Origin of the sequence: Paraburkholderia phymatum (assembly GCF_038900715.1) — a bacterium.
Classification (GTDB): Bacteria; Pseudomonadota; Gammaproteobacteria; order Burkholderiales; family Burkholderiaceae; genus Paraburkholderia; species Paraburkholderia phymatum_A.
Genome location: NZ_JAYMRZ010000001.1, coordinates 1 through 57671, shown reverse-complemented (window position 1 = coordinate 57671; position 57671 = coordinate 1). Strand labels below are relative to the sequence as shown.

The 57671-nt window shown below is 63.9% G+C and carries 45 protein-coding genes (1 of these 45 running past the window's edge); 9 read left to right on the top strand and 36 right to left on the bottom strand.

The features are described from left to right. From pdxA to VSR68_RS00215, 3 genes are all read right to left on the bottom strand, one after another. Positions 1-114: the 5' portion of a 4-hydroxythreonine-4-phosphate dehydrogenase PdxA gene (gene pdxA, locus VSR68_RS00225; protein WP_342937896.1), read on the bottom strand. The gene continues 888 nt to the left of window position 1, outside the view; 114 of the gene's 1002 nt are visible here — the first part of the coding sequence; the start codon lies at positions 112-114; its stop codon lies beyond the left edge, outside the window. A gap of 14 nt (positions 115-128) precedes the next feature. After that, positions 129-1499, bottom strand: a complete 1371-nt coding sequence (locus VSR68_RS00220) for a peptidylprolyl isomerase (RefSeq protein ID WP_428983435.1) — start codon at positions 1497-1499, stop codon at positions 129-131. A gap of 249 nt (positions 1500-1748) precedes the next feature. After that, a complete protein-coding gene (locus VSR68_RS00215) occupies positions 1749-4115 on the bottom strand; it encodes an LPS-assembly protein LptD (protein ID WP_342937894.1) in 2367 nt (788 codons plus the stop codon). Between the two features lie 226 nt (positions 4116-4341). Here VSR68_RS00215 and VSR68_RS00210 point away from each other — a divergent pair, with 226 nt between their 5' ends. Together VSR68_RS00210 and murU are read left to right on the top strand one after the other, a co-directional pair. Continuing rightward, positions 4342-5436 carry an aminoglycoside phosphotransferase family protein gene (locus VSR68_RS00210; protein ID WP_342937893.1) on the top strand — a complete coding sequence of 365 codons (1095 nt, stop codon included), beginning with the start codon at positions 4342-4344 and terminating at the stop codon, positions 5434-5436. Between the two features lie 28 nt (positions 5437-5464). Then, entirely contained in the window at positions 5465-6163 is a 699-nt protein-coding gene (murU, locus tag VSR68_RS00205; protein WP_342938414.1) for an N-acetylmuramate alpha-1-phosphate uridylyltransferase MurU, read from the top strand. A 28-nt stretch (positions 6164-6191) separates the two neighbouring features. Here the strand turns inward: murU and VSR68_RS00200 are convergent, their stop codons facing one another. Beyond that, entirely contained in the window at positions 6192-8081 is a 1890-nt protein-coding gene (locus VSR68_RS00200; protein WP_342937892.1) for an ABC transporter ATP-binding protein/permease, read from the bottom strand. A 275-nt stretch (positions 8082-8356) separates the two neighbouring features. On the opposite strand from VSR68_RS00200, the gene VSR68_RS00195 reads away from it, so the two are divergent. Next, positions 8357-8752: an acyl-CoA thioesterase gene (locus VSR68_RS00195; RefSeq protein WP_342932447.1), complete on the top strand. Its 396-nt coding sequence runs from the start codon at positions 8357-8359 to the stop codon at positions 8750-8752. Between the two features lie 62 nt (positions 8753-8814). Here the strand turns inward: VSR68_RS00195 and VSR68_RS00190 are convergent, their stop codons facing one another. Beyond that, positions 8815-11949 (bottom strand): sensor domain-containing protein, encoded by a 3135-nt coding sequence (locus VSR68_RS00190; protein ID WP_342937891.1) that lies wholly within the window; start codon positions 11947-11949, stop codon positions 8815-8817. Positions 11950-12128: 179 nt separating this feature from the next. Next, a complete protein-coding gene (locus VSR68_RS00185; protein ID WP_342937890.1) occupies positions 12129-12605 on the bottom strand; it encodes a nitrate reductase associated protein in 477 nt (158 codons plus the stop codon). A 139-nt stretch (positions 12606-12744) separates the two neighbouring features. Between VSR68_RS00185 and fdhD the strand changes: the two genes are divergently transcribed. After that, positions 12745-13575, top strand: a complete 831-nt coding sequence (fdhD, locus tag VSR68_RS00180) for a formate dehydrogenase accessory sulfurtransferase FdhD (protein WP_342932444.1) — start codon at positions 12745-12747, stop codon at positions 13573-13575. A 27-nt stretch (positions 13576-13602) separates the two neighbouring features. On the opposite strand, the gene VSR68_RS00175 is transcribed toward fdhD, so the two are convergent. From VSR68_RS00175 to VSR68_RS00090, 18 genes are all read right to left on the bottom strand, one after another. Further along, the gene (locus VSR68_RS00175) at positions 13603-14367 is read right to left on the bottom strand and encodes an enoyl-CoA hydratase (RefSeq protein WP_342937889.1); all 765 of its coding nucleotides are present in this window, start codon (positions 14365-14367) and stop codon (positions 13603-13605) included. Positions 14368-14479: 112 nt separating this feature from the next. After that, positions 14480-15679: an acetyl-CoA C-acyltransferase gene (locus VSR68_RS00170; RefSeq protein WP_342937888.1), complete on the bottom strand. Its 1200-nt coding sequence runs from the start codon at positions 15677-15679 to the stop codon at positions 14480-14482. 10 nt (positions 15680-15689) lie between these two features. Continuing rightward, positions 15690-18134 (bottom strand): 3-hydroxyacyl-CoA dehydrogenase/enoyl-CoA hydratase family protein, encoded by a 2445-nt coding sequence (locus VSR68_RS00165; protein ID WP_342937887.1) that lies wholly within the window; start codon positions 18132-18134, stop codon positions 15690-15692. Positions 18135-18269: 135 nt separating this feature from the next. Beyond that, the gene (locus tag VSR68_RS00160) at positions 18270-20057 is read right to left on the bottom strand and encodes an acyl-CoA dehydrogenase C-terminal domain-containing protein (protein ID WP_342937886.1); all 1788 of its coding nucleotides are present in this window, start codon (positions 20055-20057) and stop codon (positions 18270-18272) included. 87 nt (positions 20058-20144) lie between these two features. Then, positions 20145-20750 (bottom strand): TetR/AcrR family transcriptional regulator, encoded by a 606-nt coding sequence (locus VSR68_RS00155; protein WP_087734085.1) that lies wholly within the window; start codon positions 20748-20750, stop codon positions 20145-20147. A gap of 270 nt (positions 20751-21020) precedes the next feature. After that, on the bottom strand, positions 21021-22289 hold the full coding sequence (gene clsB, locus VSR68_RS00150) for a cardiolipin synthase ClsB (RefSeq protein WP_342937885.1): 1269 nt from the start codon (positions 22287-22289) through the stop codon (positions 21021-21023). Continuing rightward, the gene (nudB, locus tag VSR68_RS00145) at positions 22286-22762 is read right to left on the bottom strand and encodes a dihydroneopterin triphosphate diphosphatase (RefSeq protein WP_342937884.1); all 477 of its coding nucleotides are present in this window, start codon (positions 22760-22762) and stop codon (positions 22286-22288) included. The genes clsB and nudB overlap by 4 nt, the downstream gene beginning before the upstream one ends. A gap of 160 nt (positions 22763-22922) precedes the next feature. Then, positions 22923-24722: an aspartate--tRNA ligase gene (aspS, locus tag VSR68_RS00140; RefSeq protein WP_342937883.1), complete on the bottom strand. Its 1800-nt coding sequence runs from the start codon at positions 24720-24722 to the stop codon at positions 22923-22925. Between the two features lie 72 nt (positions 24723-24794). Further along, entirely contained in the window at positions 24795-25457 is a 663-nt protein-coding gene (locus VSR68_RS00135) for a DUF502 domain-containing protein (RefSeq protein WP_342932436.1), read from the bottom strand. A gap of 67 nt (positions 25458-25524) precedes the next feature. Then, positions 25525-25869: an FmdB family zinc ribbon protein gene (locus VSR68_RS00130; RefSeq protein ID WP_342937882.1), complete on the bottom strand. Its 345-nt coding sequence runs from the start codon at positions 25867-25869 to the stop codon at positions 25525-25527. Between the two features lie 138 nt (positions 25870-26007). Continuing rightward, entirely contained in the window at positions 26008-26649 is a 642-nt protein-coding gene (locus VSR68_RS00125; protein ID WP_342937881.1) for a thiopurine S-methyltransferase, read from the bottom strand. 27 nt (positions 26650-26676) lie between these two features. Further along, positions 26677-28257, bottom strand: coding sequence for a ubiquinone biosynthesis regulatory protein kinase UbiB (gene ubiB, locus VSR68_RS00120; RefSeq protein WP_342937880.1), 1581 nt, complete (start codon positions 28255-28257; stop codon positions 26677-26679). A 15-nt stretch (positions 28258-28272) separates the two neighbouring features. Then, positions 28273-28917, bottom strand: coding sequence for a ubiquinone biosynthesis accessory factor UbiJ (locus tag VSR68_RS00115; protein WP_342937879.1), 645 nt, complete (start codon positions 28915-28917; stop codon positions 28273-28275). Positions 28918-29027: 110 nt separating this feature from the next. Continuing rightward, complete coding sequence (locus VSR68_RS00110) at positions 29028-30035, bottom strand: Tim44 domain-containing protein (protein ID WP_342937878.1); 1008 nt, start codon at positions 30033-30035, stop codon at positions 29028-29030. Positions 30036-30072: 37 nt separating this feature from the next. Then, a complete protein-coding gene (gene ubiE, locus VSR68_RS00105) occupies positions 30073-30804 on the bottom strand; it encodes a bifunctional demethylmenaquinone methyltransferase/2-methoxy-6-polyprenyl-1,4-benzoquinol methylase UbiE (protein ID WP_342937877.1) in 732 nt (243 codons plus the stop codon). 91 nt (positions 30805-30895) lie between these two features. Beyond that, a complete protein-coding gene (locus VSR68_RS00100) occupies positions 30896-31309 on the bottom strand; it encodes a DUF971 domain-containing protein (protein WP_342937876.1) in 414 nt (137 codons plus the stop codon). A gap of 7 nt (positions 31310-31316) precedes the next feature. Next, positions 31317-31745 carry an HIT family protein gene (locus tag VSR68_RS00095; RefSeq protein ID WP_342937875.1) on the bottom strand — a complete coding sequence of 143 codons (429 nt, stop codon included), beginning with the start codon at positions 31743-31745 and terminating at the stop codon, positions 31317-31319. Positions 31746-31778: 33 nt separating this feature from the next. After that, on the bottom strand, positions 31779-35894 hold the full coding sequence (locus VSR68_RS00090) for an FAD/FMN-binding oxidoreductase (RefSeq protein ID WP_342937874.1): 4116 nt from the start codon (positions 35892-35894) through the stop codon (positions 31779-31781). 603 nt (positions 35895-36497) lie between these two features. On the opposite strand from VSR68_RS00090, the gene ilvA reads away from it, so the two are divergent. The 3 genes from ilvA to queF are packed head-to-tail and all read left to right on the top strand — an operon-like array spanning position 36498 to position 39763. Continuing rightward, positions 36498-38021 (top strand): threonine ammonia-lyase, biosynthetic, encoded by a 1524-nt coding sequence (gene ilvA / locus VSR68_RS00085; RefSeq protein ID WP_342937873.1) that lies wholly within the window; start codon positions 36498-36500, stop codon positions 38019-38021. Positions 38022-38039: 18 nt separating this feature from the next. Beyond that, positions 38040-38942, top strand: coding sequence for a 5'-nucleotidase (locus tag VSR68_RS00080; RefSeq protein WP_342937872.1), 903 nt, complete (start codon positions 38040-38042; stop codon positions 38940-38942). Then, a complete protein-coding gene (gene queF, locus VSR68_RS00075) occupies positions 38939-39763 on the top strand; it encodes an NADPH-dependent 7-cyano-7-deazaguanine reductase QueF (RefSeq protein ID WP_342937871.1) in 825 nt (274 codons plus the stop codon). Before VSR68_RS00080 ends, queF begins: the two co-directional genes overlap by 4 nt. Positions 39764-40496: 733 nt before the next feature. On the opposite strand, the gene VSR68_RS00070 is transcribed toward queF, so the two are convergent. The 3 genes from VSR68_RS00070 to VSR68_RS00060 form a co-directional block, all read right to left on the bottom strand. Beyond that, positions 40497-40883 carry a RidA family protein gene (locus VSR68_RS00070; RefSeq protein ID WP_342937870.1) on the bottom strand — a complete coding sequence of 129 codons (387 nt, stop codon included), beginning with the start codon at positions 40881-40883 and terminating at the stop codon, positions 40497-40499. A gap of 67 nt (positions 40884-40950) precedes the next feature. Beyond that, positions 40951-42438 carry a D-aminoacylase gene (locus VSR68_RS00065; RefSeq protein WP_342937869.1) on the bottom strand — a complete coding sequence of 496 codons (1488 nt, stop codon included), beginning with the start codon at positions 42436-42438 and terminating at the stop codon, positions 40951-40953. 3 nt (positions 42439-42441) lie between these two features. After that, positions 42442-43332, bottom strand: coding sequence for a MurR/RpiR family transcriptional regulator (locus VSR68_RS00060; protein WP_342937868.1), 891 nt, complete (start codon positions 43330-43332; stop codon positions 42442-42444). Between the two features lie 141 nt (positions 43333-43473). Between VSR68_RS00060 and VSR68_RS00055 the strand changes: the two genes are divergently transcribed. Continuing rightward, positions 43474-44751: an amino acid deaminase gene (locus VSR68_RS00055; protein ID WP_342937867.1), complete on the top strand. Its 1278-nt coding sequence runs from the start codon at positions 43474-43476 to the stop codon at positions 44749-44751. A gap of 108 nt (positions 44752-44859) precedes the next feature. On the opposite strand, the gene VSR68_RS00050 is transcribed toward VSR68_RS00055, so the two are convergent. After that, positions 44860-45330, bottom strand: coding sequence for a MarR family transcriptional regulator (locus VSR68_RS00050; protein ID WP_342937866.1), 471 nt, complete (start codon positions 45328-45330; stop codon positions 44860-44862). 35 nt (positions 45331-45365) lie between these two features. After that, a complete protein-coding gene (locus tag VSR68_RS00045; protein ID WP_342937865.1) occupies positions 45366-46961 on the bottom strand; it encodes an MDR family MFS transporter in 1596 nt (531 codons plus the stop codon). Positions 46962-47100: 139 nt separating this feature from the next. On the opposite strand from VSR68_RS00045, the gene VSR68_RS00040 reads away from it, so the two are divergent. Beyond that, entirely contained in the window at positions 47101-47943 is an 843-nt protein-coding gene (locus tag VSR68_RS00040) for an EcsC family protein (protein ID WP_342937864.1), read from the top strand. Here the strand turns inward: VSR68_RS00040 and VSR68_RS00035 are convergent. The 7 genes from VSR68_RS00035 to VSR68_RS00005 form a co-directional block, all read right to left on the bottom strand. Then, entirely contained in the window at positions 47913-48863 is a 951-nt protein-coding gene (locus tag VSR68_RS00035) for an alpha/beta hydrolase (protein ID WP_342937863.1), read from the bottom strand. The genes VSR68_RS00040 and VSR68_RS00035 overlap by 31 nt on opposite strands. Before the next feature lie 168 nt (positions 48864-49031). Beyond that, positions 49032-49466, bottom strand: a complete 435-nt coding sequence (locus tag VSR68_RS00030) for a CHRD domain-containing protein (RefSeq protein ID WP_342937862.1) — start codon at positions 49464-49466, stop codon at positions 49032-49034. 166 nt (positions 49467-49632) lie between these two features. Further along, on the bottom strand, positions 49633-54093 hold the full coding sequence (locus VSR68_RS00025) for an ATP-binding protein (protein WP_428983434.1): 4461 nt from the start codon (positions 54091-54093) through the stop codon (positions 49633-49635). Between the two features lie 10 nt (positions 54094-54103). After that, a complete protein-coding gene (locus tag VSR68_RS00020; protein WP_342937861.1) occupies positions 54104-54850 on the bottom strand; it encodes an aquaporin in 747 nt (248 codons plus the stop codon). 217 nt (positions 54851-55067) lie between these two features. Continuing rightward, on the bottom strand, positions 55068-55709 hold the full coding sequence (locus VSR68_RS00015; RefSeq protein ID WP_342937860.1) for a response regulator transcription factor: 642 nt from the start codon (positions 55707-55709) through the stop codon (positions 55068-55070). A gap of 86 nt (positions 55710-55795) precedes the next feature. Further along, a complete protein-coding gene (locus VSR68_RS00010; protein WP_342937859.1) occupies positions 55796-56506 on the bottom strand; it encodes a response regulator transcription factor in 711 nt (236 codons plus the stop codon). 123 nt (positions 56507-56629) lie between these two features. Continuing rightward, the gene (locus tag VSR68_RS00005; RefSeq protein ID WP_342938412.1) at positions 56630-57283 is read right to left on the bottom strand and encodes a response regulator transcription factor; all 654 of its coding nucleotides are present in this window, start codon (positions 57281-57283) and stop codon (positions 56630-56632) included. Between the last annotated feature and the right edge of the window lie 388 nt (positions 57284-57671).

Below are 57671 nucleotides of genomic sequence, written 5' to 3'. Positions count from 1 at the left end.
GTGCGCGCCCGCCGCGGCGAGCGCCAGTGCCGTCAATTCAGGACCGACGCCGGCCGGCTCACCCGTGGTAATCGCGATGTTCAGCGGTGCGTTCGAGGGCTGGTCAGCGGTCATGACGGCTCCGGAATTTATTGCATCGATGTGCCCGTGACAGGGCCTACCTTGTAATCGACATACGCGGTGTCGCGCAGTTCACGCAGCCAGTCGGCATATGCCTGTTCCGCCTTGCGCTGGCCGATGGCCTGACGCGCGAGATCCATCTGCTGCGCAACCGAGCCTTCCGCTTCGCGGCGGCCCAGCACCTGGATCAGGTGGTAGCCATATTCGCTTCGCACCGGTTCGCTGATCTGGCCGTCCTGCAGCGAGTTCATCGCCCGCTCGAACTCGGGCACCGTCTCGCCAGGGCTGATCCAGCCGAGATCGCCGCCTTGCGACGACGAGCCGTCCTGCGAGTAGGTGCGCGCGAACTTGTCGAAGTCGCCTTGGCCCGACTGGATGTCGCGCTTGATTTCGACCAGCTTCTCGCGTGCCTGCGGTTCCGACATGCCTTCGCCGACGCGCAGCAGGATGTGGCGCACGTGGGTCTGCACGAGCTTCGTCGAATCGGCGGTCGTGGCGCCTTGGCCCGAACGGCGCTCGACGAGGCGCACGATCTCGAAGCCGTCGCTGGTGCGGATCACGGACGGATTGACCTGGCCCGGACGCAGCGTCGAAGCCGCCGTCACGAATTCAGCCGGCAGTTTCGACGGCGGCTGAAAGCCCATGTCGCCGCCCTTCGACGCGTCCTGCGCCTGCGAATTGGCCTTCGCGAGCCTTGCGAAGTTGCCGCCGTTCGACGCTTCCTGGAGCAGCGAATTCGCCTTGGCCTGCGCGGCCTCGATGTCCGTCTGCGATGCGTTGAGCGGCGCCTTCAGGAAGATGTGCTCGAAGTGCAGCTCGGACGTGAGACCGGCCGTCGGCCCGCGCTGGCTCGCAATGTAGTTCGCCACTTCGGCATCCGACACCGTGATCTTGCTGTCCACTTCCTTCTCGCGCAGACGCGACAGGATCAGCTCCGTCTTCGCGTCGCCCGTGAACGTCGTCCAGGGCACGCCTTGCGCCTCGATGCGCGCGCGGTACATTTCGAGCGGCATGTTGTTCGCCTGCGCGAGACGTTCGAGCGTGCGCTGGAGCGTTGCGTCGTCGACGGTGATGCCGTCTTCGCGCGCCTTCTGCAGCTGGATGCGCTCGAGCACCATCTGGTTGAGCACCTGCTGGCGCAGCTGATCGGCGGGCGGAATCGGCGCGTGCTGCTGGTTCAGCCGCTTCGTGATCAGGCCGACGCGCATGTCCAGCTCGCGCTGCGTGATGACGCCGTTGTTGACGACAGCGGCGATCGTATCGACGGGTTGCGCGCTATTGCCGTTGCTCAGCGCCTGCGCGTGCGCCGGCGCCGCCAACAGAATGGATGCGGCCGCAGCGAAGCCGGTCGCGAACGTTGCCAGGCGAAGCTTTTTCATGATTGCCACAGATACTCCAATGATGTCGGGCACGCTCGGCCCGTCTGTCGACCAGAGCCGGCGTAACGACGGAATTGGCGCTTTCGTGCGCGCTCCCGTCGCATGCCTTGCTCTGATCCCATGCAACCTGGTTGCAGTCGACCGGAACTGGCGCTCCAACGCGTTTCCGATCCCATGCAACACAGTTGCCTTTCCCTGCTGCGAACGACGCGGCATCCGTCATTCGCGCCCCGATCAATCCCGACCCGGTTACTCGTAGTTGTTGAACTGCGATTCGGGCGGCGGCGGAGGCGGCAGCGGCGTATAGCCCGCCACGCTCGCGCGGAACGCGGACATCAGCCCGTTGTCGACGCTCGACAGTCCCTTGAACGTCAACTGCGCAAGCACCCGCGTGCCCGACGACTGGCCGCCCGTCGAGTTGATCCCGTTTGCGTAGCGCTGGAAGCCGACGCCGAGCGTCCAGCAATCCGCGTCGTATTGCACGCCGAGCAGCGCGTCGACGGCGCGGTGTCCCTTCAGGTCGTAATTGATCCGCCCGACGCCGTAGAAGCGGTGCGTCAGCGGCCATTGGCCCGAGATCAGCAGCTGGTTGATCGGCTGGTTGTCCAGCGTCGTGTTGGCGCGCGTGTAGCGGTATCCGACGTTGATGACTTTGCCGGACTCCGGGCTGAACCCGAAGCCGACGCTGGTTTTGACCAGCTGGTTGTTGTCCGCATTATATTGGAACGCCGTTTCCGAGGCGAAACCAGCCCCGAGCTTCAGCGACGCGCCGAGAATCAGGTCCGAATGCGTCGCCTGCTCGGTCGTCTGCGTCTGGTTCAGCGTCACGCGCTGATCGCGGAAATAGTACTGCTGCGCGATCACGAAACGCGCGCGTTCGTCGCCTGTGGCCGGGTTCAGGAAACGCGTGGTCAGCGCGGCCGTCAGGCGGTTCGCATCCGCGATGCGGTCGTTACCGACGAACGTGTTCGGCGTAAAGATTTCCGCGAGGCCGAAGTCCGATTCAGCCGTATCGAACAGCGGCGCGAAGCTCTGGTTGCGAAACGGCGTGTACACGTAGTACAGACGCGGCTCCAGCGTCTGGATATAGTCCTCGCCGAAGATACGCACCGAGCGGTCGAAGATCAGGCCGGTATCGAACGAGAACGTCGGCACCGACTCCGTGAAGTTCTTCGGCTGACCGGCGGGCGCGCCCGTGCCGATGTTGCTCAGGTCGTACGACGCGAAGTGCCACTGCACCTTCGGCGTGACGAAGTAGCCCGGGCCGACGACGGAATACGACAGATACGGATTGAAGACGACGCGATCGCCTTCCGTCGAGTCGGCCGTCGTGATCCGGAAGCGCGTGTAGTCCGCTTCCGCGCCGAAGTCGAAGCCGCCGACGTTGTACTTCGTGTACTTCACGTTCAACTGCGGCTCGCGGCCGTATGGCGCGACGGACGGCGGCAGCGTCTGCCAGTGCTGCTCGCGCGCGAGCACGGACCACGGACCGTTGTTATACGTGAGGCCCGCTTCCTGCTGATACAGCAGCTGCGTGCCGTTCAGGAACTGGTTCGTCGTCGACGACAGGTCTTCCGGATACGTGTTGTCCGAGACCTTGTTGTAGTAGATGTACCCGCCGAAGCCCGAACCGAAGTTCTGGTTGTGCTGGATGTACAGCGCGTAGCGGTTCGTCTTCGTGATCTTGTCGTCGGGCAGGAACTCGCCCGTGATCGACCCGCTATAAGTGGGCGACAGATAGCGGAAATTCGCTTGCGTCTGCACGCCGCGCTTCGACAGGATGCGCGGTGTCAGCGTCAGATCGCGATTCGGCGCGATGTTGAAGTAATACGGCAGCGACAGCTCGAAGCCGTTGGTCGAACTGAGCGACGCCGTCGGCGGCAGCAGACCGCTGCGCCGCGCGCCCGACAGCGGGAACGACAACCAGGGGCTCGCGAACACAGGCACGCCCTGGAAGAACAGCACGCCGTTGTGCGCGACGCCGTCGTCGGCGCCCGAATCAAAATCGAATTCGCTGCCCTTGATGTACCACGCGGGATCGTCCGTGCACTGGCACGCCGTGTACGTGCCGCGCGTGAACACCGAGCGCTCGTTGTCCAGCAGATCGACGCGTTCCGCGCTGCCCGAGCCGCCCGTCGCGTTGAAGTGGTACTTCGGCGAAGTGATGAAGCCTTCGCTCGACTCCACCTTCATGTGCGCTTCCGGCCCCGTAAACACGCTGCCGTTGCCCGACAGATGGACATTGCCGTAAGCGTCGGCCATGTCCGTATCCTGATCGTAATGAAGCGCGTCCGCCTTGAGCGCCGAATAGCCGCGCCGAACTTCGGCCGAGCCTTTCGCGGCGATGTCCTGATCGGCCGTGCCCGTCGTCGAGTCGCCGAGCACGAAGGTCGCGGGGCTCTGGCCGTTGGGCGTCGGGTGTTCTTCGAGTTGTGGAGCAAGCCGCAGGCCCCACGGCGCGTCTATCGGCTGCGCCTGCGCCGCCTCTCCCGCCAGCTGCGCGTGCGAGAGCGCGGGCAGCAGGCCCGGCACGGCGACCAGCGCCGCTGCGAGCCGCCTTCTGCGCGGCAGGCCGTCAGAGGAGGGAGTGGTTGGGAAAAGCTTGTTAGGCGGCATGTATCGTTTGGCGTATCGGCTCTGCGGTCAGTTCATCCACCCGGTTCATCGATCACAAGCTGCCGCCTGTGCAGTCGGGCTTCGAATGCACAACTATTGACGATTCATGCAGCGTTAAGGCGGGCGATCCGGGAGATGCGCAAGAACTGACGCGAGTCGCGTCAAAAAAGTCGTGGGGTATTATATGGCAAGACGTTGCCCACCCCGATTTTGTCACCAGCATTTCATGACGCTTCCCCCTGCTTCTTCCGCTTTTTCTGCCGCCTCCGCAGCTCCGCGCGCGGATCATCGCCTCGATCTTCTGAGCGCCTGGCTGCGCACCCACGCCGACCGCTACGGGCTCGACCTCGCGACACTCTCGCCCGCTTCCGCCGATGCCAGCTTTCGCCGCTATTTCCGCCTCGCGGGCAGCGGCGCTGACGTGGGCGCGAACGATGCGGCCCGCGCAACGGTGATCGCCGTCGATGCGCCGCCGCCCGAGAAATGCCGCGAATTCGTCCAGATCGCGGGTCTGCTCGCCGACGCGGGCGTGCATGTGCCGCGTGTCCTCGAAGTCGATTTCGATGCGGGCTTCATGCTCGTGACGGATCTCGGCACGCGGTCGTACCTGGGCGCGCTCAACGAAGGCAGCCCCGGCGACGCGAAAAAACTGATGCGCGAGGCGCTCGACGCGCTGATCCGCTGGCAGCTCTCTTCGCGCGAAGACGTGCTGCCGCCATTCGACGAAGCATTCCTGCGCCGCGAGATGGAGTTGATGCCCGAGTGGTTCATCGGCCGGCACCTGGGGCGCGAAGTCGACGACAACACGCGCAGCGTGCTCGACCGCACCTTCGCGCTGCTGATCGCGAGTGCGCGCGCGCAGCCGCAGGTCTTCATGCTGCGCGATTTCATGCCGCGCAACCTGATGATCGCGAGCCCGAACCCGGGCGTGCTCGACTTTCAGGACGCGGTGTACGGGCCGATCAGCTATGACGTCGCGTCGCTGCTGCGCGATGCGTTCATCAGCTGGGACGAAGAGTTCGAGCTGGATTGCTTCGCGTACTACTGGGAGCGCGCGAAGAAGGCGGGCCTGCCCGTCGATGCCGATTTCGGCGAGTTCTATCGCCAAATCGAATGGATGGGTCTGCAACGGCATATCAAGGTGCTCGGCCTGTTCTGCCGGATCAACTATCGCGACAGCAAGCCGCATTACATGGCCGACCTGCCGCGCTTCATCGGCTATGCGCGCAAGGTCGCGGAACGCTACCGGCCGCTCGCGCCGTTCGCGAAGCTGCTCGACGATCTCGAAGGCCGCGCCGTCGACGTCGGCTACACCTTCTGACGCACGGGTGAACAACTTGAACAAAGCGATGATCTTCGCCGCCGGACGCGGCGAACGGATGCGCCCACTGACGGACGCCTGCCCGAAGCCGCTGTTGAAGGTCGGCGGCAAGGCGCTGATCGAGTGGCAGATCGAGCGGCTCGCGCGCGCCGGCTTCACGACCGTCGTGATCAATCATGCGTGGCTCGGCGCGCAGATCGAAGCGGCGCTCGGCGATGGCTCGCGGTATGGCCTGTCGCTGCGCTATTCCGCCGAACACGAAGCGCTCGAAACGGCGGGCGGCATTGCGCAGGCGCTGCCGCTGCTCGAAGACGCGGGCAAGCCGGAGGTGTTCGTGGCCGTCAGCGGCGACGTGTACGCGGACTTCGATTACGCGGCGCTGCGTGTGCATGCGGCGCGGCTTGCCGAAGCGGCTGATCCGGGCATGCATCTGGTGATGGTGCCCAACCCCGCGTTTCATCCGGAAGGCGATTTCGCGCTGGGCAGCGACGGTGTGCTGTCACTGGAAGGCGCGCCGCGCTACACGTTCGGCAACATCGGGCTCTACGACACGCGGATGTTTCGCGATCTCGCGCCGGGCACGCGTCGCGCGCTCACGCCGTATTATCGCGAGGCGATTGCGCACAAGCGCGCGAGCGGCGAGCTTTATGAAGGGCTGTGGGAGAACGTCGGGACGCCGGCGCAGCTCGATGCGCTCGACCGGCAACTGGTGGGGCAGAACGTGTGAGCGTTCGAAAGAGCAGGCAAGCGGCGCTTTAGCGCCCCTCCCCATTCCCCTGCTCTTCGACTGCTTCTTCTGCATGCGCCGCGCGCTCCTGCTGCAACGCCCACATCTGCGCGAAAAGCCCGCCCATCAGAATCAATTCCGCGAAAGTGCCGCGCTCGACGATGCGCCCCTTGTCCATCACGATGATCTGCTGCGCGTGCACGACCGTCGACAGCCGGTGCGCGATGATGAGCGTCGTGCGTTCGCGCGCGATCTGATCGAGTTCGTGCTGGATCGCGCGCTCCGAGCGCGAGTCGAGCGCGGACGTCGCTTCGTCGAAGAGCAGAATGGGCGGATTCTTCAACACCGTGCGCGCGATCGCGACGCGCTGCTTCTCGCCGCCCGACAGCTTCAATCCGCGTTCGCCGACGGGCGTTTCATAGCCCTTCGGCAGGCTCTCGATGAACTCATGTATGTGCGCCGCGCGCGCCGCCGCAATCACTTCGTCGCGTGTCGCCGTTGGACGGCCATACGCGATGTTGTAGTAGATCGTGTCGTTGAAGAGCACGGTGTCCTGCGGCACGATGCCGATCGACGCCCGCAACGAATCCTGCGTCACGTCGCGAATATCCTGTCCGTCGATGCGTATCGCGCCGCCCGTCGCGCGGTCCAGATCGTAGAAGCGGAACAGCAGGCGAGCGAGCGTCGACTTGCCCGAGCCGCTATGCCCGACCACAGCCGTCGTCGTGCCCGCCGGAATCGTGAAGCTCACGTCGTGCAGAATGGGCCGCGACGGTTCATACGCGAAGTTCACGTGCTCGAAGCCGACCTGCGCGCCGCGCACGGCGAGCGGCGGCGCATCGGGCGCGTCGGGCACTTCGCGCGACGCGCCGAGCAGCGTGAACATGCGGTCCATGTCGGTGAGACTCTGCTTCAACTCGCGATACACGACGCCGAGAAAATTCAGCGGAATGTAGAGCTGCAGCATGAACGTGTTGATCAGCACGAGATCGCCGAGCGTGAGGCGCCCCGCCATCACGCCTTGCGTCGCGCGCCACAGGATGAACACGAGCCCGGTGCCGATGATCGCCTGCTGGCCGAAGTTCAACGCCGACAGCGAGTTCTGCGACTTGATCGCCGCCGCGCGATAGCGCTTCAGGTTTTCATCGTAGCGCTTCGCTTCCCACTCTTCGTTGTTGAAGTACTTGACCGTCTCGTAGTTCAACAGCGAATCGATCGCGCGCGAGTTCGCCTTCGAATCGAGTTCGTTCATCGTGCGGCGAAAATGCGTGCGCCACTCAGTCACCTTGACGGTGTACGTGATGTACGCGGCCAGCGCGACGAACGTGACGAGCGCGTAATACGCCTCGTACTTGACGACGAAAAAGCCCAGCACGAGGCCGACTTCGACGAGCGTCGGCAGAATGCTGTACAGCGAGTACGAAATGAGTTGTGTGATGCCGCGCGTGCCGCGTTCGATATCGCGCGACATGCCGCCCGTCTGCCGCTCCAGATGAAAACGCAGCGACAGCGAATGCAGATGCCGGAACACTTTCAGCGCAAGCTGGCGCACCGCGCTTTCCGTCACCTTCGAGAAGAGAATCTCGCGCAGCTCGGTGAAGAGCGACGTCGACAGCCGCACGACGGCATACGCGACCACCAGCAGCCCGACGCCGCCGAGCAGCACGACGCCCGGCGCATTCGTCGCGCGCCCGAGCGCCGTCAGATGCTGCACCGACGCGAGACTGTCGACGATGCGCTTCATCACGATGGGAACGCCGAGGTTCGCGACCTTCGCGCCGATCAGGCAACTGAGCGCCAGCACGACGCGCCACTTGTACGTCGCGAGGTACGGCAGCAGCGAGACGATCGTTTGCCAGTCGTTGCGCGGCTGGTTCGAGATCGGCGGCGGTTCGGACGAAGCGGAATAGCGACGCATGATTGTTTTGTGGGGGAGCCTGCACGCGTTGACGCGTGACTGATGTGAAATGTGACGGGCGACGCGCCTGGAACGGCCCGAAGCGCCCTGGAGCCTGACACGCCCCAACATGCGCTTTCCCGTACAATTCCTGATTCGACAATATTGTCGCAGAAGCCGGCTGGCGCCGCTTTCGCAGCGTTGACCCAGCGTCGTCGTTTGCCGTCCCCGTCGTGCCGTTGTCGTGAGATCCGCCGCTGCCGCTGTCGGCTCAACTGATTTTTATGGATACCCCGATGACCGAGACTCTCCAACTTCCGCAGAAACCGTGCGCGCTACGCGTCGTTCCACAACCGTCGGATGCGAACGTCCACGGCGATGTGTTCGGCGGCTGGATCATGGCGCAAGTCGATATTGCCGGCTCGATTCCCGCGAGCCGCCGCGCGAACGGCCGCGTCGCGACAATCGCGGTCAATTCGTTCGTGTTCAAGCAGCCGGTGTTCGTCGGCGATCTGCTGACTTTTTACGCGGATATCGTGAAGACGGGCAACACGTCGGTCACGGTCGACGTCGAGGTCTACGCGCAGCGCATGAGCCTCGCGGAAGAAGTGGTGAAGGTCACGGAAGCGACCCTCACGTATGTCGCGACGGACAGCGACCGCCGTCCGCGCGCGCTGCCTCAGCTGGACTGAGGTCCGAACATCGGAACGCCGCCTTGCGCGGCGCCGCACGCGCTCACGCGTGAGGCTCGCGATCAGGCGTCCGCGGCGGCTACGTCCTCGTTTTCCGCGGCATTGTCCGCGCTTCGCTGCAGCATGCCGGGTATCGCGTCGTGCGGCAGCGGCTTCGCAAAGAAGTAGCCCTGCATCTCGTCGCACGCGCGCTCCTTGAGGAAGTCGAGCTGCGTCGACGTCTCCACCCCTTCCGCGATCACCTGCAGATTCAGCGAGTGCGCCAGCGCGATGATCGCCGACGTGATCGTTTCATCGTCCGACGATTCGCCGATATCCGACACGAACGATCTGTCGATCTTCAAGCGGTCCACCGGGAAGCGCTTCAGATAGCTCAGGCTCGAATAGCCGGTGCCGAAGTCGTCGATGGCGAGGCCGATGCCGAGCGCGTGCAGTTCGGTGAGCATCGTCACGGCTTCTTCGGCGTTGCGCATGATGGTGCTCTCGGTCAGTTCGAGCTCCAGATACTGCGGCTCCAGACCCGTCTCCGCGAGCACCTGCGTCACGAGCTTCGCAATGTCGCGCTGCTGGAACTGCCGCGCCGACAGATTCACCGACACGCGCGCCGGCGGCAGGCCTTTGTCCTGCCACGCCTTGTTCTGCCGGCACGCTTCGCGCAGCACCCATTCGGACAGCGGCCCGATCAGCCCGCTTTCCTCGGCGACGGGGATGAACTGCGACGGCGGAATCAGACCCACTTCCGGATCGCGCCAGCGCACGAGCGCTTCCATGCCGACCACCTGGCCCGTTTCGATATCGACCTGCGGCTGATAGTGCAGCAGGAATTCGTTGTCGCGCAGCGCGCGGCGCAGACGCCGCTCCATGTTGAGCCGCGCGCCCGCCGACACGTTCATCTCCGGCTGATAGAACTGGAACGTGTTGCGGCCCATGTCCTTCGCGCGATACATCGCGAGATCGGCCTTCTTCATCAGCGTTTCGACATCTTCGCCGTCTTGCGGGTAAAGGCTCGCGCCCATGCTGCAGCCGACATACAGCTCCGTGCCGTCGAGCCACACGGGCTCCGAAATCGACGCGCGCACGCGCTCCATCCACGCGATCAGCGACTGCTCGTCGACGGTATCCGTCATCACGATCACGAACTCGTCGCCGCCGTGACGCGCCACCGTATCGCTCGCCCGCGCGCAACGCGCGAGACGGTCCGCGACCACCGACAGCAGACGGTCGCCGACGCTGTGCCCCAGGCTGTCGTTGACGTTCTTGAAGCCGTCGAGATCGATGAACACGACGGCCACGCCCTTGTGATGCCGCTCCGCGACGATCAGCGCATGTTGCAGGCGGTCGCGCAGCAGATTGCGGTTCGGCAGGCGCGTGAGGCTGTCGTAGTTCGCCTGGTATTCGAGCTGCTCCTGATAGCGGATCAGCGCCGTCACGTCGTTGATGACGGCGATATGGTGCGTGGTCTGTCCGTCGGCATCGGGCACGGGCGCGATATACAGCTGATTCCAGAACAGCGCGCCGTCCTTGCGGTAGTTGCGCAGCACCGCGCTCACTTCGCGGTTCGCCCCGAGCGCCTGACGGATCGCGGCGATGCCGTCCTGATCGCGGTCGTCGCGCTGCAACAGGCGGCAGTCCTGGCCGATCACTTCCTGCGGATCGTAGCCCGTGATGCGCTTGAACGCCGGGTTCACGTATTCGATCAGATTGCCTTCGTTCGAAGGCGCGGTGATCAGGATCGCGTTGACGCTCGCATCGAGCGCCCGGCTTTGCAGACGCAGCGCGAGATCGGCGCGCTTGCGCTCCGTGATGTCCGTGTACGAGCCGAGCACGCCGATCACGCGGCCATCGCCGTCGGTGAACGGCAGCTTGCTCGTCATCGTCGTGCGATGCACGCCGTCGATCACGACGTCGACTTCGAAGTTCATCTTCGGCACGCCCGAGTTCATCACCTCGAGATCGTGGCGATGCAGCCGGTCGGCGAATGCGCGCCACGGCATGTCCTCGTCGAGCTTGCCGATCACCTGCTCCGGGTATGCGAGCCCCGCATCGCGCGCGAACGCCATGTTGCAGCCGAGATAGCGCAAGTCCTTGCCCTTCCAGAAGATGCGCTGCGGGATGTTGTCGATCACCGTTTCGAGCATCTGGTTCGAACGCTGCGCTTCGGCTTCCGCGTTGATCTGTTCGGTGACGTCGTCGGCGAGCACGAAGAGCGCGGGGCGGCCCACGAACGTCATCGCGTGATACGAGATGTCGGCGCTGATCAGCGAGCCGTCCTTGCGGCGGTGATGCCAGATGCCCGCCATCGTGCGCGGGCCGCCCGGCGTCGCGTCGCTGCGCTGAAGATGCGAATCGAGCCGCGCGACCTCGGAGCCCGGGCGGATGTCGCGGATCGTCATCGACAGGAAGTCGCTCTCCGAGTAGCCGTACTGCTGGACGGCCGCCACGTTGACGGCGAGAAAGCGCAGCGTTTCGCGGTCGAAGATGTACATCGGCACGGGATGCTCTTCGAACAGCCCGCGAAAACGCTCGTCGTTGCGATGCAGCGCCTTCGCGATGCGCAGCTTCTCCCGCGCGACGTTTTCGCGCGCGCCGAACGTGTAGATCAGGAGCCCGCTGCCCGCGAGCATCGTGAGGATGAGGACGAGCGTCGCGTACTGCGTGTCGCGCATCGATTCGTCGAGCGCCGCCTTCAGCGCGCGGTCCTCCTCGTCGCGCAGCCGGCCGATGCGCGCGTCGATCTGGTCGGATTCCATGCCGAGGCGCGTGTAGGCTTGCGCCGCCCAGGCGCGCGTGTCGTCCTCTCCGGGCGCCATCGTCCCGTCGAGCGCGAGCGCGATGTCCTGCTGGAGACGGCTGCCGTCGGCCGTGAGCCGGCCGAACTCGGCGGCGATAGCCGGCTCGCTCGCCAACTGGCCGCGCAGCGTCTTTTCGAGCTTCGCCAGCGTCGCGGACATCGCCGATCCCGCATTCGCGGACGCAGGCACGCCCGCCGCCTCGTAGCGGCCGAGCACGGACAGGCCGTGCTCGAGCGTCGCGCGATACGCTTCGAGATTCTCGCGAATGGCCGTCGAGCGGACCGTTCGCTCATCGGCGTCGCGCTGTCCGCGAATCTGCGTATACGCGACAAAAGCGTTCGCGCCGACAGCCGCGGCGACGACCGCCAGGTTGATCAGCAGCCGCTTCGATAGGAAAGAGATCATAGGTTCCGAACGTCGTTCGATCCTGCAGGCGATGCCCGCGAGGGAGCCGTTCACAGGCGGCGCGCGGGCGCCCCGGACGAGAGACAGTCGCCGGGCGCGGCGCTCTTACGCGCCATCTTTGGATAACGGCAGCGTTCGGATGAGATTGAGTGTGAAAACGAAAAATTCTTTCGCCGGGATCAGCCGGCGAGGCCGAATTCCTTCATCGCGGGCAGGAAATCGTGGTTGCTCGCGTTCTTGCGCGACAGTTTGGCGAGCACATAACGCTTGAACGGATCGAGCCGTGCCCAGTCGTCGACGCCCGGCGGGCTCAGGTTCGCGAGATTCGCCTGATGCAGCACGGTCTCGGGCACGGCCGCCCTATCGCGCCACGCCGGGTTATCCTCGGGCGTGAACCACTCGGGCTCGACGTTCGCATGCGTGCGCATCATTTCGAAGAGCGCGTGATCGAAGTTCGGCTCGATCGCCGTGTCTTCGTCGACGGGGAAACGCGCGAGCAGCGTGCGGTCTTCGTGCGGCAGCACCTGCCATTGTTCGAGCGAAATCCGCAGCCCGAAACGGTCGAGATTGAAGCGAACGACCATCGGGATAAATTTCAAATTCTCCGAAGATTCGATCTCGAAGTTGAACAGCAGCGGCGCATCATTGAGTCCCATAGCAGATTCCTCTTGTTCGGCGGCCAACGCGCTAAGCCGGTCTGAGGTATTTTAGAACCTTATTCGCGGCGCGGCGGCCCTGCCGTCGACTGCCGCCAACGCACAGCAACCCTTTGCAAGGCACGAGAGGAGCAGGCAGGTGAACGAACTGGAAACGGGCGAACAGCCGGGCGTCATCGAGCAATCGGTGCGCCGGCACCGCGGCGGAGCGGTCGAAACCGTCGAAACGGTCGCCGATCATGTCGGCCAGGAGTGGCCCGTCGCGCTCGTCTTCAACGGCATCTCGCATGCGGTGATGATGTGCACGCCGCGCGATCTGGAGGAGTTCGCGGTCGGGTTTGCGATTTCGGAGGGGATCGTCGAGCGCGGCGCGCACATTCAGGACATCGAGGTCGAGTTCCGCGACGGCAAATTGCCCCACGCGGAGGTGCAGCTGACCGTCGTGCAGCAGGCGTTCGTCGCGCTGAAGGAGAAGCGCCGCGCGCTGTCGGGCAGAACGGGCTGCGGCGTGTGCGGGATCGAAAGCATCGATCTGCTCGACCTGACGCCCGAACGCATACCCGACACCGGCTTTCTGCAACGGCTCGCGCCCGATGCGATCGCCCGTGCCGCAAAAGAACTGCCCGCGCATCAGGCGCTCACGAAGATGACGGGCGGCCTGCACGCGGCCGCGTGGTGCGACGCGACGGGCGCGATCCGCTATGCGTTCGAGGACGTCGGCCGCCACAACGCGCTCGACAAGCTGATCGGCCGGCTCGTGCTGGACCGCGTCGATACGACAGACGGCTTCGTATTCCTGTCGAGCCGCGCGAGCTACGAACTGGTGCGCAAGGCCGCGCGCGTCGACATTCCGATGGTCGCGACCATTTCGGCGCCGTCGTCGCTCGCGATCACGATTGCGCGCGAAGCGGGCGTGCGGCTCGTGAGCTTCTGCCGCGAGTCGAGTTACGTCGATTACGACACCGTCTGACGACGGCTCGCGCTCACGCGTCCACGCTCAGCCGAACTGCCGGAAGTCCGGCTTGCGCTTCTCGAAGAACGCGCTGAACGCTTCCTTCGCCTCGGGCGCGAGCAGCATCTTCGCGAAGTGCACGGCCTCGTCGGTCATCTGCGTGCGCAGTTCGTGCTGGGCGGCGCGCTTCATCAACTGCTTGGTCACGCGCAGCGACGATGCGGGCAGCGCGGCCAGTTTCTGCGCCTGCTTCATCGCGAACGCATCCACTTCGGCGGCCGGCAGCAGACGGTTCACGAAGCCCATGCGCTGCGCTTCCTTCGCGTCGAACGCTTCGCCGAGCATCAGCTTTTCGGCGGCCGCCTGATAGCCGGCGACGCGCTGCAACAGCAGCGACGACGCCGCTTCCGGGCAGAGGCCCAGTTGCGCGAACGGCAGCGAGAACATCGCGGTGTCGGCCGCGTAGACGAAATCGCAATGCAGCAGCAGCGTCGTGCCCACGCCGATAGCCGCGCCCGCCACCGACGCCACGAGCGGCTTTTCCGCCTCCGAGATCGCACGCAGGAACTGGAACACGGACGCGTCCTCGCGGACGGGCGGCTTGTTCAGGAAATCTTCGAGATCGTTGCCCGCGCTGAAAATGCCCACGCTGCCGCGAATCAGGATCGCGCGCACCGAGGCGTCGTCTTGCGCCTGAACCAGCGCATCGGCCATCGTCTGATACATGGCGGCCGTGATCGCGTTCTTCTTGTCGGGACGGTTGAAGGCTATCGTCAGCACGTCGGCTGTGCGTTCGACCAGAATGTCCATCTTGTGACTCCTCGACGTTCGTCGATGTGTTCCGCGTTGCATGTGCCGGGCGGACCGCCCGCATCAATGCGGCAAAAAAGCGGCCCGCAAGCGATAAAGAACTACAGGGAAACTACAGCCGCTCGATGATCCCCGCCGCGCCCATGCCCGTCCCGACGCACATCGTCACCATCCCGTACTTCAGATTGCGCCGGCGCAGCCCGTGCACGACGGTTGCTGCACGAATCGCACCCGTCGCGCCGAGCGGATGGCCGAGCGCGATCGCGCCGCCGAGCGGATTGATCTTCGACGGATCGAGGCCCAGGTCGTTGATCACCGCGAGCGATTGCGCGGCAAACGCCTCGTTCAGCTCGATCCAGTCGATATCGTCCTGCTTCAGACCCGCGGCCTTCAGCGCGGCGGGAATCGCTTCCTTCGGACCGATGCCCATGATCTCCGGCGGCACGCCGCGCACGGCGAAGCTGACGAAGCGCGCGAGCGGCGTCAGGTTGAATTGCTTCAGGATCTTTTCCGACACGACGATCAGCGCGCCCGCGCCGTCCGACGTCTGCGAGCTGTTGCCCGCCGTCACCGTGCCCTTGTTCGCGAACACGGTGCGCAGCTTCGCGAGACCTTCGATCGACGTATCGGCGCGCGGGCCTTCGTCGAGCTTCACTTCGCGCGTCTTCACGTTGACTTCGCCCGTCGCCAGATCGGGGAAGCGCTCGGTTAGCGTGTACGGCGCGATCTCGTCGTTGAACTCGCCCGACTGCTGCGCGGCGATCGCCTTGCGGTGCGATTCGACCGAGAACTGGTCCTGCTGCTCGCGGCTCACCTTCCAGCGCTCCGCGACCTTCTCCGCCGTGAGGCCCATCCCGTAGGCGATGCCGACGTCCTCATTGCGGTCGAAGATATGCGGCGACAGCGATGGCTTGTTGCCCATCATCGGCACCATGCTCATCGATTCGCAGCCACCCGCGATCATCACGTCCGATTCGCCGACGCGAATGCGGTCCGCCGCCATCGCGAGCGCCGTCACGCCCGATGCGCAGAAGCGGTTCACCGTCACGCCGCCGACCGTGCTCGGCAGACCCGCCAGCAACGCGCCCATCCGCGCGACGTTGAGCCCCTGCTCCGCTTCGGGAATCGCGCAGCCGACGATCGCATCTTCGATCAGCGACGTATCGAGGCCGGGCACCTGCGCGACGGCCGATCGGATCGCGTGCACCAGCAGTTCGTCGGGGCGCGTGTTCCTGAACATTCCGCGCGGCGCCTTGCCGATCGGCGTGCGGCTCGCGGCGACGATATAGGCGTCCTGCAATTGCTTTGTCATTTGAAGCTCCTCAGTTGCGCACCGGCTTGCCCGTTTGCAGCATGCCCATGATCCGTTCCTGCGTCTTTTGCGTGCCGAGCAGTTCGACGAACGCGCGACGCTCGAGCGCCAGCAGCCATTCTTCGTCGACGAGACTGCCCGCTTCGACATCGCCGCCGCACACCGCTTCCGCGATGCGGCTCGCGATCAGGTAGTCGTGGTCGCTGATAAAGCGGCCGTCACGCATGTTGACGAGCGACGCCTTGATCGTCGAAATCGCCGAGCGGCCGGCGACGGGCACCTGCGTCACGCGCAGCGGCGGACGATAGCCCGCTGCGGCCAGCGCGCGCGCTTCCTTCCTGGCGGTGTCGAGCAGCTCGAAGACGTTGAAGACGATCGTGTCCGAGGGCTTCAGATAACCCATCGCGCGGGCGTCGAGCGCGGAGCCCGAGACCTTCGCCATCGCCGCGTTTTCGAACGGCTTTTGCAGAAACTTGAGCAGATCGTTGGTCGCGCCCACTTGCGTCGCCGCTTCGGCGGCGCGCAACGCCGCTTCCTTCAGGCCGCCGCCCGCCGGCACCAGACCGACGCCCACTTCGACGAGACCGATATAGCTCTCGATATGAGCGACGCGCTTCGCGCTATGCAGCACCAGTTCGCAACCGCCGCCGAGCGCGATGCCCGACACGGCCGCGACCACCGGCACGTTCGCGTACTTCACGCGCAGCATGCCCTGCTGGAACTTCTTCACGAACGGCTCGATGCCCTTCGCGCCGCCCATCATGAACGCGGGCATCGCTTCTTCGAGGTTCGCGCCCGCCGAGAACGGACCGCCCGGCGCGCCGAGCTTCAGCGACGTCGGCTGCCAGATCACGACGGCCTTGTAGTCCTGCTCGGCGACGTCGATGGCCTGCACGAGGCCGTCGATCACCGACGGCCCGATCGTGTTCATCTTGCTCTTGAACGACACGATCAACACGTCGCCTTCACCCGCGCGATCGTCGACCCACGCGCGCACAGCATCCGTTTCGAACACGGTCTTGCCGTAGGTCTTCGGATCGGCGCCCCCTTCGTTCGATTCACCCGCGAGCGGCGCGCGGAACACCTGCTTGTCGTACACGGACAGCGACGAGCGCGGCACGAAGCGCTGTTCAGCCGGAGACCACGAGCCTTCGTTCGTATGCACGCCGCCCTTTTCGCCGACGGGGCCTTCGAGCACCCACGCGGGCAGCGGCGCATTCGACAGCGCCTTGCCCGCCGCGATGTCTTCCTGCACCCACTCGGCGACCTGCTTCCAGCCCGCCGTCTGCCAGCCCTCGAACGGGCCTTCGTTCCAGCCGAAGCCCCAGCGGATCGCGAGATCGACGTCGCGCGCGTTGTCGGCGATCGATTCCAGATGCACGCCGATGTAGTGGAACACGTCGCGGAAGATCGCCCACAGGAATTGCGCCTGGGAATGCTGCGTTTCGCGCAAGAGCTTCAGGCGCTCGGCGGGCGGGCGCTTGAGAATGCGGCCGACCAGCTCGTCGGCCTTCGCGCCGCCATCGACATAGCTGCCCGTCTTCGCGTCGAGCACCTTGATCGCCTTGCCTTCCTTCCGGTAGAAGCCCGCGCCCGTCTTCTGGCCAAGCGCGCCCTGCTTCACCAGTCCCGCGAGCACGGCGGGCGTTTCGTAGACGGGGAAGAACGGATCGTCTGCGAGGTTGTCCTGCATCGTCTTGATGACGTGCGCCATCGTGTCGAGACCGACGACATCCGCCGTGCGGAACGTCGCCGACTTCGCGCGGCCGAGGCGGCTGCCCGTCAGATCGTCGACTTCGTCGAAGCGCAGGCCGAACTTCGCGGCTTCTGCGATCACCGCGAGGATCGAGAAAACGCCGACGCGGTTCGCGATGAAGTTCGGCGTGTCCTTCGCGCGCACGACGCCCTTGCCGACGACGCTCGTCAGGAACGTTTCGAGTTGATCGAGGATGTCCGGGCGCGTCGCCGTGGTCGGGATCAGCTCGACCAGATGCATGTAGCGCGGCGGATTGAAGAAGTGCACGCCGCAGAAGCGCGCCTTCAGTTCGTCGGAGAAGCCCTTCGACAATTCCGTGATCGACAGGCCCGACGTGTTCGTCGCGAAGATCGCATTCGCGCCGACGTGCGGCGAGACTTTCTTGTAGAGATCGTGCTTCCAGTCCATGCGCTCGGCGATCGCTTCGATCACCACGTCGCATTCGGCGAGCTTGTCGATGTCGTCATCGTAGTTCGCGGGCTGGATATATTGCGCGTCGTCCTTCACGCCGAACGGCGCCGGCGACAGCTTCTTCAGGTTCTCGATCGCCTTCAATGCGATGCCGTTCTTCGGGCCTTCCTTTGCAGGCAGATCGAACAGCAGCACGGGCACTCTGGCGTTGATCAGGTGCGCAGCGATCTGCGCGCCCATCACGCCGGCGCCGAGCACGGCGACCTTGCGAATGATGAGATTGCTCACGTCGTTCCTCCGAGGGAGTTATGCAGTGTCGCGAGTTGCCGCGTGAAGACGCACGTAGCCTCCTTGACGCGACGTATGTGAGAGAGAGGAGCAGCGGCGCATGGCGTGACGATCGATGCGCCGCCTGCGATGGCTTTAGAACAGCGCTTCGTCGATGTCCATCAACGTCTTCGAGCCGGCGCGCGCGGCGCGGATCGTCGAGGCCGTTTCGGGCAGCAGCTTCGCGAAGTAGAAACGCGCGGTCGCGAGCTTCGACTTGTAGAACGGATCGCCGGACGCTTCGTTGTCGAGCGCGACGCGCGCCATGCGGGCCCAGAAGTACGAGAATACGAGATGGCCGACAGTGCGCAGATACGGCACGGCCGCCGCGCCCACTTCGTCCGGGTTCTGCATCGCCTTCATGCCGATTTCCATCGTCAGCTTCTGGACCTTGTCGCCGATATCCGCGAGCGGATTGACGAACTCCTGCATCTCGGGCTTGATCCCTTCGGCCTCGACGAAATCCGTCACCAGCTTGCCGAACTTCTTGAGCTTCGCGCCCATGTCGCCGAGCACCTTGCGGCCCAGCAGGTCGAGCGACTGAACCGTGTTCGTGCCTTCGTAGATCATGTTGATCCGCGCGTCGCGCACGTACTGCTCCATGCCCCATTCGGCGATATAGCCGTGGCCGCCGAACACCTGCATCGCGAGGTTCGTGCCTTCGAACGCGTTGTCCGACAGGAACGCCTTCAGGATCGGCGTGAGCAGCGCGACGAGATCGGCGGCTTCCTTGCGCACCGCTTCGTCCGCATGCGACAGCTCCTTGTCGATATGCAGCGCCGACCAGTACGAGAACGCGCGCGCGCCTTCCGCGTACGCCTTCTGCGTGAGCAGCATGCGGCGCACGTCCGGGTGGACGATGATCGGGTCGGCGGCCTTGTCGGGCGCTTTCGGGCCCGACAGCGAGCGCATCTGCAGACGCTCCTTCGCATACGCGAGCGAGTTCTGATACGCGACTTCCGTCAGGCCGAGGCTCTGCATGCCGACGCCCAGACGCGCCGCGTTCATCATCACGAACATCGCGTTGAGGCCCTTGTTCGGCTCGCCGACCATCCAGCCCTTCGCGTTGTCGAGATTGATCACGCACGTCGCGTTGCCGTGAATGCCCATCTTCTGCTCGATCGAGCCGCACTTCACGCCGTTGCGCGCGCCGGGGTTGCCGCTCGCGTCGGGCACGAACTTCGGCACGATGAAAAGCGAGATGCCCTTCGTGCCGTTCGGCGCATCGGGCAGACGCGCGAGCACGAGGTGAACGATGTTGTCGGCGAGATCGTGTTCGCCGCTGGAGATGAAGATCTTCGTGCCGCTGATCGAATACGAGCCGTCGCCATTCGGCTCGGCCTTCGTGCGCAGAATGCCGAGGTCCGTGCCGCAATGCGGCTCCGTCAGGCACATCGTGCCTGTCCATTGACCCGACACGAGCTTCGGCAGATACACCTGTTGCAGTTCCGGCGTGCCGTGCGCGTGCAGGCACTCGTACGCGCCGTGCGACAGGCCGGGGTACATCGTCCACGCCTGGTTCGCGGAGTTCAGCATCTCGTAGAGCGCGTTGTTGACGAACGCAGGCAGGCCCTGGCCGCCGTACTCGGGATCGCAGCCGAGCGCTGGCCAGCCCGCCTCGACGTACTGCCGATACGCTTCCTTGAAGCCCTTCGGCGTGGTGACGACGCCATCGCCTTCGTACTTGCAGCCTTCCTGATCGCCGCTCTGGTTCAGCGGGAAGACCACCTCCGAGCAGAATTTTCCGGCTTCCTCGAGCACCTGATTGATCGTGTCGGCATCGAGGTCTGCGTGCTTAGGCATCTGCTTGATCTCGGCTTCGACGTTCAGCAGCTCGTGCAATACGAATTGCATGTCGCGCAGCGGCGCGGCGTACTGTCCCATGAGTCTCTCCAGTCAATCCAAAAGGTGTGGCTTAAGCGTCGCGACCAGCCTACCGCCGTTTGGATCCGATGGACCCAGCCAGCCCCGCTAGCGGCTCGTGCTCTCGCTCTGACGCGAAACAATCAGTTTTTCCAGCGCGGCCCACGTGAGGCGCACGGCATCGGGCAGATGCAGAAAGCGTGCGTCGTGATGCAGGCCGAGCGTGAAGCTATACAGTTCGAAGAGCATCAGTTGCGAGTCCGTATCTGCGCGCAGATGCCCTTCTTCGATTGCCTGCGAAATGGCTCGCGTGAGCGCCGCGCGCCACATCTGCACGCTCGCCACCAGCTGCTCGCGCACCGCGCTGTCCGCGCGATCGTCGTACTCGACCGCGCCGCTGATGTAGATGCATCCAGTCGTGACTTCCTGGACGCGCTTCTCGATCCAGCGCGAGAGCATCGCGCGCAAGCGGGGCAAGCCACGGGGCTCGCGCAGACTCGGGAAGAACACCTCGTCTTCAAAACGACGGTGATATTCGCGCACGACTTCCACCTGCAAGTCCTCGCGCGACCCGAAATGCGCGAACACTCCGCTCTTGCTCATCTGCATGCGCTCGGCCAGCAGGCCAATCGTCAGACCTTCCAGTCCGTCGCGGCTTGCCAGATCGAGTGCTGCATCGAGAATCGCGGCTCGCGTTTGTTCGCCTTTTCGCATAGCTGTGTACCGTCTGATTTGATCGAAAGGAAAAAATCGAACGGTCGTACCATTATTGGGCGTGACCGTCCGCGAAACAAGGAATTTATTAGAAACGGGTTTCTAACGACGCTTCGATTTTCCGTCATTCGTCTATAGGACGATGCGGAATTTTTAGAATCATTTGCCGGAACTGGTCTGAGTTGTCTCCAATTGGTGTTTTCTGAGCGCTGCGGATCGCATTTTGTCTGCGCTTCTTCGTTCTTTCCAGCCTGCCTTCCGATCGTTCGTCTAGTCGTAGCCGCCGACCGTCAACAGCTTCATCGCCAGCCGATAGGTGTTGTACGCGAACCAGTTGAGCAGCCGCTCGCCGGCGGGACGCGACTCGTAGTGCTTTTCGTCGATACGGCGCGATTCGTCGAACGCCGCGAGGATCGCGTCGCGCAACCTGTCGATCTCGGGATGCAGCACCAGCACGACATTGGCTTCGTTGTTCAGCACGAGGCTCAGCGCGTCGAGATTCGACGAGCCGACCGTGCCCCAATTCGAATCGACGACAGCCACTTTTCCGTGAAGCATGGTCTTTTCGTACTCGGCGATCTTCACGCCCGCCTTGAGCAGCGAACGGTACAGGAACGGCACGGCGTAATCGAGCGCGGCAAACTCCTTTCTGCCGATCACGAGACGCACGTCGACGCCGCGCTGCGCCGCGAAGATCAGCGCGCGCCGCAGCTTGCGGCCGGGCATGAAGTACGGATTGGCGAGCAGCACTTCGGAGCGCGCCTGGCCGATCGCCGTCAGATATGCCTTCTCGATCGCGCGCCGGTTGACGAAGTTGTCGCGCGCGACGAACGCGACGCACGGCTCGGCCATCGCGCGCATGTCGGCATTGCGGGCGCTCCTCGTGCTCTGCCGCGCGCGCACGAAATGCGCGGTCGCGACGCGCGGCGTCGGGGCGCCGACGGGCGGCGGCGTCAGCGCGGGCCGGTGGCCGATGCGGATGCGCTCCCATTGCACGTCGAATGCTTCGCGCACGTCGGCCACCACGGGCCCTTGCAGCTCGACCGCAAAATCCCAGCGCGGATAAGGCAGGCGCGTGCCGTTCTGATCGTAGTCGTCGACGATGTTGATGCCGCCGCACCACGCGAACGCATCGTCGACCATGGCGAGCTTGCGATGCGTGCGCGAAAAGCCGAAGCGGCCGAACAGATTCGGGTTGTAGATGCGATGCTCGACGCCCGCCAAGGTCCAGTCGTTGAACATCGCGAGGCGCTCGGTGCCGATGCCGTCGGTGATCACGCGCACGCGGACGCCGCGCGACGCGGCCCGTATCAGCGCATCGGAGACGGGGCGGCCCGCCGCGTCGTCGCAGAAGATATAGGTTTCCAGCGCAACGTCGCGTTGCGCGGCGTCGATGCGCTCGACCAGCGACGCAAAGAACGGGTCGCCCTCGGTGAACAGGCGAATCTCGTTGCCGGTACAAAAGCGATACCTGGACCCGTAGCGCCGACCGGGCAGATGCTGGGTCAGTCGCGCAAAGCTGCGGCCGCCGCCGCTCATCGGCAACGCTCCTTCACGCGTTGCGGCAGTTGCAGGATCGCGTCGCGATTGGACCACGAGAAGCAGCGCTCGGCGGCCTCCTGCCATGGCAGCCACAGATGAGCGGTATGTTCGAGCGGCGCGAGCGTCACTTCGAGACGCTCAGGCACTTGCAGGCTGAACCAGTGCTCGATGTTGTGCGTGACGCCTTCCGCATAGCGATGGCGCCACGTCGAAAAAATCTCGAACTCGATGTGATGATGCCAGTCGACGAGCGCCTCGCTCGGCACGAGATCGCCGCCGATCACGATGCCCGTCTCTTCCGCCACTTCGCGGACGGCCGTTTCCGCGATCGGCTCGTCGATGCGCTCCTTCGAGCCCGTTACCGATTGCCAGAACCCCTCCCGATCGGCTCGTTCGATAAGCAGCACGTCGAGCTCGGGCGTGTGAATGACGACGAGTACGGATTCCGGAATCTTCGGCGGTTTCGGCATGGTGATAGAGCGGCGCGGGAGTCGCGCGATCGCATGTCGGAAGGCGTAGCTTTCAGTGACTTTAACGCAAAAAACGAAAAAGGCGCATCACGCGCCTTCTTCGTTCGTTGTTTCGCGCACTCGCCGTTGTTTTAACGGCGCGTCGCGCCTGACGTCACATTTAAGCCTTTTGCTCGGGCTGACGCAGACGGATGTGCAACTCGCGCAACTGGCGCTCGTCGACTTCGCTCGGGGCCTGCGTGAGCAGATCCTGCGCGCGCTGCGTCTTCGGAAACGCGATCACGTCGCGGATCGAATCGGCGCCCGCCATCATCGTGACGATGCGGTCGAGACCGAATGCGATGCCACCGTGCGGGGGCGCGCCGTATTGCAGCGCGTCCAGCAGGAAGCCGAACTTCGCGCGCGCTTCTTCCGCGCCGATCTTCAGCGCGCGGAACACCTTGCTCTGCACGTCTTCCTGGAAGATACGCACCGAACCGCCGCCGATTTCCCAGCCGTTCAGCACCATGTCGTATGCCTTCGCGAGGCAGCGGCCCGGGTCCGTTTCCAGATATTCGAGGTGCTCGTCCTTCGGGCTCGTGAACGGGTGGTGAGCGGCGACGTAGCGGCTTTCCTCTTCGTCGTACTCGAACATCGGGAAGTCGACGACCCACAGCGGCTTCCAGCCCGCTTCGACGAGACCGTTCGCCTTGCCGAACTCCGAGTGGCCGATTTTCAGGCGCAGCGCGCCGAGGCTGTCGTTCACGACCTTCGCGCGATCCGCCGCGAAGAAGATGATGTCGCCGTCCTGCGCGCCCGTGCGTTCGATGATGGCCGCGATGGCCGCGTCGTGCAGGTTCTTCACGATCGGGCTTTGCAGGCCGTCACGGCCCTTCGCTACTTCGTTGACCTTGATCCACGCGAGACCCTTCGCGCCGTAGATGCGCACGAATTCCGTGTAGCTGTCGATATCGCCACGCGACAGCTCGCTGCCCTTCTGCACGCGCAGCGCCGCGACGCGGCCGTCCTTCGTGTTGGCCGGCGTGCTGAACACCTTGAAGTCGACGTCCTTCATCGCGTCCGTCAGTTCCGTGAACTCGAGCTTCACGCGCAGGTCCGGCTTGTCCGAGCCGAAGCGGCGCATCGCTTCCGAGTACGGCATCACGGCAAACTTCGCGTCCAGCTCGACGCCGATCGTTTCCTTGAACACATGGCGCGTCATGTCTTCGAACAGATCGCGGATTTCCTGCTCGTTGAGGAACGACGTTTCGCAGTCGATCTGCGTGAATTCCGGCTGACGGTCGGCGCGCAGGTCTTCGTCGCGGAAGCACTTGGTGATCTGGTAGTAACGGTCGAAGTTCGCGACCATCAACAGCTGCTTGAAGAGCTGCGGCGACTGCGGCAGCGCGAAGAACTGGCCCGCGTTCACACGCGACGGCACCAGGTAGTCGCGCGCGCCTTCCGGCGTGCTCTTGGTCAGCATCGGCGTTTCGATGTCGATGAAGCCGCGCGAATCGAGGTACTTGCGCACTTCCATCGCGACGCGGTAGCGCAGACGCAGGTTGTGCTGCATCTGCGGACGGCGCAGGTCGAGCACGCGATGCGTGAGGCGCGTGGTTTCCGACAGGTTGTCGTCGTCGAGCTGGAACGGCGGCGTGACGGATGCGTTCAGCACGGTCAGCTCATGGCACAGCACTTCGATCTTGCCGCTCTTCAGGCCGGCGTTCGTCGTGCCTTCCGGACGGTTGCGCACGACGCCCTTCACCTGGACGCAGAATTCGTTGCGCACGCCTTCGGCCGTCTTGAACATCTCAGCGCGATCCGGGTCGCAGACGACCTGAACGAGGCCTTCGCGGTCGCGCAGATCGATGAAGATAACGCCGCCATGGTCGCGGCGCCGGCTCACCCAGCCGCACAGCGACACAGTTTGACCCAGGAGGTGTTCGGTCACCAGACCGCAGTATTCAGATCTCATCGACATGATGTTTGTCTTTCGTTTTGCATGGGTTGAACGGCGCGCGCCAGACGGATGTCCGAGTGGCGCGCGCCGGCATTACATGGGTGGCTCGACGGTCGTGCGGCGCTCCGCCAACGGCTGATGCGTGGGCGAGGACGGGGCGACGACGCCCATCGAGACGATGTACTTGAGTGCGGCGTCGACGGTCATGTCGAGCTCGATCACTTCGCTTTTCGGCACCATCAGGAAGAAGCCGGACGTCGGGTTCGGCGTGGTCGGCACGTAGACGCTGACGTGATCTTCCTTCAGGTGGTTCACCACGTCGCCGCCGGGGATGCCCGTCAGAAACCCGATGGTGTAGGACCCTTTACGCGGGTACTCGATGAGCAGCGCCTTGCGGAATGCGTTTCCGCTCGACGACAGCAGCGTATCGGACACCTGCTTGACACTGGTGTAGATCGGCCCGACGACAGGAATGCGCGCGACGATCACTTCCCACCAGCCGACCAGCTTCTGCCCAACGAAGTTCTGCGTCAATAGACCGACGACGAAAATGAACGCGAGAGTCAGCACGGCGCCGAGTCCGGGCAGGCGGAAGCCGAGCAGCCGCTCCGGCTGCCACGAACGGGGCAGCAACAGCAGCGTCTGATCCATCGTGCCGATGATCAGGCCGAGCACCCACAGCGTGATGGCGAGAGGCACCAGCACCAGAAGGCCCGTCAGGAACACCGATTTGAGCGTCGTCTTTTTCGTCGTCATGTGTATCGCCAGAAATCCGCACGAACCCCTTGCGCGGCGCCTACTTCACCGTGGAGCGGCGAACCGGCTAGGTGCCCGAGCTGCTTGCCGCGGCGGGCGCGGCTGCGGGTGCTGCAGCCGGCGCGCTCGTGGAAGCCGCGCTGTCGGACGAAGCCGCCTCCGGCTTGCTCTCGGCCTTGCCAGCCGCTGCGCCCGAGCCGTTGCCGGTGCTGGAAGCTCCGCCCGAATTGCCGCCACGGAAGTCCGTGACGTACCAGCCCGAGCCCTTCAGCTGGAAGCCGGCGGCAGTGACCTGCTTGCGGAATGCATCGGCTCCGCACTCCGGGCATTGCGTCAACGGGGCGTCGCTCATTTTTTGAAGCACGTCCTTCCCGAAGCCGCATGACTCGCAACGATAAGCGTAGATCGGCATGATCTTGTCCCTACAGAAATCTTTTGAACGCTTGCAAAGCCTTGAATTATAGCCGCAAACGCCGGGCCGCCCCGGAATTCCAGGGGAAACGGCCGGCGCGTCCACAAACCAAATAGATGATGGCGATGGCGCCGCGAATCAAGCCCTTGTTGCGCCGCGCCGACGCCATGTCAGCCAGCGCTCCCGGCCGGCAAAGACGGCGATCGAATCGTTGACGGGCTCGTCTTCCGTCAGCTCGAAATGGGGCGTGAGCAGCGCGTCGAGGTCGGCGCGCTCGATGCCGAACGGCGGCCCCTTCGGCGTCGCGCCGATGAAGAAGAAACCGGCAAGCAATCCGTCTGCCGGCAATAGCGCGGCCATGCGCGCCACGTAGTCGTCGCGCCGCATCGGAGGCAGCGCGCACATGAACGCGCGCTCGTAGATCCAGCCAGGCTCGAAAGGCGGCTGATACGTGAAGAAATCGGCGACTTCCACGACGTCGGCATGCGCGCCCAGTTGGGCGCGCGCGGCGTCGACCGCATTGGGCGCAAAGTCGATTGCGCGAACCGGCCAGCCCCGTTCGGCGAGCCACCACGCCTCGTACGCGCTCCCGCAGCCTGGAATCAGCACGGGCATCGGCGCGTGCCGCTCGACGAACGCCTTGAACGATGCCGGCACGCCCGCCTGATCCCACGGCGTGTAGCCGCGCCCGAAGCGCTCGTCCCAGAAGCCGGGTGCATTCGGATCGCGGTTTTCGAAATCCGGCGCGCCGGAAGGAACCGTTGGCCTGGAGTCGCTCATCGGCGTACCTCGAAATGGGGGAGTTCGTTAGCCGCCATACGCGATACTCAGCCACGCGCGAGCCAGCATCGCACCGACACCGACCGCCACGCCGAACATCAACAGCCCTTGCAGCAGGCGGTTCGTGCGCTTCTGCTCAAGCAGGATCTGGCGGATGGTTTCGTCGTTGATGCCGCGATGCTGCGCATCGTGACGCTGCGCCAGCACGTGATGAATCAGCCGCGGCAATTGCGGAAGCGTCTTGCTCCATTGCGGCGCCTCGATCTTGAGCCGCTCGTACCAGCCGCGCACGCCGACCTGCTCGTTCATCCAGCGCTCGAGATACGGCTTCGCCGTCTTCCACAGGTCGAGTTCCGGGTCGAGCGAACGGCCCAGCCCTTCGACGTTGAGCATCGTCTTTTGCAGCAGCACCAGTTGCGGCTGGATTTCGACGTTGAAGCGGCGCGACGTGGAGAAAAGCCGCATCAGCACCTGGCCGAGCGAGATGTCCTTCAGTGCGCGGTCGAAATACGGCTCGCAGACCGCGCGGATCGCGCTTTCCAGTTCTTCGACGCGCGTCGTCGGCGGCACCCAGCCGGATTCGAGGTGCAGCGTCGCGACGCGGTGATAGTCGCGCTTGAAGAACGCGAGAAAGTTCTGCGCGAGATAGTTCTTATCGAAGTCCGACAGCGCACCGATGATGCCGAAATCCAGCGCGATATAGCGCCCGAAATGCGCCGGATCGAGACTCACCTGAATGTTGCCCGGGTGCATGTCCGCGTGAAAGAAGCCGTCGCGGAAAACCTGCGTGAAGAAGATCTCGACGCCCTCGCGCGCGAGCTTCGGAATATCGACGCCCGCCGCGCGCAGCGTGTCCACCTGGCTGATCGGCACGCCGACCATGCGCTCCATCACGAGCACATTGGCCGTGCAAAATTCCCAGTACATCTCCGGCACGAGCAGCAGATCGAGGCCCGCGAAATTGCGCCGCAACTGGCTGCCGTTCGCCGCCTCGCGCATCAGGTCGAGTTCGTCGTGCAGATACTTGTCGAACTCCGCGACCACTTCGCGCGGCTTCAGGCGCTTGCCGTCCGCCCACAGGCGCTCGGCCCACACGGCCAGATCGCGCAGCAACGCGAGATCGGAATCGATCACGGGCAGCATGTTCGGCCGCAGCACCTTGACGGCGACCTGCTTGCCCGCGTGCTCGCCCGTCTTCAGCGTCGCGAAGTGAACCTGTGCAATCGATGCGCTCGCCACGGGCACGCGCTCGAAGTCGTCGAAGATCGAATCGACAGGCGCACCCAGCGACTTTTCGATGATTGCGATGGCGACGTCTGAATCGAACGGCGGCACCTGGTCTTGCAGCTTCGCGAGTTCGTTCGCGATGTCGGGGCGCAGCAGGTCGCGGCGCGTCGAGAGCACCTGGCCGAACTTCACGAAAATCGGCCCGAGACTTTCGAGCGCGAGGCGCAGCCGCAGCCCGGGCGGCTGGTCGAACTTGCGGCCGATCGTGGTGATACGCAGCAGCAACCGCACGCGGCGGTCGTTGATGCGGCTCAGCATCATCTCGTCGAGGCCGAACCGGATGACGGTAAAGAAGATCTTGAGGAAACGCAGGAAACGCATGACCGAGCCCGATGACTAGCGCGTGCCGCGCGACGTGGCGGCGCCGCCTGGCGCATGCGCGCCGCGGGCTTCGACCTTCTGTTCGAGACGCTCGATGCGTTTCTCGACGCGCGCGAGCGCATCGCGGGCGCGCGCCAACTCGGCGTTGAAGTCGTCGAGCGCGGCGCGGCGCACCAGTTGCGGGTTCTCGTCGAGCAGATATTCCGCCACCGATTCGAGCAGGTTGCGGCCCGTGCGCAGCGCATGATCGCCGACCGTGCGCGCCACCGACGCGATCCGCCACGCTGGCCCGTCGCCGATCAGTTTCGCCAGGTCTTCTTCGGGCTCCCAGCGCAGGTGCTCGGCGAGCTTGGCAATCACCGTCGCGAACTCCGCGTCGCCTTCGATCTTCACGTGCTTCATCACGGCCGCCTGGCCACCTTGCAGGAAAGCGGGTGCGGCATCGGCGGGCACGGAGACAGTGACGTCGAACGCGTGCGCTTCGCTTTCGTCGACGGCGCTCAGATAGCCGTCAGGCTGCACCAGCAGGATCAGCGTGACGGGAGGACACGAGAGCCGCGCGGTCTTGCCGGCATACGGGGTGAGGCGTTCGCGCGCCCACGTTTCGCGAGCGAGCAGATGGTTGACGGCAGCAGCGAAGGGCTTGGCGGCAAAGGTCATCGGAAGTGGAAAGAGAAAACCCGCGCCGGCGACTGCCGACGCGGGTTCCTATTGTAACGTCCGTTCGCTTCGCGCCTTGCTCTGCCGAACGGCTAATCCTTGATGCAATATCAGTGATGGTTCACTTGCTGGATGCCCGCGAGCAGCCAGCCTTCGCCCGTACGGGTCGACTTCGACAGGTTCCAGATTTCCTCGAACGGCTCGGCCGTGCCGCCCATCGTTTCGCGGATCAGGCCATAAAAGCGCACGCTCGCGAAGTACTCGCTGCCGCGATCTTCGACGCCGAGCAGATCGGCGTCCAGCTTAACGACGTCGGTCTGGTTCTTCTCCGCGCCGCGCGACGCCAGGTCGACCTTCACTTCGGCGAACATTTCCGGCGTCGTGAACTCGCGGATGTCGTCCATGTTGCCGGCGTCCCACGCTGCCTGCAGGCGCACGAAGTAGACCTTCGCGTTACGCAGGAACGCTTCGGAATCGAAGCCGGCCGGAACGGCGGGCGCAGCGGCGACTTCGGGCGTCGTCAGCGGGTTGCCTTGCGGCGAGAGGTACGAGCCCGACGGCGGCGCCGTATAGCGCGGCTCCTGCGCATAGCCCGTGCCGCCCGCGTTCAGCGTCGGCGAACTGCCCGCATATGCGGGAGCCGACGCATCGCGCTTGCGGCCGAAGAACTTGCGGATCAGCCAGATCGCGAGGAACGCGATCAGCGCGACGACGATCAGGTTCGCCATCATGCCGGCGAACGCTTCGCCAAGACCGAAGTGCGACAGCAGCGCCGCGATGCCCAGACCCGCCGCGAGACCGGCAATCGGCCCAAGCCAGCGCGAGCGGTTGGGCTGCGGCGCGGGCGTGGGCGGCGGCGTGGCCGGGCGCTGCGACTGCATGCCCTGCGCCGGCGCGCCCGGCGACTGCGAAGGAGAAGGCGACGGCGCCGTCTGCTGATGCGGCTGGATGGTATTGGACTGGCGCCCGAAACTGCGGCCGCCGCCCATGCGTTTCGCTTCGGCGTCGAGTGAAGTCAGCGTGCCGACGGTAATCAGGCCGACCATTGCGATCAGTCCGATTCTCCTCGCCCACGACCCCTTAGCCTTACAACGAGTTAACAGATTCGAATCCGACATTTTCGCAATTTCCTTTAAAAACGAGAAGTTAGGGACGCTAGTATTTGGTCCCGATATGTAAAGCTACCACGCCAGCTGACAAATTGTAATATTTGACGGCGTCGAGGCCAGCTTGTTCCATCATCGTCTTCAAAGTTTCCTGGTCCGGATGCATGCGGATCGATTCAGCCAGGTAGCGGTAGCTGTCGGCGTCCTTCGCGAAGCGCTCGCCGAGCCACGGCAGCACCTTGAACGAATAGACGTCGTACGCCTTTTTCAGCGGGTCCCACACTTTCGAGAACTCCAGCACGAGCAGCCGCCCGGCCGGTTTCAGCACGCGGCGCATTTCCGCGAGCGCCACGTCCTTATGCGTCATGTTACGCAAGCCGAATGCCACTGTGACGACATTGAAGTAGTTGTCCGGAAACGGAATCTTTTCGGCGTCGCACAGCAGCGTCGGCGTGATGACTCCCTTGTCGATCAGGCGATCGCGGCCGACGCGCAGCATCGATTCGTTGATGTCGGTGTGCCACACTTCGCCCGTCTCGCCCGCCTGCTTTGCGAACGCTTTCGACAGGTCGCCCGTGCCGCCCGCGATATCGAGCACCTTGTAGCCGGTCCGCACGTTGGCCTGCGCAATCGTGAATGCCTTCCACGCGCGGTGCAGCCCGCCCGACATCAGATCGTTCATCAGGTCATAGTTGGAAGCGACCGAGTGGAACACCCCCGCCACTTTCTTTGCTTTTTCCTGTTCATCGACTGTCTGATAGCCGAAGTGGGTATTGGTCATCGCGCTTCGTCCTTTCGCGTATTCATTCTGAAAATTGTTTCGCCGCATCCGGGCGGTGGCCGCCCCGCGGATGGCCGCCCCGCGGATCGTATCAGTGTCTGTGGCCGTGCGCTGGGCTGGATACGGGCATCGGCGCGTCCCGTTCGACGCCCGCTGTCTTAAGTTTGTCGAAATACTCGGCCCAGAGTTCGTCCTGACGGGTCGCGAGGTCCCACAGCAGGTCCCACGAATAGATGCCCGTATTGTGGCCGTCGGAGAACGTGGGCTGCAGCGCGTAGTTGCCGACGCCTTCGAGCGCCGTGATCGTCACTTCGCGCTTGCCTGTCTGCAAAGTTTCCTGGCCGGGGCCGTGGCCGCGCACTTCCGCCGATGGCGAATAGACGCGCATCAGCTCGAACGGCACGCGGTAGCTCTTGCCGTTCGCATATTGCAATTCGAGCACCCGCGATACGGCATGAACGACGACGCCGGTGGGCACCGGCGTATCGGATTTCAATCCACTCATGATGACCTCAGGCGAGAGCTTGTTCGATTTCGCCGCGTACCGCTTCGCGCAGCAGAGTCGCCTGCGCGCGGCGCTGGGACAGCATCGTTTCGGATACCGTCCGCTGGCGCGGCGCCCAGATGGGCAGCGGGAAATGTGCGTCGTTGGAGAAGCGCGGGATCACGTGCCAGTGCACATGCGGCACCTGGTTGCCGAGGCTCGCCAGGTTCACCTTGACGGGTTGCAGAGTGCGCCGGATCGCGCGCTCGACCGCGTAGACCACGCGCATCACGTGGTCGCGCTCCCCGTGGCCAAGATCGGAGAACTCGGCCACATGCCTGTTCCAGACCACCCGGCAAAAACCGGGATAGTCGTGTTCGTCGGCGAGGACGATACGCAGCGCGTCGTCCTGCCACAGTACGTCGCCGCCATCTTCACGGCAGAAAATACAGTCCATCGTCTACCTCGAGCGAAACGCCATATCGTGCAATTAGACCAGCACGCGCTCGATTCCGCCATTGTTCGCGCGCTGGACGTAGTCGGCCATCCAGTCCTCGCCGAGCACATGCCGCGCAATTTCGACGACGATGTAGTCCGCTTCGATGTTCGCGTCTTCGTTGTAGCGCGACAGCCCTTGCAGGCACGACGGGCAGCTCGTGAGGATCTTGACGTCCGCTGCGCCGTTCGCACCCGTTGCGCCGTTCGGCTGCGGACCGTCGCCCGCCTTCAGCACCGAACCCGGCTGAGCACCCGCCGCGCCTGCCGCCGCGTTCGCCATGTTGATCGCGTTCGCGCCCGCGTCGGCCACGACGGGAATGCCGCGCAGCTTCGCCGCGCCCTTGCGGATTTCCTCTTCCTTGCGGAAGCGCACCTGCGTCGAAATGTCCGGACGCGTGACGGCCAGCGTGCCCGACTCGCCACAGCAACGATCGTTCTTCTCGATCCGGTAGCCGTCGTTCTTCTCCGAACCCATCAGCTCGTTGACGAGCTTCACGGGGTCGATCGTCTTGATCGGCGTGTGGCAAGGGTCGTGGTACATGTAGCGCATGCCCTTCACGCCATCGAGCTTGATGCCCTTCTCCAGCAGGAATTCGTGGATGTCGATGATCCGGCAACCCGGGAAGATCTTGTCGAATTCGTAGCCGGCCAGCTGGTCGTAACACGTGCCGCAAGACACGACCACCGTCTTGATGTCGAGATAGTTCAGCGTGTTCGCGACACGGTGGAACAGCACGCGGTTGTCGGTGACGATCTGCTCGGCCTTGTCGTACTGGCCCGAGCCGCGCTGCGGATAGCCGCAGCACAGATAGCCCGGCGGCAACACCGTCTGCACGCCCGCTTCCCACAACATCGCCTGCGTCGCGAGACCGACCTGCGAAAACAGACGCTCCGAGCCGCAGCCCGGGAAGTAGAACACCGCTTCCGAATCGACGGACGTCGTCTTCGGATTGCGGATGATCGGCACGATCTTGTTGTCCTCGATGTCGAGCAACGCGCGCGCCGTCTTCTTCGGCAGGTTGCCCGGCATCTTCTTGTTGACGAAGTGGATCACCTGCTCGACGACGGGCGGCTTGCCGGTCGTCGCGGGCGGACGGGCCGTCTGCTTCTTGACGATCTTCTTCAGCACTTCGTTGCCAAGGCGCTGCGCCTTGTAGCCAATGCCCATCATCGCTGTGCGCGCGAGATTGATGGTCTGCGGATTCGTCGCATTCAGGAAGAACATGCCCGCCGCGTTGCCCGCGTTGAACTTCTTCTTGCCCATCTTGCGCAACAGGTTGCGCATGTTCATCGAGACGTCGCCGAAGTCGATCTTCACCGGGCACGGCGTCACGCACTTGTGGCACACGGTGCAGTGATCGGCGACGTCATTGAACTCGTCCCAATGCTTGATCGACACGCCGCGGCGCGTCTGCTCTTCATACAGGAACGCCTCGACCAGCAGCGACGTCGCGAGAATCTTGTTGCGCGGGCTGTACAGCAGGTTCGCGCGGGGCACGTGCGTTGCGCAGACGGGCTTGCACTTGCCGCAGCGCAGGCAGTCCTTCACCGAATCGGCGATCGCGCCGATATCGGACTGCTGCATGATCAGCGACTCGTAGCCCATCAGCCCGAACGACGGCGTGTACGCGTTGCGCAGGTCCGCGCCGTCGAGCAGCTTGCCCTTGTTGAAGCGCCCTTGCGGATCGACGCGCTGCTTGTACGCGCGGAATTCGCCGATCTCGTCTTCGGTCAGGAATTCGAGCTTCGTGATGCCGATGCCGTGCTCGCCGGAGATCACGCCATCGAGCGAACGCGCGAGCTTCATGATGCGCGCGACCGCCGTATGCGCGTCCTGCAGCATCTCGTAGTTGTCGGAGTTGACGGGGATGTTCGTATGAACGTTGCCGTCGCCCGCGTGCATGTGGAGCGCGACGAACACGCGGCCGCGCAACACCTGCTTGTGGATCGCCTGCGCTTCGTCGAGGATCGGCTTGAACTCGCCGCCGTTGAAGATCTGCCGCAACTCAGCGCGAATCTCCTGCTTCCACGACACGCGCACCGTGCGGTCCTGGACGATGTGAAACACGTTCGCGTCCGGCTGGTCATCGACGCGATCCGCGAACTTCTCCGCCAGGCCCGCATACCCGAGTTGCACCAGGTAGTGCTGCGCCTCGCGCAACGACAGATCGAGCTTGTCGCGCAGGAATTCCCAGCGCTTCTTCACACGGCCGAGCAGTTCGAGCGCCTGATGCACGCGGTCTTCGAGCAATTCGGCACTCGGGATTTCGTTCGCGTCGTCGGTCTTGCCGAGGGGCAGCTTGCCGCTCTTGAAGAACACTTCGAGCGCGTCGACCAGTTGCAGCTTGTTCTTGATCGACAGCTCGATGTTGATGCGCTCGATGCCGTCCGTGTACTCGCCCATCCGGTTGAGCGGAATCACGACGTCTTCGTTGATCTTGAACGCGTTGGTGTGCTTCGCGATCGCGGCCGTGCGGCTGCGGTCGAGCCAGAAGCGCTTGCGGGCCTCGGCGCTCACCGCGACGAAGCCTTCGCCGCTCTTGCCGTTGGCCATGCGGATCACTTCCGACGTCGCGGTGGCGACGGCATCGGCATCATTACCGACGATATCGCCGATCAGCACCATCTTCGGAAACGCGTTGCGCTTGCTCTTCGTCGCGTAGCCGACGGCGCGCAGATAGCGCTCGTCGAGGTGTTCGAGGCCGGCGAGAATCGCGCCGCCCTGCTTCGACGTTTCGAACAGATAGTCCTTGATTTCGACGATGCTCGGAATCGCCTCGCGCGCCTGGCCGAAGAACTCCAGGCAGACGGTGCGCGTATGCGCCGGCATCTTGTGCAGCACCCAGCGCGCGGACGTGATCAGGCCGTCGCAGCCTTCCTTCTGGATGCCCGGCAAACCAGCGAGGAATTTATCGGTGACGTCCTTGCCGAGTCCTTCCTTGCGAAAGCGCCGTCCTTCGATCTCCAGCAGTTCGGTGCGCAACAGCTTCTCGCCCGGCGCGTGCTCGCCGTCGAACCACTTCAGTTCGAAGCGCGCGACGGGAATATCGTGAATCTTGCCGAGGTTGTGGTCGAGCCGCGTGATTTCCAGCCAGTTCCCTTCCGGGTCGACCATGCGCCACCACGCGAGATTGTCGAGCGCCGTGCCCCACAGCACGGCCTTCTTGCCGCCCGCGTTCATCGCGACGTTGCCGCCGATGCACGATGCGTCCAATGAAGTCGGATCGACGGCGAACACATAGCCCGCCTGCTCGGCCGCTTCCGTCACGCGGCGCGTGACGACGCCCGCGCCGGAGAAGATCGTCGGCACCTTGTGCGCGACGCCGGGCATTTCCGTCAGCTCAACGGCGCCGAGCTGTTCGAGCTTCTCGGTATTGATGACAGCGGAGAACGGCGTAAGCGGCACCGCGCCGCCCGTGTAGCCGGTGCCGCCGCCACGCGGAATCACCGTCAGCCCGAGTTCGAAGCACGCCTTGATGAGGCCGGCGATTTCGGCTTCCGTATCCGGCGTGAGCACGACGAACGGATATTCGACGCGCCAGTCCGTCGCGTCCGTCACATGCGAGACGCGCGAGAGACCATCGAAGCGGATGTTGTCCTTCTGCGTCCGGCGGCCCAGCACCTTCGTCGCGCGACGGCGCAGGTCGGCCATCTTGTCGAACTCGCCTGCGAACGCATCGACGGCGCGGCGCGCGGCGGCGACCAGCGTTTCGACACGCGCGGCGCGACCGACGCCCGCTTCGTCGCCATGTTCGGTCAGGTCGGCGCGGCGGCGCTTTTCGATCTCAGTGAGACGGTGGTTCAGCGCCTCGATCAGCAGCGTGCGGCGCTTCGGGTTGTCGAGCAGATCGTCCTGCAGATAAGGATTGCGGCGCACGACCCAGATGTCGCCGAGCACTTCGTACAGCATGCGCGCCGAGCGGCCCGTGCGGCGCTCCGTGCGCAGTTCGTCGAGCGCGGCCCAGGCTTCGTCGCCCAGCAGGCGAATGACGATTTCGCGGTCGGAGAACGACGTGTAGTTGTATGGGATTTCGCGCAGACGCGGTTCGGTATCGGCGACGACGGTAGCGGCGGCGCCGTGCGGATCGAAAACTTGAGGTGCGTTCATGTTTGGACGACTCGGTAGGTCAGCTACGCGCGCTCATCGAACATTCGGCGAAGAGGCGTGCTGACGGTGCGCGTGGGGCGCAATGCTGGAAATCTTTCTAGTGTGCGAAGCCTCGACCGGCAGCCTGTGCCCGGGATCGCCGGGGACATGGCGAGAACGTAGATGGCCGGTCGCGTCGCGGCGCTCAGATATAGCTACACGATCGTGCATGCCGCACGTGCCGCTGCGCCGCGGGGCGAGCCTCACGCGGGACGGGCATCAAATGGGCGATCCGAGGCTGCCAATGCATCATCTGATCCTTTTCCAAAACACAATTCTACCGCATCATCCACGCGCGCGTTGACGCCCAGATGTCCGCGCGACAAGCCTTTGCGCGTCAGCCTGCCAGAATTCGCCGCGAAACTGCCAGACGGCGACGCACCCGAAATGCGTCGTCGCCCGCATCGAGCCGCGCGGGATTTTCCGACCGTCCGGTCGGCTGGCCGACCGCATCGATACGCCGAAACCCCAAGGGCGAATGCCCGATCGGGTGCGTCGGTGCAGGCCGTTGGCGCTATCATTGATCTTTTCCCGTCCCATAAAAGCGCACCGCGCGTGATCCGCATGGCTTCCCACGACTATCTGAAGAAAATCCTCACCGCCCGCGTCTACGACGTCGCGCGTGAGACCGAACTCGAACATGCGCGGAATCTGTCCGCACGGCTGCGCAATCCGATTTACCTGAAGCGCGAAGACAACCAGCCCGTCTTCTCGTTCAAGGTGCGCGGCGCGTACAACAAGATGGCGCACATTCCCGCCGACGCCCTCGCGCGCGGCGTGATTACGGCTTCGGCGGGCAATCATGCGCAGGGCGTCGCGCTGTCGGCGGCCCGCATGGGCGTGAAGGCGATCATCGTCGTGCCCGTGACGACGCCGCAGGTGAAGGTCGATGCCGTGCGCGCGCATGGCGGACCGACCGTCGAAGTCGTGCAGGCGGGCGAATCGTATAGCGACGCCTACGCGCACGCAGTGAAGCTGCAGGAACAGCAAGGCCTGACGTTCGTGCATCCGTTCGACGATCCGTATGTGATCGCCGGCCAGGGCACGGTCGCGATGGAAATCCTGAGCCAGCATCAGGCGCCGATTCACGCGATCTTCGTTCCCATCGGCGGCGGCGGTCTTGCGGCGGGCATCGCGGCGTATGTGAAATCCGTGCGCCCGGAGATCAAGGTGATCGGCGTGCAGACGGACGACTCGTGCGCGATGGCGCAATCGCTGAAGGCGGGCGAGCGCGTGACGCTGAACGAAGTCGGCCTGTTCTCGGACGGCACGGCCGTGAAGCTCGTCGGCGAAGAGACGTTCCGCCTGTGCCAGGCGTATCTCGACGATGTGCTGACGGTGAACACCGACGCGCTGTGCGCCGCGATCAAGGACGTCTTCCAGGACACGCGCAGCGTGCTGGAGCCGGCGGGCTCGCTGGCTGTCGCGGGCGCGAAGCAGTATGCGGAGCGTGAGGGCATCGAGAACCAGACGCTGATCGCCGTCACGTCCGGCGCGAACATGAACTTCGACCGCATGCGCTTCGTCGCGGAACGCGCGGAAGTGGGCGAGGCGCGCGAGGCCGTGTTCGCCGTGACGATTCCCGAAGAGCGCGGCAGCTTCAAGCGCTTCTGCGAACTGGTGGGCACGCGCAGCGTCACCGAATTCAACTACCGTATTGCGGACGCGAAGTCCGCCCACATCTTCGTCGGCGTGCAGATCCGCAACCGCAGCGAATCGGCGCAGATCGCAGGCGCGTTCGAGGCGCACGGCTTCGCGACCGTCGATCTGACGGGCGACGAACTGTCGAAGCAGCACATCCGCTATATGGTCGGCGGACGCTCGCCGCTCGCGCACGACGAACGACTGTTCCGCTTCGAGTTTCCCGAGCGGCCGGGCGCGCTGATGAAGTTCCTGTCGTCGATGGCGCCGAACTGGAACATCAGCCTCTTCCACTATCGGAACCAGGGCGCGGACTATAGCTCGATCCTCGTCGGCATTCAGGTGCCGTCGGCAGAAGACGCGGAATTCGCGCGCTTCCTCGCGACGCTCGGCTATCCGTACTGGGAAGAGACGGCGAACCCGGTGTATCGACTGTTCCTCGCTTGACGCATGTTCATTTGACGCATGGCCTTTTCGCTGAACGACAAGCTGGTGGTAGCGATCTCCTCGCGCGCGCTGTTCGATTTCGAGGAAGAGAACCGCGTGTACGAGGATGGCGATCTGCGCGCCTATGAAGGGCTGCAGCGCGAGCGGCTGAACGTGCCGGCCAAGCCCGGCGTCGCGTTTTCGCTGATACGCAAGCTGCTCGCGCTGAATGCGGGCGCGCATCGCGTGGAAGTGGTGATACTGTCGCGCAGCGATCCCATCAGCGGATTGCGCGCCTTCAGCTCGTGCCGCGAGCATGGGCTTGCGATCGAGCGCGGCGTGTTCACGCGCGGCCGCGCGCCGTTCGCGTATCTGAAGCCGCTGAATGCGTCGCTGTTTCTGTCCGCGAATCAGGACGATGTGCGCGATGCACTCGCGGCGGGATTTCCCGCTGCGCGCGTTTTGCCCGAATCGGCGAAAATGGCGAGCAAGTATCCGGACGAAATCCGTATTGCGTTCGACGGCGACGCCGTGCTCTTTTCCGACGAAGCGGAGCGCGTGTTTCAGAGCGATGGCTTGAGCGCATTCGTCGGTCATGAGATCGACAACAAGGATTTGCCGCTCGCCGACGGACCGCTGAAACCTTTGCTGCAAGCACTGCATCGCTTGCAGACGCTCGCTGACGAAGCCGCGCCGATGCACATTCGCACGGCACTCGTGACGGCGCGCTCGGCGCCCGCGCACGAGCGGGCGATCCGCACTTTGATGGCCTGGAACATCGAAATCGACGAAGCGATGTTTCTTGGCGGGCTCGACAAGAGCGCGTTCCTGCGCGAGTTCGAGCCGGATTTTTTCTTCGACGATCAAATTCGCCACTGCGAATCGGCCCGTGACGTGACAGCGATCGGGCATGTCGTGAGTGGCATCGTGAACGCATCATGACACCCGAACAATCTCCGCTGGGCAAGCCGGCCACTTATACCGAGCAGTACGACGCCGCGCTGCTCTTTCCGATTGCGCGGAAAAATGCGCGCGACCAGATCGGCATCGTCGCGACGTTGCCTTTCTTCGGCACGGACATCTGGAACGCGTATGAGCTGTCGTGGCTCAATGCGCGCGGCAAGCCGCAGATCGCGATTGCGACGTTCTATATTCCGGCCGATTCGCCGAATATCGTCGAGTCGAAATCGTTCAAGCTGTATCTCGGGTCTTTTGCACAGACTTCATTCGATTCGATCGACGTCGTGCGCGAGGCGATCAAGCGCGATGTGTCCGCCGCGTGTGGCGCTTCCGTGTCGTTGCATCTCTATCCGCCGGCGGAGTTTTCGAAGCTCGGGCTCGATGAGTTCGAAGGGACTTCGCTGGACCGGCTCGATCTCGATGCCGAGATTTATCAGCCGGATGCCGGTTTGCTGAAGGCCGCGCTGGATGAAGCGCCTGTCGAGGAGACGTTGATCTCCAATCTGCTGAAATCCAATTGCCCGGTGACGGGTCAGCCCGATTGGGGCTCCGTGCAGATTCATTACGTGGGGCCGCAGATCGATCATGCTTCACTGCTTCGGTACATCATTTCTTATCGGAACCATACGGGGTTCCATGAACAGTGCGTCGAGAAGATCTTTACCGACGTACTGAAGGTTTGCCAGCCGGTGAAGCTGGCCGTGTATGCGCGCTATACGCGGCGCGGTGGGCTCGATATCAATCCGTTCCGCACGAACTTCAATCTGCCGATGCCGGATAATTTGCGTACCGCGCGGCAGTAGGTCTTTTGTCTGCGGCGCTTTTTTTTGCGTTTTCGCTGGCATCCGCGATGCGCCTCGCGGCGCTAGCGTTGCCCCTGTGCGGGGCGGCACCTACTTTTCTTTGCAGCGGCAAAGAAAAGTAGGCAAAAGAAAGCCGCTCACACCGCTAATTCTCCGCATTACCCACGGGCTCTCAACGCCCCCACCTTTCGCGCGGCAGCGTGCTACCTCATGCGCGTTGCCAGCGCGTTGATCAAACGCCTCACCCACTTCACGCACCCGTGTTACGGCCCGCAACCTCAAATATCCCCGGCCCCTTTGCGGCAAACTGTGTGTAGGCATTCGCACCGCACAGGAAACCTTCGCTACGCGATGCCGCCCAAGCGAGGGCGTTGCCCTGTGCGACACAGCAACCTCATTCACTACCGACATGCGGCGCTGAAATGTTCGATACCTTTAGCTGTACCGCGCGTGCATGAAGCGGGTCAGGCGTTTAGCGGGAGCGTTGGCAGCAAGCACGAGCCAGCACGCTGCCGCTTGAAGGACGGGGACGTTGAGAGCCCGTGGGTAAAGGTCAAGCGCGGGCGGTGTTAGCCCGCTTTCTTTTGCCTACTTTTCTTTGCAGCGGCAAAGAAAAGTAGGTGCCGCCCCGCACAGGGGCAACGCCCGCGCCGCGAGGCGCTAACGCGGATGCCAGCGGCAGGCTGAAAGATCCAGGCAATCGCGGATGCCGGAGAAAACGGCAAACCAAACCTCAAGCCGAAGGCTTCTTATACGCAACGCAATCGACTTCGACCTTGCAGTCGATCACCATCGACGAAACGACACAAGCGCGCGCGGGCGGATTCGCGCCGAAGTACTCCTTGAACACCTTGTTGAAGGACGCAAAATCGCGCGGATCGTCGAGCCACACGCCGCAACGCACGACGTGCTCAGGCCCGTATCCCGCCTCGGTCAGAATAGCGAGCACGTTCTGAATCGCCTTGCGCGATTGCTCGACGATCCCGCCGTTGATCACTTCGCCGTTCTCCATCGGCGTCTGCCCCGACACGAACAGCCAGCCATCCGCTTCGACTGCGCGCGCGAACGGCATCACCTGACCGCCCGTGCCCTTGCCACCTTCAACGCCATAACGCTTCATCGTTCAACTCCTGTCACGTAAGTCACGTAAGCGCGTTCGCACCCAATGCGAACGCATCGTTCGAAATTCAAAAAGCCTCGGACAACGCGGCACGCGATGCCGCCGTCGCCCCACGCGCGACGAACCGGCCCGCGCGCTCGCCCGTCGGCTTGCCGTCGAGATACGACAGCACCCCGTTCACCCACACGGCGTCGATGCCATCGGCGGCCTGCTGCGGCTTGTCGAACGTCGCCGCATCGCGCACGCGCGCCGGGTCGAACAGCACGAGATCGGCGTGATAACCGATATGCACCTCTCCGCGATCCTGCAAGCCGAAGCGCCGCGCCGACAGGCTCGTCATCTTGCGAATCGCTTCTTCGAGCGGAATCAGCTGCTGGTCGCGCGCATAGTGTCCGAGCACGCGCGGAAACGCGCCCCACAGACGCGGATGCGGCAGCGGATCGTTCGGCAAGCCATCGGAGCCGACCATCGTCGCCGGATGCGAGAGTATGCGCCGCACGTCCTCTTCAGACATGTTGTGATACACGGCACCCGCGGGCTGCAGGCGCTTCGCGGCTTCCTGCTGCGTCACGCCCCACTCGGCCGCGATGTCCTTCACCAGCTTGCCCGCCATCTCGGGATGAGGCGTCGACCACGTGATCGTGATGTCGATATCGCCCGTCACCTGCTTGAGATCGAGCGTCGACGAACTGCGGTTGTACGGATAGCAGTCGCAGCCCACGGGATGCAGCCGGCGCGCGCCTTCGAGCGATCCGAGCACCTCGACGCTGCGCCCCCAGTTCGACGGCCCCGCGCACTTCAAATGCGAAATGACCACGGGCACGCGAGCGTGCTTGCCGATCCGATACGCCTCGTCCATCGCGTCGAGAATCGCGTCGAACTCGGTGCGCATGTGCGTCGTGTACAGCGCGCCCGCCACTGCAAGCGGCTCGGCGAGCGCCATCACTTCTTCAGTCGGCGCGGCGAATGCGGAGCCATACGCGAGCCCCGAGCTCAAGCCGAGCGCGCCGTTCGCGAGCGCCTCTTCGAGCTGCGCGCGCATGCCGTCGATTTCCTGCGGCGTCGCCGCGCGATCGAGGCGGTCCATATGGTTATTGCGCAGCGCCGTGTGCCCGATCAGCGCGCTCACGTTCACCGACGGCTTCGCCGCATTCACCGCATCGACATACGCGGCGAAGGTCGGATACCGGAACGCATCGCGCTCGCCGAGCAGGTTCATCGGATCGGGCGGGTCGCCCTTCAGCGACACGGGCGACGCGCTGATCCCGCAGTTGCCGACGATGACCGTCGTCACGCCCTGCGTGATCTTCGGCAGCATTTGCGGCGAGCGGATCACATGTGTGTCGTCGTGCGTGTGAACATCGATGAAGCCCGGCGCGAGCGCGCGGCCGTTCGCCTCGATCACTTCTTCGGCCAGCCAGTTCGACAGATTGCCGATCGCGACGATCTTCCCATTGCGTATCGCCACGTCGCGCTCGACAGGCGGCGCGCCCGTGCCATCGTACAGTTGCGCGCCGACGATCAGCGTATCGGCGGCTTCGGGGTGCGAATGCATGGATCAATCTCCTAGCGGTTGTCGGTCGCCGCCGCCACGATGCGCATCGAGCGCATGCTTCATGCGGCGCAGCAGTTCGCGGCTCTCGTCGCCCAGACTCAGGGCCAGTTCGGTGACGAGCACGTCGAGTGCCATCATCATCGCGTAGCGCGACGACGACGGCTTGTAGATGAAATCGGTTTCGAACGCGACGATGGGGATCAGCCAGTCGGCGAGCTTCGCAAGCGGCGATGCGGGGGCCGTCACCGTGACGAGCGTCGCGCCGTAGCTGCGCGCGATGCGGCAACTGTCCACCATCTCCGGCACGCGGCCCGTCGTCGAAAGCGCGATCACCACCGTGTCGCGCGATACCGTCGATGCCACCATGCGTTGCAACAGGCCATCCTGATACGTCGCAACGGGCCGGCCCAGACGCACGAGCCGAAAGCGCATTTCGTCGGCGAGCGCCGTCGAGCCGCCGCCCATGCCGAACACGTAGATCATCCGCGCTACACGCAACGCAGCAGCGGCTTGCGCGATGGGCGCCTGGCACAGCAGGTGATGGTTGTGCGCGAGCGCCGTCTGCAACTCGTCGAACACGCGCGTCGCGAGCGGCTCCGGCGTGTCGGGCTGCGCGCCCGGTTGCAGAAAACGCTGACCAACGGCGGCAGCCTGCGCGAGGCGCAGCTTGAGTTCGCGCACGTCGCGGCAGCCGACCGCTTTCGCGAAACGCGTGACCGTCGCGACGCTCACTTCCGCCCGCTCGGCCAACGCGCCGATGCTTGCGCGCGATGCGCCCGTCAGATCGTCGAGGATCAGCGCCGCCACCTTGCGCTCTGCCGAACGCAACTCGGGCGCGCATTCGGCGATGCGCGCGACGATGTCGAAGGCAACGGGTTCGGCTGTGGAATTCATGGCTCGTACGCACCACGCAACGCCGGTAACATCGGCTGCCGGATGCGTGGTACTAAATAACATTTCATCAGCCATCGTACTTTCGGTAACATGTGAAAGTCAACTTCGATTCGATTTAACTGGATGATGGAGCAGCGTGACATGAAAGTTACAAACTATCAGGGAGCGACGATCGATCCTTACAGCAAGGGCTTGGGCAATGTGCCCGGCACGAGTATCCAGCTTGCGGACGCGGCGCGTCTCGAATGGAATCTGCTCGACGAGGACGTGAGCCTGCCGGCCGCCGTGCTGTACGCGGACCGCATCGAGCACAACCTGAACTGGATGCAGAAGTTCGTCGCCGAATACGGCGTGAAGCTCGCGCCGCACGGCAAGACGACGATGGCGCCACAACTGTTCCGTCGCCAGATCGAAACGGGCGCATGGGGCATCACGCTCGCGACCGCGCATCAGGTGCGCGCCGCGTATCACGGCGGCATCTCGCGTGTGCTGATGGCGAACCAGTTGATCGGCAAGCGCAACATGCTGATGATCGCCGAGCTGCTGAGCGATCCCGAGTTCGAGTTCTTCTGTCTCGTGGATTCCGTCGAAGGCGTCGAGCAGCTCGGCAAGTTCTTCGGCTCGGTGAAGAAGCAGTTGCAGGTGCTGGTGGAACTCGGCGTGCCGGGCGGCCGCACGGGCGTGCGCGACGAAGCGCAGACCCAAGCCGTGCTCGACGCGATTGCGCGCTATCCGGATTCGCTGAAGCTCGCGGGCGTCGAACTGTACGAAGGCGTGCTGAAGGAAGAACAGGAAGTGCGCGACTTTCTGCGCAGCGCCGTCAAGCTCACGCTCGAACTGTCCGATCAGGGCCGCTTCGCGCGCACGCCAGCCGTGCTATCGGGCGCGGGATCGGCGTGGTACGACGTCGTCGCGGAAGAGTTCGCGAAGGCTTCGCGCAAGGACCGCATCGAGATCGTGCTGCGTCCGGGCTGCTATCTGACACACGACGTCGGCATCTATCGCAAGGCGCAGACGGACATCTTCAAACGCAATCCCGTCGCGAAGCGCATGGGCGAAGGCTTGCTGCCCGCGCTGCATCTATGGGCCTACGTGCAGTCGATTCCCGAACCGGACCGCGCGATCATCGGCCTCGGCAAGCGCGACTCGGCGTTCGACGCCGGCTACCCGGAACCGGCGAAGCACTATCGTCCGGGCACGCAGTCGCCGCGCGATATCGCCGCTGGCGAAGGCTGGGAAATTTTCGGCATGATGGATCAGCACGCGTATCTGCGGATTCCCGCAGGCGCCGATCTCAAGGTCGGCGACATGATCGCGTTCGACATCTCGCATCCGTGCCTGACGTTCGACAAGTGGCGTCAGGTGCTCGTGCTCGATCCGTCGTATCGCGTGACGGAAGTGATCGAAACGTTCTTCTGATTGTTCTTCGATCGGTTCTTCGACCCGTTCTCGACCCGTGCTTCGATTTGGGCGGCGCTGCGCGACACTCGCTTCGTGTCGCGACATGCGCCGCTCTCGTTCAAACGCTCAACGTCCCGCGGCCGTGGCTTCCGTATCAGCGGACGCGGCCGTCACCACTTCGCCGATGCGCGCCTCGAGCATCGTCAGCGCGCCCGCCAATCCCGCCAGCACGTCGTCCGGCAAGGCGGCCATCGTATCGTGCAGGAACGCATTGCGATTCGGCAGACTCGTTTCGATTGCGGCGCGGCCTTCGTCGGTCAGCTTCACGTTCGTGATGCGGTTATCGCGCTCGTCCATGCTGCGCGCGATCCAGCCCATCGCTTCCAGCGACTTCAATTGACGCGTCAGCGCGCCCGGATCGACGCGCAAGCGCTCGACCAGCTTCTTCTGTGACGACTCGCCCGCCTGTTCGTACAGCGCGAGCAGAATGCGCCAGCGCGGCAGCGGATGGCCGACGCGCGTCTCGAACGCGGACATGAACGCCCGATACGTGCGGCCGAACTGTTGAAGGATAGCGACGCGGTCCTGTTCTTCCATGATCTTTCTACGATTCCAAAGCGCTGAAACACCCGTCAATCGACGTGGACGACCGGCTCGATCTTCTTGCGCAGCCTGATGGGCGGAACGCGCCGGCTTTGCCAGACCGCGAACACGGCGACCAGCGCGCCCAGCGCGAGACCCATATGGATCGCGCCGACCAGCGATTCGCGCGCCGACTCCAGCAGCACCGCGCCATTGTGCCCCGCGCGCGCGAGTTCATTCAAAAGCACGCGCTGTCCGTCGCGATTGACGAGAATCTGCGGATCGCCGAGGTTGGCGAACCACTGGCTCGCGTGGTCGGCATCGAGTGCATTGCGCACGCCGCTCGCGTACATGTGCGTGACGAGCGTGCCCGTCAGCGCTGTGCCGATCATGCCGCCGATCATCCGCAGCGATTGCAGCAGCGCCGTCGCAATGCCGAGATGCTCGCGGCCCGCCGTCTGCTGCGCGAACACGGTGAGATTCGGCAGCACGAAGCCGAGACCCAGGCCACCGAAAGTCATGAACAGCATCAGCAGCCAGTGCGGCATCGAGCGCGTGGCAACCACCACGCCGAGCGACGCCGCGGCAAAGAGCGCAAAGCCGATGTACAGCATCACGTTCGGATTCGGAATGCGCGACACGACGCGCCCGTTCGCGATGCTGCCAATCGTGATGAACACGACGAGCGGCGTGATTACGAGGCCCGCCTCGTTCGGCGTCATGCCGAAGCCGCCCTGAAACAGCAGCGGCGCATAGAACAGCAGCGAGAACATCGCGAAGCCGCCCAGCACGGCGAGAATGAAGAGCGCGGAAAGGCTTCGGTTGAGGAACATGTCGATGGGAAGAATCGCTTGCGGGAAGCGCTTTTCCCACTGCCACAGCGCAATCGCACTCGCGACGCTAATCGCGAGCAACGCAACGGCCGACGCCGTCACGCCATGCTTCGGCAGAAGCTCGACGAAAAGCTGCAAGCTGCCGAGCGACAGCGCGATCAGCAGCGCGCCCGGCCAGTCGAGCCGCATCTTGCCTTCATGCGCGATGTGCCGCATGTGCGGCAGATACCGCCATACGAAAACCAGCGACAGCAGGCCGACGGGCAGATTCACATAGAACACCGAACGCCAGCCGTAGTACTGCGTCAGAAAACCGCCGAGCGACGGGCCAACGGCATTCGCGATGCCGAACGCCGAGCTCATCAGCACCTGCCAGCGCAGGCGGACGACGGAATCAGGGAACAGATCGGGAATGCACGCGAACGCGGTGCCGACCAGCATGCCGCCGCCGATGCCCTGCAGGCCGCGCGCGATCACGAGGAACAGCATGTCGTGCGCGGCGCCGCATAACACCGAGGCCGCCGTGAACACAACGATCGACGCAATGACGAACGGCTTGCGCCCGTAATAGTCGCCGAGGCGGCCGAAAATCGGCACGGTGATCACCGACGTCAGCAGATAGGACGTCGCGACCCATGCATAGAGTTCAAAGCCCTTCAGATCGGCGACGATCGTGGGAAGCGCGGTGCCGACCACCGTCTGGTCGAGCGCAACGAGCATCGACACGAAAGAGACACCGAGCATCGCCAGCAGCGATTCCCGGAACGGTAAAACTTGCCCACTCGAATGGTGGGCGGCAGTGTGTACGGCCATTTTTGATGGTGCAACTGTTGACGAGTCAACGATACTGAATCATACCACGCCGATTGGTTCTAATCCTGCGTGCATCCGGTGTGCCGTTTTCGCCGAGAATGCGTAAGAAAATCGTCAGCAGACGACGTCAGGGAGATTCATGAATCCAGCCACGCTTGCCGCCACACCGCTTTCCACTGACGACATCGCGGCGCTGCGCCGCGCCAAACACGAACTCGAAAGCCCCGCGCTGGCGATGAAACTGGCGGGCATCGTCGGGGCGCCGCTGGAGAAACTGATCGCACGCATGCCGTCGATGGCCAACGACAAAGTCAACGATGCGACGCAACTCGCGCTGCGCAAGTGCCTGCAAATCGCGCTGCGCACGCTCGGGCGACCGATAAGCGGCGCGCCGCCCGGCGTCAGCGAACGGCCGAGCAATCTGCTGCACAAGTTCGCCGTCGCGACGACGGGCGCCGCCGGCGGCGCATTCGGACTGCTCGCGCTGCCCGTCGAACTGCCCGTCACGACGACGCTGATGTTCCGCTCGATCTGCGATGTCGCGCGCAGCGAGGGCGAGGATCTGGCATCGATCGATACGCAGCTGCAATGTCTGACCGTGCTCGGCATGGGCGGCACGTCGAAAGCCGATGACGACGCCGACTACGGCTACTTCATCATGCGCGGCGCGCTGGCGCAGGCGGTGTCGAAGGCGTCGTCGGAGATCGCGACGAAGGGATTCACCACGCACGGCTCGGCGGCGCTGCTGCGCCTCATGAGCACGATCGCGTCGCGCTTCTCGGTGCAGGTCAGCGAACAGATTGCGGCCAAGTCGATTCCGGCAATCGGCGCGGTGCTCGGCGCGATGGTGAACACCGTGTTCATCGATCACTTCCAACAGGTCGCGCACGGCCATTTCACCGTGCGCAGGCTCGAGCGCCAGTACGGTTCGGATGCCGTCCAGGCGGCCTATCAGGCAATCGACGTTTCGCTCGACGGATGAACGTTGCCCGGCACGCCCGTCACGCGCCGGACGAAACGGGCGGCAAGATCGAGCGAGCGCCCCGCCTCCGGGATGAACGGCACCCACAGCTGCCATACGTGCGGCATCTTGCGCCAGATCTCGAAATCGACATCGACGCCCGCCGTGCGCGCCTTGTCCGCGACGCGGCGTGAATCGTCGAGCAGGACTTCCGTGCTGCTCACCTGCATGAAGAGCGGCGGCAAGCCGCTCAGGTCCGCGTAGAGCGGCGAAGCGTACGGGTGCGTCGCGGGCGTGCCGCCCAGATAAAGCTTTGCAGCGCGCGCGACAGACGGTCCATGAAACATCGGATCGATGCCGTCATTGGTTTCCAGCGACGCGCCTGTCGCGGCCAGATCGGTCCACGGCGAAAACAGGATCGCGCCCGCAGGCAGCGAATCGCCGGCACCGCGCAACGCGACAAGCGTCGCAAGCGCGAGGCCGCCGCCCGCCGAATCGCCCGCGATCACGATCGATCCCGGCTTCGTCCCTTCTGCGAGCAGATGCCGATAGGCGGCGAGCGCATCGTCGAGCGCGGCAGGAAACGGATACTCCGGCGCCAGACGGTAATCGAGCGAGAAAACGCGCGCGTCGCTACGCGTGGCGAGACCGAAGGAAGCCGCGCGATGCGTCTTCGGCGAGCAGAAGTAGTAGCCACCGCCATGCAGATACAGGATGGTCGCCGCGTGCTGGCCGTCGATGCGCATGAGCCATTCGCCGCGCAACGGCCAGTCCTGCTCGCGATACCGTTCGTGCAACACCCAGCCGGGCGGCACGCGCGGCGTATAAGCGCGCTTCGCTGTCATCTTGCGCGCGCGTTCGGCGTTGATCGTCGAATGCCGCGTCTGCGGATGAAACTGACGGCGCAAAAACCAGCACGCCAAGACGCTTTGCCAGCTCATCGGAATGGTCTCCTTCGACGGTTAAGCATCATGGTACGTGGCTTTTCGCTCGCGTCCGTCGAAGGAGACTCGAACGCGGGTTCTATCGGGCGATGCAAATGGGCGTGCGCCGTTTGAAGAAAGCATGAGCGCCGAAACCGTGCGGACAGTTCAGGCGAATACGTCCGTTCAATTCGCCGGCAGGAGCTGGCCGCGAATTTCACCCGACGGATTCTGCGCGGTGTGAACGTTGAAATACCATTGGCCCGCAATCAGGTCCGTGACCTGTTGTTCGGTCAGCGTCGCGGAACCTTTGATCGGGCTGGCCAACGCGTTTTTGTCGATCGGCACCTGCACCTTCGCGTTCTGACCGACGGGGGCAGGACCATGGAAGTGCGCCATCGTCACAGGCCCCGACAAGCCCTCGTAAGTCGCCGTCCATTTGAGGGTTTTGGTCGACGTGTCGAAAGTGGCGTCCACCGCGCCGTGTCCGTGGCTCACGCGCGGCGGCACTTCGCTCGACGGCTCGAGGTCGGCCTTTAATTCGACGGTATCCGCAAGCGCAACCCCCGACGCCAGCGCCCACAACACAGCTACCAAGCTCAGCTTTCGAATTGCAGTCATTGTTTTCTCCGAGTCTTTGCACGCGGCATCGGGCACATCGACGCATTGGTACGGCTGTCGATGCAATGCCGCACGTGGCGCCAGCACATACTAGTGCAAATCGGAGCACTGCGTGTGACTCACGCGCAGCAACGTAGAGTCTTGCGAAGCGGGAGGAAAAAGGACGTCAGGCAAGCAGCGCGGCCTGCACTTCGATGCCGTCGAGCATCGCATTGCACATACGCGCGAGGGCAATGCCTTCGCTGCGCAGCGTCTCTGGCGGCGCAACCGTCAACTGCCCGCGATAGTGTTCGAGCGCGCGAAGCAACGGCGGATACTGCAATACGCCAACGGCGCCAGCGACGCGGTGATGCCATTGCCGCAGTTCGGCGACATCTGGCTCATGCAGCAGCGCTGGTAACGCGCGCATGTCGTCGCGCACCGCGGACACGAACGCATCGAGCAACGACTTCACCGTCGATTCGCTGCCCCACACCTGGGTCAACTGGCTGAGATCGACGGGGACGAACGTCATGCTGTCGGCGTTTTCGGGCTGCGGGTCGGCAACGGAGACGCCTGACGCCTCGTTGGGCGTGCCGGTACGCGAGCTGTCCGCGCCGAACCACCGGCTCAAGTAGTCGCGCAACGTGGCGAGCCGCGTCGGCTTGATGAGGCAATCGTCCATACCGGCATCGCGGCACGCCTGCAGATCTTCCGGCGCGGTGTTCGCGGTAATGCCGAGAATCGGCAGCCGCGCGCCCGTCAGCGCCTCTTTCTCGCGAACCGCTCGCGCGAGTTCGTAGCCTGACATCCGCGGCATATGGCAGTCGGTAATGAGAAAGCCGTACGGTGTCGCACCGAGCGCTTCGACGGCTTCGGCACCATCGTTGACGACATCGCAGGCAAAGCCGAGCAACGCCAGTTGATGACGGATCAGTTCCTGGTTGACGGGATGATCTTCGGCGACGAGCACGAGCCGACCGCTTGCGATCGCGCTTTCGCGATCGGGTGGAGCAACGATGCCCGCCTCTGCATCGCCGGGCTCACGCGCCGGCGCGGCCGACAGTCCCGTCAGCGCCGCGGCGCACGCCGCGCTCAGGCCGCGCCACGAAATCGGATTGATGCTCACGCGCACGGCGTTGTCGACGATCCGGTAGCCCGTCGGCTTGGGCTTCTCGGTCAGGACGACGACCTTCGCGCCGGACTGCTCGACGGATGGGGGCACTTCGACGCCAACGTCGACGAAGACCAGATCCACGCCGTGCAGCGCTTGCGGATCGCCTAGTTCGTCGCGCTCCGGATCTGCGCAACGCAGATCGATGCCGAGCGCCGCGCCGAAGTGGATCAGCGCCTGCGCGACGCCCGCATCGGCTGTCGCGACGATCCCGCGTTTGCCGCGCAATCCGCCTGCCGTGTAGTGCTCCGTATCGAGCGGCATCAGCAGCCGCAGCTTCATGCGCGTGCCTTTGCCTTGCGTGCTGGACAATGTGAGCGTGCCGCCCATCAACGCAACCAGCTTCCGGCAGATCGTCAGGCCGAGGCCTGTGCCGCCGAAGCGCCGCGTCGTCGACGATTCCGCCTGCACGAACGGTTCGAATAGCCGCGCCTGCACTTCCGGCGCGATGCCGATACCCGTGTCGTCGACAGTGATCTCGACCGTTTGCCCGGCCTCGCCCTGCTCGGCCACGACAACGCGCACGTCGACCTCACCTTGAGGCGTGAACTTGATCGCATTCCCGAGCAGATTGAACAGGATTTGTCGCAGACGCACACTGTCGCCGCGCAGCGTCGCGGCCACCTGAGGCTCGATGTCAACGCGCACTTTCAGGCCTTTCTCATGCGCGCGTCCTGCCAGCAGGCCAACTGCCGTATCGACGAGATCGCGCAAGTCGATCGGCTCCGATTCGATGGTCAGCCGTCCCGCTTCGATCTTCGAGTAGTCGAGCAAGTCATCGAGAATTTGCAGCAACGCGCCCGCCGATTCGTGAATCATGCGGAGCATTTCGCCCTGGTCGGCTTCGAGCGGCGTGCGCTCCAGCACTTCGACGAGCCCGAGCACGCCGTTCATCGGCGTGCGGATTTCGTGGCTCATCATTGCGAGGAAGTCGTCCTTCGCGCGCGAGGCGGCTTCGGCCAGATCGCGCGCGTGCGCCAGTTCGTCGGCGCGCAATCGCTCGATGCTCGCGTCCACCCAATAGCCGCTCCAGACTGTCGCGCCCGATGGCTCGAAGCGCGGCACGAGCTCAGCGCGGACCCAGCGCTGCTCGGTCGGCCCGTCGATCCGGAATTCCAGATGCACAGGCGCCGACCGTTCCGCCGAGCGTTCCAGTTCGGAAACGACAACCGGCCGGTCGTCCACGCAGATGGTGGCGAAATCGAGTGCGCCCGTGCGCATCAGGGCCGCGCTGTCATAGCCGAGCAGATGCTTCGTATCGCCGCCGACGTAGGGGAACGTGTATTTGCCATCGAGCCCGCGGCGCAACTGGAACACCACGGCGGGCAGCGATGCCGTCACGTCGACGAGACGCCGCTGCGTTTCGCTCGCAAGCATTTCGGCGCGGCGAATGTCGGTGATGTCGACGACCGTGCCCAGCACACAGGAAGGCGTACCGTCCGCGCCGTTGCAAACGCGCACGCAGAACAGGCCATGCCGCGTATCGCCGTTGGGGTCTTCGAATTCGAGCTCGATCTGCGTGGGTATCCCGCTCGCCAGCGCGTCATGCGTCAGCTGTTCGAGACGCACGCTGTTGTCCTCGCCCCACGCGCGGACGTCGGCGCTCGTGCGGGCCATCACCGCGTTGCGTCCGAGCCCGGTCGCTTCCTCGTAGGCACGATTGACGGCGATGTAGCGCCCGCGCAAGTCCTTCGCGACAAACGGATACGGCATCATCTCCATCATCGTTTGCTGGAAGTTCAGTTGCGACTCGAGTTCGTGCTCCGTGCGTTCGCGCCGCGTGACTTCACGCTGCAGCATCACGTACGCCCGCAGCGTCACCAGCAGCACGACGCCGATACCGATCAGCACCGGCAACAGTCGCAGCGCGGTCACGCTCCAGGCGCCCTGTGCGTGGACGTCGCCCGTCACCCACTTCTGACGGATACGCTGCCGCTCCGAGGCGGGCATCGCGAGCAATGCACGGTCGATCAGCCCGGCCAGCGGCGCGAGGTCCTGACGGACGGCGAAGCCCACCGCGTCCGGCTCGCGCACCGTGCCGACGATCTTCAGCACGCCGGCATATTGCTGCGTGAGCGCGGCATCGACTTCGGCGACATTGCCGACCAACGCATCGGCGCGGCCGGAGGCGAGCGCCTTCAAAGCCTCGTCGAGCCTGGCAGTAACGGTCACGCGCGCCGACGACAGACCATACAGATGAAACGGCACCGAACCCTGGGTATGCGCCGACACCATCACACGGCGCGAAGAGAAATCGTTGAGACTGCGCGCGGCCGGCTCGTTTTCGCGCGCCACGATGACAAGCGGATAGGTTTCGTATGCCTGACTGAAGGCGGCTCGCGACAGCCGCGGATCGTTGCGTGTGGCCGTGGCGAGCACCGCGACGTTGCCACGGCCGAAGTCGGCGAGCGTCGCGAACCAGTCCTTTGCAGGCGCGCGATGGAAGGTGACGCCAAGCGTGCGGCCGAGATAGTCGAGGTAGTCGGCGGCGACGCCAGACGGTCTGCCCGTTTCGTCGAGCGTGCTGAATGGAGCCCAGTCGCTGTCGAAGCCCACCGACAACGGCGGCAGCGACTGAAGCCAGACCTGTTCTTCGCGGCTCAGTACGAGATTGGACACCGTCGAGGCAGTCCGTGCGTCGAAGCCGCCGCCGAGCCAGCGCGCCCGAATGGCGGCTTCGTCTTCCGGTTGCATCGCTGCGAGTCCATTGTCCAGCTTGTCTCGCAGATCGCTCCTCGCGACAGGCACCGCGAAGCGCATCTCGCTGAATTGGCCGGTTTCCTCGAATGCAACGGCCAGGCTGCGAAATTCGGGATCGGCAAGGTAATGCCGCACGGCGGGAGTGAAGCCGAAGTAGACGTCGTCGCCGCCCTGCTTGATCGCCCGCAACGCTGACGACGTGTCTGCGAATGAATCGATCCGGGCGTGCGGATATCGCTCATGCAACACCGAGCTGAGTGCAAAGCCGCGTTCGACGGCGACACGCGCGTTCTGGACCTGCGTCTGGCCAGACAGCACCAGCGCATTGCTGGCAAGCGTCACAGCGGAAGTCGAACCGCGAAAGTAAGGCACGGAGAACGACAGGCAATGCTCACGCTCCGGTGTGCGGGCGATGCTCATCAGCACGTCGACCCGGTTCGAACATGCGGCCGCGAGCAGTTGTTCCATGTCTGGAAACGCCTTCGTCTCGATCTTCGTGTCCGGTCCCACAACCGCGTTCAGATAGTCGACGCTCAGGCCGGCGAGCTTGCCGTCCTGAAACATCTCGAATGGCGACCAGCCGTTTGCGAGCACGCCGACAACCAGCCTCGATGGGAACACCATCGGATCGCGTCCAGGTGCCGCGTACGCCGGTTGGCCGCACAGCATCGACAACAACGCGAGGCTGCTCACGAGCGCCCGGCAGATACGGATCAGCGTTGCACCGAATGCCAAGCCGGGAAGCGAACGGATGGAAACGCACGACGAAAGCATGATTGCGAGCTCACGCCGACTCGCCGTGCCTGTCCCCGCGCGAAGAAGGCGCAAGCGCATCGTGCGGATGACAGAGCAGATACGAATGCAGCAGGCCTGCGAGCATGCCGCCCGCCAGCGGCGCTGCCCAGAACAGCCACAACTGGTCGAGCGCCCAATCGCCGACGAAAAGCGCCGGCCCCGTCGAACGCGCTGGATTGAGCGACGCGTTGGTCACAGGTGTCGCGACGATGTAGCTCAAAGCCAGCCACGCGCCTGTTACGAGTGGACCAAGCAATCTCGCCGACCTGCCGTCTGACGTCAGCATGCGCGCCATGACGAACGCGAAGGACATCGCCAGTTCCACGGCCAAAGCTGAGTGAAATTGAAAGTCGGCGGGAGAATGATCGCCGTATCCGTTGGCGCCAAACTCGCTAGCCGCAAGCGCGAAGCCGGGCCGACCGCCCGCGATATACGCGAGCAACGCGGCGCCAGCGATCGCGCCGAGAACCTGCGCGGCGATATACGGAGCGAGATCGCGAACGGGAAAACGCTGGGCCGTCACGAAGCCGACGGTGACGGCGGGATTGAAGTGGGCACCCGAAAAACGCCCGAATACATAGGTCGCCGTAGCCAGCGCGAAGCCAAATGCCAGCGGCACGACCAGCATGCTGCTGCCTTGCGCGCCCGCATTGAGCACCGCCGTGCCGCAACCCACGAATACGAGCCACGCCGTTCCGGCACCCTCGACGATCAACCGCTTCCCAAGCCCAGACATGCATCCTCCCGTAACTGCGCCACCCGATAAGTGCACGGGCTGGTCTCATTGATGCGCTCGGTGTCGATTGATTTGCATGGCGAATCAATGGCATGGCGCCACGCCCCGTGATTCGGGGACAACAGAGAATTGTTTGCTTAGCCGGAAAAAGGCGGAATCAGACAACTCCGAAAATCGGGGGAACTCAAAAAGGCCGCGCGAGGCTCGCGAAATGGGCTCACGTGAGCCCGATCTGGCACGCGTAATCGATGACGTCGGCTTCCGTCTCCAGCCCCAGCTTGCGCATCGCGTTGCGCTTTTGCGTGCTGATCGTTTTGGCGCTGCGGTTGAGCCTGATGGCAATCTGACCGATCGTCATGCCGCTGACGTACATCGTGAACACTTTCCACTCGCGCGCACTGATGACGCCCACCCTGGGCCGAGGTGCGCCCGCCTGCGCGATGGCGGTGCGGGCGTGATCGGACAGATAGCCCTGCCCGGTCAGTGCAGCATCGATTGCGTGAACGAGCGACGATGTGATGTCGCGCTTGTCGACGACGGCCGCAACGCCATGCTGCAGCAAGCCCACCAGGATGGACGCCTGATGAATCATGGTGAGCACCACGACGGGCAACTGTGGCGCGTGATACAACAGATGCCTCAGAAACTGGATCGCATTGCTCTCGCCGTCGATACCCGGCATGCCGATATCCGACACGACGACGTCGCACGCGCGCGAATCGAGCAAATCGGCGAGTCCTTGTGTATCGGACGCTTCGCCGACGATCGACACATGCGTGATCTGATTGAGCAAAAACCGGATGCCATCGCGCACACAGGCGTGGTCATCGGCCACGATGACGCGAATCTTGTTTTCCATCTTTTTGTGTTCTTGTTAGTCGACCGCCGTCGCATATCGCGCTTCCCCTCGGACGGCCGCTTTGCCACGTTCGCAATGCCAGTGCGTCAGGCTCTTGCGGCCATCCGTCCTTCGGCGCCCGATTGGTCGCCAGGCACGAGACCATGCTCGACTGCGAACCTGAACAGATCGGCATCGCTTTGCAGCGACAGCTTGCGCATCGCCGTGCATTTCTGCGCGCTGATTGTCTTGACGCTTCGTCCGAGTCTCAGCGCGATCTCGGTCACGCCGCGTCCCGACGCGTAGTGCGTCAGCACCTCGAGTTCGCGTCTCGATAGAACCTGTCGTACATAGTCGATGCGGCGCGACAGCGTGGCTTCGGCCAGCAGCGCACGAATCGCTGGACCGACATAGCATTCGCGCGCCAGCGCGGTAACGATCGCCACGTGAATGAGATCGATGCGATCGCGCTTGCTGATCACGGCACCTACGCCAAGTCCGATCACTTTTTGCAGCACCTCCGCCGCGACCTCCATGGTCAATACGACGACGACCACATCGGGATGACGCTCCGTGAACCGACGGACCATTTCGACACCATCGCCATGCGTGCCGCCCGGCATATACAGATCCATGACGACGAGATCACATTCGACGCGCTGCGCCTCGGCGAACAGTTCGGATGAGTCTGTTGCTTTGCCCACCAGCTCGATGTTCGGAAAGCCCGACATCAAGTTCTCCATCGCCAGCAGGACCAGTGGATGGTCGTCGGCGATGATGGTGCGGATCGGCAGTGTCACGTCCTTTCTGATGTTCACGACGTGGGTCCCTCCTGTGCTCTAGCTCGGTATCGATTTGGTGGGCGCTATGCCCGCGAGAATCAGACATTCAACTGCACGCGGACATAAGAGTTCTCTGAAAGCGATGAATCAGTCAATTAGTTAGCAATCCGTTATATGGCGCTGTACGAGACCGTATGCGCGCACGAATGCGAAGAGTCCCGGGTCGTTGCTGACGCCGAGCTTCGCCATTGCGTCGCGCTTCTGCCGGCTGACCGTCCTGACATCGCGACCGAGTTCGCGAGCAATCTCCGAGATCGACTTGCCGCGCACGAACATCCGAATGACTTCCGCCTGACGCGGCGACAGATGGCGCATCGGCGACATGCCGAGCGGCTCGCCGCTCGCATCCGCGAGGGTTTGCAGGATCGACCGGCTGACGTACGAGCGGCTCATGCCGGCTGAGCGGATGGCCGACGCGAGTTCGTCCATCGATTCGCTCTTGTTGAGCATGCCGATCACGCCGTCCGACATGATCGAGCGGAGAATGGCGGCGTTGGTCAGACTCGTCAGCACGACGATGCGCACTTCCGGCCAGCGCGAGCGAATGCGCCGGATGAGTCGCAGCCCGTCGTCGGAGTCGCCCGATGAGTCGGGCATGGTCAGGTCCGTTACCAGCACATCGCATGGCGTCTTCTCCATCAATTGCACGAGTGACGAAGGACTCGTCGCCTCACCGACGACAGTGAAGCCTCCTTGCGCCATCAGGGTGGCCCGGATACCGAGCAGAACAAACGGGTGATCGTCTGCCAGCATGACTCGAAGGTTCACTGTTGCCGCCTTGCCGTGTTATTGGTTTATATCTGTCAGCGCCGAAACGCCCCTTTCAAAGTAACGTCGAAACGGGCCCGCTTTACGGCAACGCTTGCGACATATAACGAATCGTGTTCCGACGAACAGAATCAAAACATCCGCTGGGAAAATGGAATATCAGAGAGTTCCGAATCAATGTCGGATTCAAAGATAATTTGAAAATTTCGTTGAGAATTACCACCTTCAAACGATTTCGCGCTAAATAGTCGACCCTGAACAATCAGCGGAGCCTTCTACAGTGGGGCTTTGAGTCGGAAATGGTGTTGTGGGAATTGCAGGGACCTGGCATATTGATGCGTGAATCCTGCAATTCCTGATGAGGTGCAGATGG

What these genes read in the sequence shown, in the direction of transcription:
- VSR68_RS00175 (WP_342937889.1), bottom strand. Translation starts at nt 14,367, where the DNA reads ATGGACATTCTGGTCGAACGCACAGCCGACGTGCTGACGATAGCCTTC.
- clsB (WP_342937885.1), bottom strand. Translation starts at nt 22,289, where the DNA reads ATGAGCGGCGGCGGCCGCAGCTTTGCGCGACTGACCCAGCATCTGCCC.
- queF (WP_342937871.1), top strand. Translation starts at nt 38,939, where the DNA reads ATGACACCCGAACAATCTCCGCTGGGCAAGCCGGCCACTTATACCGAG.
- VSR68_RS00185 (WP_342937890.1), bottom strand. Translation starts at nt 12,605, where the DNA reads ATGGGACTCAATGATGCGCCGCTGCTGTTCAACTTCGAGATCGAATCT.
- VSR68_RS00005 (WP_342938412.1), bottom strand. Translation starts at nt 57,283, where the DNA reads ATGCTGGCAGACGATCACCCGTTTGTTCTGCTCGGTATCCGGGCCACC.
- VSR68_RS00195 (WP_342932447.1), top strand. Translation starts at nt 8,357, where the DNA reads ATGACCGAGACTCTCCAACTTCCGCAGAAACCGTGCGCGCTACGCGTC.
- VSR68_RS00125 (WP_342937881.1), bottom strand. Translation starts at nt 26,649, where the DNA reads ATGAGCGACTCCAGGCCAACGGTTCCTTCCGGCGCGCCGGATTTCGAA.
- VSR68_RS00090 (WP_342937874.1), bottom strand. Translation starts at nt 35,894, where the DNA reads ATGAACGCACCTCAAGTTTTCGATCCGCACGGCGCCGCCGCTACCGTC.
- VSR68_RS00035 (WP_342937863.1), bottom strand. Translation starts at nt 48,863, where the DNA reads ATGAGCTGGCAAAGCGTCTTGGCGTGCTGGTTTTTGCGCCGTCAGTTT.
- VSR68_RS00100 (WP_342937876.1), bottom strand. Translation starts at nt 31,309, where the DNA reads ATGAGTGGATTGAAATCCGATACGCCGGTGCCCACCGGCGTCGTCGTT.
- VSR68_RS00095 (WP_342937875.1), bottom strand. Translation starts at nt 31,745, where the DNA reads ATGGACTGTATTTTCTGCCGTGAAGATGGCGGCGACGTACTGTGGCAG.
- VSR68_RS00200 (WP_342937892.1), bottom strand. Translation starts at nt 8,081, where the DNA reads ATGCGTCGCTATTCCGCTTCGTCCGAACCGCCGCCGATCTCGAACCAG.
- VSR68_RS00110 (WP_342937878.1), bottom strand. Translation starts at nt 30,035, where the DNA reads ATGTCGGATTCGAATCTGTTAACTCGTTGTAAGGCTAAGGGGTCGTGG.
- VSR68_RS00160 (WP_342937886.1), bottom strand. Translation starts at nt 20,057, where the DNA reads ATGGGACAGTACGCCGCGCCGCTGCGCGACATGCAATTCGTATTGCAC.
- murU (WP_342938414.1), top strand. Translation starts at nt 5,465, where the DNA reads ATGATCTTCGCCGCCGGACGCGGCGAACGGATGCGCCCACTGACGGAC.
- VSR68_RS00070 (WP_342937870.1), bottom strand. Translation starts at nt 40,883, where the DNA reads ATGAAGCGTTATGGCGTTGAAGGTGGCAAGGGCACGGGCGGTCAGGTG.
- VSR68_RS00210 (WP_342937893.1), top strand. Translation starts at nt 4,342, where the DNA reads ATGACGCTTCCCCCTGCTTCTTCCGCTTTTTCTGCCGCCTCCGCAGCT.
- VSR68_RS00115 (WP_342937879.1), bottom strand. Translation starts at nt 28,917, where the DNA reads ATGACCTTTGCCGCCAAGCCCTTCGCTGCTGCCGTCAACCATCTGCTC.
- VSR68_RS00015 (WP_342937860.1), bottom strand. Translation starts at nt 55,709, where the DNA reads ATGGAAAACAAGATTCGCGTCATCGTGGCCGATGACCACGCCTGTGTG.
- ubiB (WP_342937880.1), bottom strand. Translation starts at nt 28,257, where the DNA reads ATGCGTTTCCTGCGTTTCCTCAAGATCTTCTTTACCGTCATCCGGTTC.
- aspS (WP_342937883.1), bottom strand. Translation starts at nt 24,722, where the DNA reads ATGTCGATGAGATCTGAATACTGCGGTCTGGTGACCGAACACCTCCTG.
- VSR68_RS00130 (WP_342937882.1), bottom strand. Translation starts at nt 25,869, where the DNA reads ATGCCGATCTACGCTTATCGTTGCGAGTCATGCGGCTTCGGGAAGGAC.
- VSR68_RS00030 (WP_342937862.1), bottom strand. Translation starts at nt 49,466, where the DNA reads ATGACTGCAATTCGAAAGCTGAGCTTGGTAGCTGTGTTGTGGGCGCTG.
- VSR68_RS00170 (WP_342937888.1), bottom strand. Translation starts at nt 15,679, where the DNA reads ATGACAAAGCAATTGCAGGACGCCTATATCGTCGCCGCGAGCCGCACG.
- VSR68_RS00055 (WP_342937867.1), top strand. Translation starts at nt 43,474, where the DNA reads ATGAAAGTTACAAACTATCAGGGAGCGACGATCGATCCTTACAGCAAG.
- ubiE (WP_342937877.1), bottom strand. Translation starts at nt 30,804, where the DNA reads ATGACCAATACCCACTTCGGCTATCAGACAGTCGATGAACAGGAAAAA.
- ilvA (WP_342937873.1), top strand. Translation starts at nt 36,498, where the DNA reads ATGGCTTCCCACGACTATCTGAAGAAAATCCTCACCGCCCGCGTCTAC.
- VSR68_RS00060 (WP_342937868.1), bottom strand. Translation starts at nt 43,332, where the DNA reads ATGAATTCCACAGCCGAACCCGTTGCCTTCGACATCGTCGCGCGCATC.
- VSR68_RS00135 (WP_342932436.1), bottom strand. Translation starts at nt 25,457, where the DNA reads ATGACGACGAAAAAGACGACGCTCAAATCGGTGTTCCTGACGGGCCTT.
- VSR68_RS00025 (WP_428983434.1), bottom strand. Translation starts at nt 54,093, where the DNA reads ATGCTTTCGTCGTGCGTTTCCATCCGTTCGCTTCCCGGCTTGGCATTC.
- nudB (WP_342937884.1), bottom strand. Translation starts at nt 22,762, where the DNA reads ATGCCGAAACCGCCGAAGATTCCGGAATCCGTACTCGTCGTCATTCAC.
- VSR68_RS00020 (WP_342937861.1), bottom strand. Translation starts at nt 54,850, where the DNA reads ATGTCTGGGCTTGGGAAGCGGTTGATCGTCGAGGGTGCCGGAACGGCG.
- VSR68_RS00040 (WP_342937864.1), top strand. Translation starts at nt 47,101, where the DNA reads ATGAATCCAGCCACGCTTGCCGCCACACCGCTTTCCACTGACGACATC.
- VSR68_RS00215 (WP_342937894.1), bottom strand. Translation starts at nt 4,115, where the DNA reads ATGCCGCCTAACAAGCTTTTCCCAACCACTCCCTCCTCTGACGGCCTG.
- VSR68_RS00065 (WP_342937869.1), bottom strand. Translation starts at nt 42,438, where the DNA reads ATGCATTCGCACCCCGAAGCCGCCGATACGCTGATCGTCGGCGCGCAA.
- VSR68_RS00190 (WP_342937891.1), bottom strand. Translation starts at nt 11,949, where the DNA reads ATGATCTCTTTCCTATCGAAGCGGCTGCTGATCAACCTGGCGGTCGTC.
- VSR68_RS00045 (WP_342937865.1), bottom strand. Translation starts at nt 46,961, where the DNA reads ATGGCCGTACACACTGCCGCCCACCATTCGAGTGGGCAAGTTTTACCG.
- VSR68_RS00220 (WP_428983435.1), bottom strand. Translation starts at nt 1,499, where the DNA reads ATGAAAAAGCTTCGCCTGGCAACGTTCGCGACCGGCTTCGCTGCGGCC.
- VSR68_RS00155 (WP_087734085.1), bottom strand. Translation starts at nt 20,750, where the DNA reads ATGCGAAAAGGCGAACAAACGCGAGCCGCGATTCTCGATGCAGCACTC.
- VSR68_RS00080 (WP_342937872.1), top strand. Translation starts at nt 38,040, where the DNA reads ATGGCCTTTTCGCTGAACGACAAGCTGGTGGTAGCGATCTCCTCGCGC.
- VSR68_RS00050 (WP_342937866.1), bottom strand. Translation starts at nt 45,330, where the DNA reads ATGGAAGAACAGGACCGCGTCGCTATCCTTCAACAGTTCGGCCGCACG.